This window comes from uncultured Bacteroides sp., from assembly GCF_910578895.1.
Lineage (GTDB): Bacteria > Bacteroidota > Bacteroidia > Bacteroidales > Bacteroidaceae > Bacteroides.
In genome coordinates, this window is record NZ_CAJTSC010000002.1 from 261 (window position 1) to 57,931 (window position 57,671).

The 57,671-nt window shown below is 44.5% G+C and carries 39 protein-coding genes and 1 pseudogene (1 of these 40 only partly in view); 11 read left to right on the top strand and 29 right to left on the bottom strand.

What is annotated here, in order from left to right; translation table 11 throughout:
* Positions 1–1,138 precede the first annotated feature (1,138 nt).
* The 10 genes from QZ327_RS00840 to QZ327_RS00885 all read right to left on the bottom strand — a co-directional run bounded on the left by QZ327_RS00840 (position 1,139) and on the right by QZ327_RS00885 (position 21,914).
* Positions 1,139–3,604 carry a family 20 glycosylhydrolase gene (locus QZ327_RS00840; protein ID WP_294616322.1) on the bottom strand — a complete coding sequence of 822 codons (2,466 nt, stop codon included), beginning with the start codon at positions 3,602–3,604 and terminating at the stop codon, positions 1,139–1,141.
* Between the two features lie 10 nt (positions 3,605–3,614).
* Positions 3,615–6,956 (bottom strand): glycoside hydrolase family 88 protein, encoded by a 3,342-nt coding sequence (locus tag QZ327_RS00845; protein WP_294616324.1) that lies wholly within the window; start codon positions 6,954–6,956, stop codon positions 3,615–3,617.
* A gap of 12 nt (positions 6,957–6,968) precedes the next feature.
* Positions 6,969–9,113: a glycoside hydrolase family 97 protein gene (locus tag QZ327_RS00850; RefSeq protein WP_294616326.1), complete on the bottom strand. Its 2,145-nt coding sequence runs from the start codon at positions 9,111–9,113 to the stop codon at positions 6,969–6,971.
* A gap of 52 nt (positions 9,114–9,165) precedes the next feature.
* Positions 9,166–11,079, bottom strand: a complete 1,914-nt coding sequence (locus QZ327_RS00855; RefSeq protein ID WP_294616328.1) for a hypothetical protein — start codon at positions 11,077–11,079, stop codon at positions 9,166–9,168.
* 10 nt (positions 11,080–11,089) lie between these two features.
* Entirely contained in the window at positions 11,090–12,535 is a 1,446-nt protein-coding gene (locus QZ327_RS00860) for an MFS transporter (RefSeq protein WP_294616489.1), read from the bottom strand.
* Positions 12,536–12,541: 6 nt separating this feature from the next.
* A complete protein-coding gene (locus tag QZ327_RS00865; protein ID WP_294616330.1) occupies positions 12,542–15,397 on the bottom strand; it encodes a glycoside hydrolase family 88 protein in 2,856 nt (951 codons plus the stop codon).
* A gap of 76 nt (positions 15,398–15,473) precedes the next feature.
* Positions 15,474–18,398 (bottom strand): TonB-dependent receptor, encoded by a 2,925-nt coding sequence (locus QZ327_RS00870; protein ID WP_294616332.1) that lies wholly within the window; start codon positions 18,396–18,398, stop codon positions 15,474–15,476.
* A gap of 12 nt (positions 18,399–18,410) precedes the next feature.
* Complete coding sequence (locus tag QZ327_RS00875; protein ID WP_294616334.1) at positions 18,411–19,190, bottom strand: 6-phosphogluconolactonase; 780 nt, start codon at positions 19,188–19,190, stop codon at positions 18,411–18,413.
* A 3-nt stretch (positions 19,191–19,193) separates the two neighbouring features.
* Positions 19,194–20,450: a beta-L-arabinofuranosidase domain-containing protein gene (locus QZ327_RS00880; protein ID WP_294616335.1), complete on the bottom strand. Its 1,257-nt coding sequence runs from the start codon at positions 20,448–20,450 to the stop codon at positions 19,194–19,196.
* Between the two features lie 36 nt (positions 20,451–20,486).
* Positions 20,487–21,914, bottom strand: a complete 1,428-nt coding sequence (locus tag QZ327_RS00885) for a glycosyl hydrolase family 28 protein (RefSeq protein ID WP_294616336.1) — start codon at positions 21,912–21,914, stop codon at positions 20,487–20,489.
* Between the two features lie 296 nt (positions 21,915–22,210).
* On the opposite strand from QZ327_RS00885, the gene QZ327_RS00890 reads away from it, so the two are divergent.
* Together QZ327_RS00890 and QZ327_RS00895 are read left to right on the top strand one after the other, a co-directional pair.
* Positions 22,211–23,260, top strand: coding sequence for a LacI family DNA-binding transcriptional regulator (locus QZ327_RS00890; protein WP_294616337.1), 1,050 nt, complete (start codon positions 22,211–22,213; stop codon positions 23,258–23,260).
* A gap of 126 nt (positions 23,261–23,386) precedes the next feature.
* Positions 23,387–25,780 (top strand): glycoside hydrolase family 20 protein, encoded by a 2,394-nt coding sequence (locus QZ327_RS00895; RefSeq protein WP_294616339.1) that lies wholly within the window; start codon positions 23,387–23,389, stop codon positions 25,778–25,780.
* Positions 25,781–25,964: 184 nt separating this feature from the next.
* Here QZ327_RS00895 and xyl3A read toward each other — a convergent pair whose 3' ends face one another.
* A complete protein-coding gene (gene xyl3A / locus QZ327_RS00900; protein ID WP_294616341.1) occupies positions 25,965–28,553 on the bottom strand; it encodes a xylan 1,4-beta-xylosidase in 2,589 nt (862 codons plus the stop codon).
* A gap of 703 nt (positions 28,554–29,256) precedes the next feature.
* On the opposite strand from xyl3A, the gene QZ327_RS00905 reads away from it, so the two are divergent.
* The 3 genes from QZ327_RS00905 (at position 29,257) to QZ327_RS00915 (ending at position 31,698) form a co-directional block, all read left to right on the top strand.
* Entirely contained in the window at positions 29,257–30,195 is a 939-nt protein-coding gene (locus tag QZ327_RS00905; RefSeq protein ID WP_294616342.1) for an LD-carboxypeptidase, read from the top strand.
* Positions 30,192–31,190 (top strand): M28 family peptidase, encoded by a 999-nt coding sequence (locus QZ327_RS00910; protein WP_294616343.1) that lies wholly within the window; start codon positions 30,192–30,194, stop codon positions 31,188–31,190. Before QZ327_RS00905 ends, QZ327_RS00910 begins: the two co-directional genes overlap by 4 nt.
* A gap of 79 nt (positions 31,191–31,269) precedes the next feature.
* Complete coding sequence (locus QZ327_RS00915; RefSeq protein ID WP_294616344.1) at positions 31,270–31,698, top strand: SufE family protein; 429 nt, start codon at positions 31,270–31,272, stop codon at positions 31,696–31,698.
* Between the two features lie 102 nt (positions 31,699–31,800).
* On the opposite strand, the gene QZ327_RS00920 is transcribed toward QZ327_RS00915, so the two are convergent.
* The 5 genes and pseudogenes from QZ327_RS00920 to QZ327_RS00940 form a co-directional block, all read right to left on the bottom strand.
* Complete coding sequence (locus QZ327_RS00920) at positions 31,801–32,013, bottom strand: helix-turn-helix transcriptional regulator (RefSeq protein ID WP_294616346.1); 213 nt, start codon at positions 32,011–32,013, stop codon at positions 31,801–31,803.
* Between the two features lie 21 nt (positions 32,014–32,034).
* Positions 32,035–32,703: a DUF2975 domain-containing protein gene (locus QZ327_RS00925; protein ID WP_294616491.1), complete on the bottom strand. Its 669-nt coding sequence runs from the start codon at positions 32,701–32,703 to the stop codon at positions 32,035–32,037.
* 51 nt (positions 32,704–32,754) lie between these two features.
* A pseudogene (locus QZ327_RS00930) lies at positions 32,755–33,513 on the bottom strand (lysostaphin resistance A-like protein); the annotation flags it as partial.
* Positions 33,514–33,867: 354 nt separating this feature from the next.
* Positions 33,868–34,788: a bifunctional riboflavin kinase/FAD synthetase gene (locus tag QZ327_RS00935; protein WP_294616347.1), complete on the bottom strand. Its 921-nt coding sequence runs from the start codon at positions 34,786–34,788 to the stop codon at positions 33,868–33,870.
* Entirely contained in the window at positions 34,775–37,486 is a 2,712-nt protein-coding gene (locus tag QZ327_RS00940; protein ID WP_294616349.1) for a calcium-translocating P-type ATPase, PMCA-type, read from the bottom strand. The genes QZ327_RS00935 and QZ327_RS00940 overlap by 14 nt, the downstream gene beginning before the upstream one ends.
* Positions 37,487–37,628: 142 nt before the next feature.
* Here QZ327_RS00940 and rd point away from each other — a divergent pair, with 142 nt between their 5' ends.
* Complete coding sequence (gene rd, locus QZ327_RS00945; protein WP_294616350.1) at positions 37,629–37,790, top strand: rubredoxin; 162 nt, start codon at positions 37,629–37,631, stop codon at positions 37,788–37,790.
* On the opposite strand, the gene QZ327_RS00950 is transcribed toward rd, so the two are convergent.
* Entirely contained in the window at positions 37,787–39,484 is a 1,698-nt protein-coding gene (locus QZ327_RS00950; RefSeq protein WP_294616352.1) for a Na/Pi cotransporter family protein, read from the bottom strand. The genes rd and QZ327_RS00950 overlap by 4 nt on opposite strands.
* Before the next feature lie 82 nt (positions 39,485–39,566).
* Here QZ327_RS00950 and QZ327_RS00955 point away from each other — a divergent pair, with 82 nt between their 5' ends.
* A complete protein-coding gene (locus QZ327_RS00955) occupies positions 39,567–41,240 on the top strand; it encodes a nucleoside kinase (protein ID WP_294616354.1) in 1,674 nt (557 codons plus the stop codon).
* 818 nt (positions 41,241–42,058) lie between these two features.
* Here the strand turns inward: QZ327_RS00955 and QZ327_RS00960 are convergent.
* Positions 42,059–42,292 (bottom strand): hypothetical protein, encoded by a 234-nt coding sequence (locus QZ327_RS00960; RefSeq protein ID WP_294616355.1) that lies wholly within the window; start codon positions 42,290–42,292, stop codon positions 42,059–42,061.
* A 195-nt stretch (positions 42,293–42,487) separates the two neighbouring features.
* On the opposite strand from QZ327_RS00960, the gene QZ327_RS00965 reads away from it, so the two are divergent.
* From QZ327_RS00965 to QZ327_RS00975, 3 genes are all read left to right on the top strand, one after another.
* Complete coding sequence (locus QZ327_RS00965) at positions 42,488–42,643, top strand: hypothetical protein (protein WP_294616356.1); 156 nt, start codon at positions 42,488–42,490, stop codon at positions 42,641–42,643.
* Positions 42,640–43,095: a GNAT family N-acetyltransferase gene (locus QZ327_RS00970; RefSeq protein WP_294616358.1), complete on the top strand. Its 456-nt coding sequence runs from the start codon at positions 42,640–42,642 to the stop codon at positions 43,093–43,095. Before QZ327_RS00965 ends, QZ327_RS00970 begins: the two co-directional genes overlap by 4 nt.
* A 119-nt stretch (positions 43,096–43,214) precedes the next feature.
* Positions 43,215–44,066, top strand: coding sequence for a hypothetical protein (locus QZ327_RS00975; RefSeq protein ID WP_294616360.1), 852 nt, complete (start codon positions 43,215–43,217; stop codon positions 44,064–44,066).
* Positions 44,067–44,082: 16 nt separating this feature from the next.
* Here QZ327_RS00975 and ispF read toward each other — a convergent pair whose 3' ends face one another.
* From ispF to QZ327_RS00990, 3 genes are all read right to left on the bottom strand, one after another.
* Entirely contained in the window at positions 44,083–44,562 is a 480-nt protein-coding gene (gene ispF / locus QZ327_RS00980; RefSeq protein WP_294616362.1) for a 2-C-methyl-D-erythritol 2,4-cyclodiphosphate synthase, read from the bottom strand.
* Between the two features lie 76 nt (positions 44,563–44,638).
* Positions 44,639–45,256, bottom strand: a complete 618-nt coding sequence (locus tag QZ327_RS00985) for a fumarylacetoacetate hydrolase family protein (protein WP_294616363.1) — start codon at positions 45,254–45,256, stop codon at positions 44,639–44,641.
* Complete coding sequence (locus tag QZ327_RS00990; RefSeq protein WP_294616365.1) at positions 45,256–45,912, bottom strand: redox-sensing transcriptional repressor Rex; 657 nt, start codon at positions 45,910–45,912, stop codon at positions 45,256–45,258. Before QZ327_RS00990 ends, QZ327_RS00985 begins: the two co-directional genes overlap by 1 nt.
* A 169-nt stretch (positions 45,913–46,081) precedes the next feature.
* On the opposite strand from QZ327_RS00990, the gene QZ327_RS00995 reads away from it, so the two are divergent.
* Positions 46,082–46,441: a translation initiation factor gene (locus QZ327_RS00995; RefSeq protein ID WP_294616367.1), complete on the top strand. Its 360-nt coding sequence runs from the start codon at positions 46,082–46,084 to the stop codon at positions 46,439–46,441.
* A gap of 520 nt (positions 46,442–46,961) precedes the next feature.
* On the opposite strand, the gene QZ327_RS01000 is transcribed toward QZ327_RS00995, so the two are convergent.
* From QZ327_RS01000 to QZ327_RS01035, 8 genes are all read right to left on the bottom strand, one after another.
* Positions 46,962–50,390 (bottom strand): SUMF1/EgtB/PvdO family nonheme iron enzyme, encoded by a 3,429-nt coding sequence (locus tag QZ327_RS01000; RefSeq protein ID WP_294616368.1) that lies wholly within the window; start codon positions 50,388–50,390, stop codon positions 46,962–46,964.
* 411 nt (positions 50,391–50,801) lie between these two features.
* Entirely contained in the window at positions 50,802–51,794 is a 993-nt protein-coding gene (gene tsf / locus QZ327_RS01005; RefSeq protein WP_294616370.1) for a translation elongation factor Ts, read from the bottom strand.
* A gap of 126 nt (positions 51,795–51,920) precedes the next feature.
* The gene (gene rpsB / locus QZ327_RS01010) at positions 51,921–52,757 is read right to left on the bottom strand and encodes a 30S ribosomal protein S2 (protein WP_294616372.1); all 837 of its coding nucleotides are present in this window, start codon (positions 52,755–52,757) and stop codon (positions 51,921–51,923) included.
* 220 nt (positions 52,758–52,977) lie between these two features.
* Positions 52,978–53,364 (bottom strand): 30S ribosomal protein S9, encoded by a 387-nt coding sequence (rpsI, locus tag QZ327_RS01015; RefSeq protein ID WP_013545814.1) that lies wholly within the window; start codon positions 53,362–53,364, stop codon positions 52,978–52,980.
* Between the two features lie 6 nt (positions 53,365–53,370).
* The gene (gene rplM / locus QZ327_RS01020) at positions 53,371–53,832 is read right to left on the bottom strand and encodes a 50S ribosomal protein L13 (protein WP_294616374.1); all 462 of its coding nucleotides are present in this window, start codon (positions 53,830–53,832) and stop codon (positions 53,371–53,373) included.
* 337 nt (positions 53,833–54,169) lie between these two features.
* Positions 54,170–54,661 carry a DUF4488 domain-containing protein gene (locus QZ327_RS01025; RefSeq protein ID WP_294616376.1) on the bottom strand — a complete coding sequence of 164 codons (492 nt, stop codon included), beginning with the start codon at positions 54,659–54,661 and terminating at the stop codon, positions 54,170–54,172.
* A 155-nt stretch (positions 54,662–54,816) separates the two neighbouring features.
* A complete protein-coding gene (gene asnS / locus QZ327_RS01030; protein ID WP_294616378.1) occupies positions 54,817–56,220 on the bottom strand; it encodes an asparagine--tRNA ligase in 1,404 nt (467 codons plus the stop codon).
* 26 nt (positions 56,221–56,246) lie between these two features.
* Positions 56,247–57,671 carry the 3' portion of a pseudouridine synthase gene (locus QZ327_RS01035; RefSeq protein ID WP_294616380.1) on the bottom strand. Its footprint extends 42 nt past the window's final position, so the window shows 1,425 of its 1,467 coding nt (coding positions 43–1,467); its start codon lies beyond the right edge, outside the window — the gene reads right to left on this strand; its stop codon occupies positions 56,247–56,249.

Genomic DNA, 57,671 nt, shown 5'->3' on the forward strand with positions numbered 1-57,671 from the left:
CTTTCCCGTCATCTCTCTTGCGAAAGGGAGAACAGAAAGGGAAGGAAAAACATCCCGACCAAACCCTCAGGAAAACCATTTCAACCGACGCCGCTTCATTTCTGAAAGCGGGTGCAAAGGTAAGGATTTTCCAGTATAACTTCCAAATTTTTCAGGAAGTTTTTTTTTCGACTTTTTTCTTTTCAGGAAGAGAACCGCGGCAGGCGGGAAATCCGGAAAGCAAAAAAAGGAAAAGGGCTATCGCTCCGTGTAAGCCAGCATGTCAAAAAACTAAGCCTTCGTTCCCGAAAGCGGATGCAAAAGTAAGGCATACAGGAGGAACTGGCAAATATAAGGACAGGTTTTTTGCAACTTTTTTTATATACAATATGTAAAATGCTGATTTATAAATGTGTTGCAGAACATGTTTCTTCAAGGCAACAAGGAGGGGAGGAAAAGGGGACACATTAATAATATATGCGGGCGCGCGAGAAAGGGACCGGAAGGAAACAGGCCCGAAATCAGAAAAGAGCCTCTAAAGCGGGGGGCAAAGCCCCAAAAAGGCAGAGGATGACCAGGGAAGGAGTGATCAACGGTTATCAGGGAAAAGGAAATATGCATCCGCGGTTTATGCAAACAGACACCGCTCACCAAAAAAAGCGCAAACAGACAGGCGAGAGCAGACAAACGGAAACGGACCGATGAAGAACAAACGGATAAGAGCAGACCGGCTAGAAATCTCTGCAAAATATTTATTGTCAGAGACATACGAGTGCCACCCATTCCCTACACGGTGGAACTTTATTCCCAGTTAACTGGAAACGCGTTCCCATCGAATTGGGAATACGTTCCCACCGTACTGGGAACACGTTCCCAATTAAGTGGGAACATCAGAAGAAAAAGAAGTTGTCAGTCACGGGACTTTTATTTACGGGATTTATCAGCAGTCAGAGGAAGAAGGGCGGCAATTCCTCTGACTGCTGTAAATGAAAGAGCCGTGTGCAGGACACAGTTTATTTACACTACCTTTTTCGGAATTTATTCCAAAGTACTTCACAAAATCACCTCGCCCGACATCCATGTAGATATTACAATCGAATCGCCATTCTAAGTCCCTACCTCCCCCTATGTACAATGGGCAACAGTAAATACTATCCTTTCAATCTATTTGATATTTATTCTTTCTACTACTAACCTTGACATTTGCTATACGGAAAGAAAAATCCCAATTATTAGTCGCTCTTCCCAACTTAAGCAATATTTTATTTTTTCCTGCTTTCAGGTTCAGCTTGCATTGATACTCGTCCGTAATCATAGTTTCACTACCCTGTTTTTTAAAGACAGATACTCCGTTACAGATAATTTCAAGTTTTCCGGCAAAACCAAAACTGGCGATTACCGTTTGCTCTTTCAGAGATTCTAATGTACAATAGGCATAAGATAACACTTTACCTTTTGCCTCTAAAGGCATATCCAACGAAACACGATCAGAAAGTGAAGAGGAATATTTCATCCATTTGATACTCTCCCCTTTCTCATTGAAAAATGAGAACCCGGGAAAAGGAGCAGCGGCGCTCTCGCCACCCATTCCTTTCAATAAGTCCGTATCGAATGTCACCCCATTCTCAAGATTGAAAGCCGGAGATATCAGCCAGTAGGTAAAATATGAACCTTTGAGTTCCCGGATATCCAAGCGAATATCAGCCGGAGCAATTAGAGGCAATCCTTGTTCAAAATACCCAACTGATGTGTTGAATGAAGTAATTATGTCATCGTAATCAGCTAATAACCGATTAAAAGATCCCATTTCAAAGTTATTCCAATACTCACGATTCTCTTTTTTCCAAATAGCATCATACTCCATTTGGACTTTGGCTAAATCGTTCCGGCATTCAGTTATGTTAGTTAAAGCTTTATCCAATAAAGCTTTAGCTTTCATCTTGTCCTGACATTGAAATTCAATAGCCTCAGCATATAAAGATGCAGCCTCAGCCAATTTCAGTTTGGCTTTTGCCAAATATTTATATTCGGCAGTTACCATACCAAACGCCTTGTATTCACGCACATACTTCTTAGCGGTCGGTTTACTCAAAATAGAATCAATCTCTACACAGGCTTCAAGCACATCTTCCCAATCCGCCAAGCTATATTGAATGTATTTGCCTCTTTCAGGAATCATTGTTTTCCAAAAGACAAGTTCACTCATATTATCAAGAGCTCCGATTTCGCTCATTTCAGTCAGTTTGTGAATGGCTGCGAAAAGTTCTCCCCCTTCGCTCTGATAAACGGCTTTGGAAAGACGAGCATCAAAATCACCAAGTTCCTTTTCATTGGGATTCCATGAATGTTCTGCGCCATAAGCCACTCCATACCAGTCGCGATCGAAAGTTTGTAAACTACCTTCATCCCACACTGTATTAAGTACTCCCATAGCCCCTTTTTCAATTCCTTGCTTTATAAACTTCCGGAGATTAGGAATGGCCATTTTGTAATTTGGAGAGATACGAGATGAATTCAACACTCCGGGGCACACAATAAAGTCAAATCCTTTCTCTACAAACGGATCAATCCATTTGCTATAAGAATCATAATCACTGTACTCCCAGGTCATCATCACTGTCCCCTTTGCAAGGATGTCCAAAACTTCCGGATATTGCAGTACAATATCTCCCCACATCATCATGCACTTACCATTATCTTTTAATATTGCAGACAACCGGTTCATATAGTCCGTATATACACGCCCTGCACCAAGCTCTTTCACTTTTTCGGCAGATGGACCACGTCCTATATCAAAGGTTTCATCACAATTCACATGAAAGAACTTTGACTCAAACGCAGGACTCATTTCTGTATAAATATCCCGCATGAATTCTAATGTTTCAGGTTTAGTCAAAGCATACATCGTATTACTCTCGGCAATATTCCGGAATTTAGGACTAAGCAACACCTTTTCGGCATGGCCGAGTGATTGGAAATTGGGTATTAATTCTATATAATACTCCTTTGCATACTCAGATAATTCTTTCCACTCGGCTATGGATAACGCACCACCAGGAGGTGCAAACTCAGGATGCTTCTCCGTACGCACTACATGCTCCGTATAGTAAGTCAATGTGTTTATTTTCAATTCAGCAAGTCGCCGAATCTGATATTTCATGTATTCCAGCGTCGGAACAGGACCACGGCTTATATCGTCCATCACCCCACGGAATTTCACTGCCGGTTTGTCTATGATGTGTAATCCTTGAAGCTTATTATTCTTTGCGCCACGAATCAGTTGAATTAAAGATTGCTTTCCATAGAAAAGTCCCTGTAGAGTATTTGCAGCCAACACAACCTGATTGTTATCTATATGAAGCTCGTAACCTTCATCACCCAATTCCTCCTCGAAAAAGCCCAACTTCTGAAAAAATCCATCGAGTTCACCTCCACGAATACCCATTTGAAACGACTTGATAGATACATTTCGTTCCATCAAAAGTTTCTCATAGTCAACATCTGTTTCTAAAGAGAACTTTTTATTTGTAGTTTTCACTTTATAAGGTAATGGTACAATATCCACTGCAAAAAGATTAAATGCCGCTATTACCATCAATAAGCATATACTTAATATACGTTTCATTACCAATCTGTTATTTATTAAAAAAGTAATACATTTCCGTTCCAAAGGTTAACACGGCACCCATTCCGCGCGGGTCGCTTTCAAGCGTTTTCCGACGTTTGTAATAATCGGTATCCTTACCCATATCCGTTCCTTGGCATATACCATACACTACCCCACTTTCACCAATCTGCGCCGAAACAGCCTTCCATATTTTCATTAATTGTGGAACGTATCGTTGTGAGAGCCACTTATGATTGATTGCTCTTGCCAATGCTAATCCGAACATGGCGCTTCCGGAAGTCTCCAGGTAGGAGTCCGATTCATTCAGGACTTGATGCCACAAACCACTCTCGGACTGATAATTAAGTAAAGCCACCAAACGTTTAGTAAACACCTCTTTTATCTTCTTATAGTCCTTATGGCTGACAGGCAGTTCAAGTAACGCCTCGGACATCGCCCAAACCACCCAACCGTTTGCCCTTGACCATGCAACGGGGGATAACTCCTTTGTTTGATTGTACCACCCATGCCTGCATAGGTTGGTATGTGGATCAGTTAGATAATGATTGATGTGCAATATCTGGAAAGCAGCTTCATCATATAATTTACTATCCTTATTCAATTTAGCCATACGCAACAGGAAAGGAACGGACATAAACATATCATCAGCCCAAACAGTTTGTTCAACCGGCTCGGGACGGCATAATGTACCGTCTGCAAGACGCGATTGCTTGTTTAATATATGATCAAGGACTCGATCAAGTATTTCCCGGTGCAAAATTTGCGACTCAGCATTCAAAACGATTTCAGCCAAAGGTAAAGCTGCACCTCCCGTATCATCGAGCATGGTAGCCCTGAATAAACGAAAGTATCCTCCCCGCATTATACGCGATGAAAAATATTGTTCTTTAAAAAAATGATAATGGTCGAATACATGCTTATTAAATTTATCGACAAACGCCTGATAAGTATAGGCATTCGAAGCCTTATACAAATTCAGTATTCCCAATAAGGTATTCGAATTCGCGTAATGCCAATCTACATTAAAACCTTTTTTATTATTTGTAAATGGTGAAACCTTTAAGGCTTGCTGGATGAGAGGTTGTTGCATTTGCCATGTAATCATCCGGCCGTTATATACATAATACCTACGTATCATTCGTTCGGGTCCAAACACAGAACCCATTGGGGTAGCGGAAGTAGTTTCAAAAGGTTCTGTCACCAGCCAATTATTGATGTGTGAATTCGCTATATTATTCCTTATTTCAATGGAATCATCGAACAATTGATCCAGTCTTAAAGCGCAACAGACAAATTCAAGTCCCTTACTTCCACCAGATGTCTTGACTAAAAGTTGATTCTCTCCTCTATTCAAATTGACCTTCACTTCATGGCTGAACCGAAAACGGTTATAGGTATATTCCTCAAACTGTTCTTTATCGGATTCTCCAGCATAAATCAGATTTCCGTTCAGGTAGAGTTTGATATTACCACGGAAAGAAAATCCGAGCTTTGTTTCTTTAGGTTCTTTAGTATTCAAACTTATCAATCCATAAGCAATCTGATTTGGACGATTCAATACCTGTTCGCCAATCCGCAACCGGGATACATTAGCATTGAAAGTAACCACCTTAGTTTCAAAATCAAAGAGTGTATTCTGTATCAGATAATCCGCTGCTTTCTTTGTCAGTGCCAATGCTTTTTGAGCCTCTGAAACCGGTTTTGTAGGAATAGAGGATGCCCACAAGGTAACATCTTCGCCATCCATACTTTTGGGTTTGGCAATAACCGACAAATAGATATTATTCCAAGGCAATTCTTTATCTGCCGTCAAAATAAGTAAACAACTCTCCTCCTGAAGACAGAAACGTTGAAAAGTTATATCATTCAACATGAAATTTCCGGCGTTAATGGTTTGTTCATTCAAAGGACAGGAGAACCATAATTTCAAGGTGTTATTTTCCACTTTATGTTTCACAATACGGGGCTTTTCCCGGTCGGGCATTTCTATGCCTGGATTTACATACCGAAAGACCGGTCCTTCTACTAACTTGCCGTCATCATAAGCACCGATATCCAGTTTACCTCCGGTATAGTAAATCGAAATATCATCTGGTATTATTCCGGCATCCTTACAAGGTGAACCATCTCTTAACAAAAAGTTTCCATAAGCACCATCCATAAACATCGGGTCGGCCACTATACTCGGACATTTACTTGTCCGGACTACTTTATCCGGAAAAGGAATATTGGCACAATCATTCTCAAACCGGTTGTTTTTTCCTAAATAATAGATACCAACCGTATCAGCATTTGAAAGATGGTAAGCATTGTTGAAATGGTAAATGTGGTCACTATGCCAGTATTCTTCATTTATACGCCCCAATACATCCGAGTCAACCTGCCAGCTATTATTGAATATATATAACGGTTTCGTCAAACGTCTTTCCTTCCCTACAAATTTAAAAATCGTCCAACCATCATTACAACCGGGCAATTTGACACCTGTATTTCCATAGAAATAGATCGGACCGCCGCCTACCTCAGTTATCGAAATAAAGGCATGACTGTTGATCATCGTATTATGATAGAAATGAAGGTTCTTACAATAGACTTCGGGTTCAAAGGCATTATCGGCCGAATTCTCTATTACATTTCGATAGACTTCTCCGTTTGTACAAGCCAAGGTATCACTTTCAGCATCGCCCATTATTGACAACCGTATTCCGTTATATACATTTTTAATATAGTTGTCGCGAATAACAAAGGATCCTCCGATCATTTTTGCTTGAAAGATACTGCCGTTGTAATGTTTGAACTCTCCATGATGCAACTCAGACCACGAGAACTTACCTTCCTTTGTCCAAACATGTTCACCCTGTTCCCAATAACAGTTCTCTACAAGAAAATGGTGACTTTTCCGTCCCTGAGCAAAAAGCGCGCGCCGTCCGCCTTTTATGGTACAGTTTATCAATGATATGTAACTTGATTCATGAACCCGCACAACATCTACCCAACAATTTTTAAAGGACAAGTTATCTATCGTAATCCATGAACTGTTTTCAATGAACACCCCATAATTTTTCAAGTTGCTCCCCGGTTCAGGTGCACCACCATCTATCGTAGTATTCGCTCGGTCTTCACCCCTTATCACGATAGGATTATCCTGAATACCTGCTTTGTTTATCAACTTCAGGTTTATACGATAATAGCCTTTCGTTAATAAAAGCGTATCTCCACCTTTAAGAGCGACAAGCTTATCATTGATTGCCTTGGTAGATATTTTATCGTTAACGACAACAGTCTTGCCTGATACACAAATACCTGAGAACAGAAGGACTATAGTAAAAACAAACTGTAATTTATTCATATATTATTTATTTTAAAGCCTTTTCAGACCTTTTATTTCTGTTTTATCTGAGACTTCTTTAATGCTGATAGCCACTCCGCCCCCCGGGGCTAAATATTGTTTCAGATTTGATTTATGAGTAACGAGCACTTTCCGTACTTGATAAGACATTGGGTTTGTTTTCCAATGTGCAGTCTTTGAATCTTCATAAATGGTTGCAATGTACTGTTTTCCTACTGGCAGATAATCAAAAGTGATATTCGCCATACGGGCATTCTCATCAGTAATACCACCAATAAACCATTCGTTTTTGCCTTTAGCTTTACGGGATATTGTGATATAATCACCCGGTTCTGCCTCCAAAATATAAGTATGATCCCAATCTACCGCCACATCTTTGATGAATTGGAAAACGTCAGTAAAGCGTTCATATGTTTCAGGAAGATCGGCAGCCATTTGCAACGGACTATAAATAGTTACATAATAAGCCAATTGTTTAACAAGTGTAGTACCTGCCTGTTTCGTTTTCTTCGGACTATGGTAGCTGAATATGGTTTGCAAAATGCCCGGTGTATAATCCATCGGTCCACCCATTAAACGGGTAAACGGAAGTATGGTTGTATGTTCGGGAGGCAGTCCAGCCATAGCTTCAAACTCTGTTCCACGGGCAGATTCCTGTGCCAACCAATTCGGATAAGTACGGTGTAAGCCTGTTGGACGTACCGCCTCATGCGAATTTACCATTATTTTATATTTAGCAGCTGTATTTGCTACATGTATATAGTGGTTCACCATCCATTGTCCATCATGATGTTCTCCTTTGGGTCTGATCCACCCCACATATCCCGTCTTTACGGCATTATATCCATGTTCCTTCATGAACCGGAAAGCATCGTCTAATCTACGTTCATAGTTGGCTACGGAAGCACCTGTTTCGTGATGCATCATTACTTTTACACCCTTATCGGCAGCATATTGCTGTAACTCTTTCACATTAAAGTCCGGATAAGGGGTTACGAAATCAAATAAGTCGGTTCTCACTTTTCCTCCCCAGTCTTCCCAACCGATGTTCCAACCTTCAACCAGCACCTGTTCAAACCCATGCTTCGCAGCAAAATCAATATAACGTTTCACATTTGCTGTGTTAGCGGAATGCGTAGTATTCGGTTTCACTTTCGAGTAGTCAGTAACACTTAGTTTTATATGCGTATCATCCGTATAGTTCCATGTTCCTTTGCCTACGAACATTTCCCACCAAACCCCGATATATTTTATAGGTTTGATCCAGGAAACATCTTCAAACCGACAAGGTTCATTCAAATTGAGAATGAGTTTTGAAGCTAGAATATGGCGGGCATCATCGCTTACAATAATAGTACGCCATGGTGTCTTAGCCGGAGTATAGATATCTCCTTTTCCTCCCCAAACATCGGGTACCAGATGAGAACGAAGTTTCCAATCATTTATGTCAACACTTAAATGCATAGCTGGATAATCAACCAATGCTGCTTCATGGATGTTTATATATAGTCCATCATCCGATTTCATCATAAACGGAGTCTGCACAACAGCGCCATCAATGGGTACTTGTGTTTTTATGCGCGTAATTGCCCTTTCCCTATTTACGGCTATTTCCGATATCTTGGTCGTAAGATATACATACTCATTAGTCTCATAATCACCCGGTATCCAGAATGCATTGTGATCTCCTGCCAGATTGAACTCTGTTATTTCTTCTTTTACGATGAAATCATACAGTTTTTCCTGCTTCGGAAACTCGTAACAAAACCCCAGTCCGTCATCGAACAAACGGAAACGGATATTCATAAAACGGTCAGCATTTGACAGTTTCACGAGCATCTCATTATAATGATTGCGAATTTCTTTCTCTTCTCCCCAGACAGGATTCCATACAGAATCCTCTGAATCAGTAGTTATACTGATAACAGTAAAATTCCGGGTTAAATCCAGAGCTCCCAGTTTGCTTAAAACGATCTCAAAGCCTAGCTTACTGGACTTTATCACTTCTTTATCCTTATAGTTGAGGGTGTAAACAGGTGCACCTTGCTTGTCAAGCGCAAATGCCAAAGTCATGTTTTGATCCGGTGAATTCAGGATCTGAGCGCGAACAGGCAGGCTAACCCAAAATATCCATAAAACAAAAAATATGTTACGCATATAAGATTATTTTTTAGAAACAGTTCTGATTTTATTTTCTCACAATGAAACTTTAAATTAATCTATAACTAAACCGGATGGTCTCTCTAAAACCATTCTTCTCACAAATTACGTTCAAAATAATCGGATAAGCTTTCAGAGCAGGATAACTCCATTTATATTTTTCCTCATCCGTTCCTAGTTCGAGATTCACATTATCCGATATTATTTTCATTTCGATTGTCTGATCATTCATCTTTATCCATACCGTTTTAGGGTCTATCTGCTTGAACTCCATGCCTGGATAATAAATGATTGGTTCAATAATACGTACAGAAGATTTAGTATCGTGATAAATAAGTTCAATCTCTTTGCACACGCTATTGTCGCTTATCGTATGCTCCAATCGATAGGCAATACCACCTTCCTGTTGCTTGCTGTTTTTCAGTTCACCAAAGCTTGATACGATATACGCTCCATCTTTTTCGTTGTTGGTCATGATAGCATCAAATTCATATAAATTGGTGAAATAACCTAAGCCACTGCTGAATTCAATCCTTGGAGTCAATGGTAACGGAGTCGGAATTTCCGGAAAACTCATTGGTTCCCATCTTTTATAGATAGTTTGCGATGATGCCTGAAAATATCCATGTCCATTCAACCAAAGATTGGTTATTGTACCTCCACCAGGACGATGCATATATTTTGTACGATCTCCCGCCGGATCTTTATACGTATATCCTGATATGGTAGCACACCACTGTGATGTTCTTGACACCGTCAAATTCAACGTAGGGAAATAATACATACCCTTCCTATCGAGAGGCAACTGCTGTACTTTACCCACATCAGCTTTCGCAAAAGCTATTGCCATTGCCATATTCTTGGCTTTAGTAAAAGTGGGATAAATGCAAGGCTCGTAATCATACATATCATAATATAAAGGGCCAAAACCAACGATACCGCCTTTCATGCAGGTTCTCAGGAATTGTATGTTCCGGATAGCGGCCGTACGGTACTGATCATTTTTATCCATAAACAGGCTGAAAAGCACTTGACATCCATCTGAAGTACCACTACCGAAGCAAGTCCATTTATTGGAACGGATCCCCCACGAAGCGTCCATCGATCCGTCAGGATAAATAAAGTACAGATGCCGTGCCAATGACTTTTCTACGATTTGCTTTATTACGTCATCCTTTGCCAATTGAGCAAATAATGCCAACCCCCAAAGAGACATCTCAAGGTTATAACCCAAATCTATTCCATATTTCACTCCGAACACACGCCCACCTTCGCCCGTCAGGAAATAATCCTGGTCCATCTTACCAACCACTTGGTATGCCAATTCTCGTGCTTTATACTGATAGGACCGTTTGTTGACGACTTCGTTCACAACCATAAGACTTGCCGTAGTTGTCGCGCAATAATTGATACTGGCAAATTGGGGTGACATTACTTTGACAAGGTAATCGCCTGCTTTCTCAATGGATTGCAGCCACGCTTCCTTCTCTTTCTTCGATAAATGCGGCTTCAGAAAGGGATATGCCAACGCCATCATTAACACCTGATCGGTGGTTGTACCTGTCCATTCTTCCGGTGTTTCGAGCCATGCCCCGTTATCTTCCTGCTGTCTAATAAGCCAGTTTCCAGCATTGATCGCCGCTTTCAGATAGGCTTTATTCCCGGTTTTATAATACTCGAACGCAAAAGGATAAACTGTCTCTGCCGCCCGCGTATGATACAATTTACAATACGGACAGTAAATGCCACCATAATCCGGAGAGTTTTTATCAGTATTAACATGCTTCATGACAGAAGCATTCAACTCCGAGAGCATACACATTGCATGTACACTCAAGGTATCCACTTCCTTTACCGCATGGTATATTTCCCCTACTGCACAACGCATGTTTCTACAGGAGAATGCTGCCGGTATCAGAAATATAAAATAGACAAACAATAAAATCAATCTTAACTTAAGCATTCTAACTTTTTTATAAATCTGTAATCGGTTTATATTTAGGAACCAATGTTTTCATAACCACCCAACCAAGCAAGTGCGAGAAAGCACAAACCGAAAATATAATGAAATACCCGGCTTCTTCTCCTCTGAAGCCCATGAAAACCATTTGCGTTTGGTCCGCATAATCAAATAATACGCCCGAACCTTTATTGATGATAAACGCACCAATACCACCGGCCATGCCGCCAATCCCGATAATTGTTCCAATCGCTTTTTTGGGAAACATATCACTGACGGTAGTGAATATATTTGCCGACCAAGCCTGATGACCTGCCATTGCGATACCCACACATATAATCGGTATCCAATAAGAGACGTGTCCTAACGGCTGAGCAAAAAGGGCAATCAATAAAAAGGCAGCAAAAATCAACATTGTTTTCATACGTCCATCATAAGGATTCATCTTTTTCTTGTCTACAAAATAAGATGGCAACCAGCCGCCTACAATAGATATCAGGGAAATCAGATATAACAAAAATATGGCTAATTGTCCCTTTGGATCGGAGGATTTAATACCGTATACGGCACTTAGATAAGCCGGAGTCCAAAATAAGAAGAAAAACCATACACCGTCTGTAAGAAATTTGCCTAAGACAAATGCCCAGGTTTGCTTATATTTCAGACAAGTCAAATAAGACGCTTTCTCTTCTTTCTTCCTCGTATCTTGTCCATCCTGATAAATATATTGCAATTCGCTCTCGTTCACTTTTGAATTCATATATGGCTTTTTATAAATCAGCATCCACGCCCCCATCCAAATAAAGCCAAGTGCACCAATCACCAGGAAAGCCATTTCCCATCCCCAAGCTTCTGCTATGGCAGGGATTGTTACAGGAGCTGCCAAAGCACCGACAACAGAGCCGCAATCAAAAAGGCTTGTAGCCAATGCCCTATCTTTTTTAGGAAAATACTCGGCCGTTGTTTTGATGGCTGCCGGATAGTTACCTGCCTCGCCAAATGCCAGAATCATACGGGCGATGATAAATAATGTCACACTCACGGTTACAATGAGAGCAGCATCGCCAATTACAGCAATCGCTTCCCTGGCACCGGTAAACCCAACAAGCCACTGGCCGGCAACAACACCTGAGGTGATAATACCACAAAAAGCATGCAAGCATGCCCCGATAGACCAGATACCAATGGCCCACAAGTAGCCTTTCTTCGTACCAGCCTTATCAACAAATTTTCCGGCAAACAGCATACTCACAGCATAAAATATGGAAAACAAAGCCGTTATTGTTCCATAATGGGTGTTTGTCCAATGAAACTCCGGAGCAATGAAATCTCTCCAAGTAAGTGAAAGTACCTGACGGTCCAGATAATTAATGGTGGTAGCAAAAAACAGCATAGAACATATTACCCACCGATAATTGGTTCTTTTGTTCATTGTTACGTGATTGAGTGTATTGTCCATCATTTCTTATTTTTGATTATTCTTTTCCAATTTCATTATCTCTGATCCAGCTAAGAGGAAAGCGCCTACACCATATACGTCTGTCGTGTTCTCATCAGCCGGTTTCGGGTCATGACCTACGGGTTGAATATAACCCATTTTCCCATCTTCATGTATATAATTGCATAACGTAGCCCATGCCCGAAGCATCGGCTCCATATAGGTCTTGCTATCAAGCAATCCGTTCCTTATACCCCATGCCATACCATAACAAAAGAATGCCGAAGCACTGTTCTCCGGTGAGGGGTACGAGTCACTATCCAATAAACTTGCATGCCACGATCCTCTCTCATCTTGTGTTTTCAAAATACCTTCGGCCAAATTCCTGAACAAATCAACATAATATTGTCTATTGTGATAATCTTTAGGTAGATTGTCTAAAATTAGCGGAATGCCGGCAAATACCCATCCGTTGCCACGTGCCCAGAATTGTTTTTCTCCGTTTGCTTCGCGAAGATTGATCTTCGTACAATCCCGGAAATATAGTTTTGCACCTTTATCATAGAGCGAGTCAGTACATTCTTTGAATTCCTTATCCATGAAGTCGATGTACTTTTTATTACCGGTTAGCCTATACAATCCGGCATAAACAGGCGGAGCCATGAAAAGCGCATCGCACCATGACCAACGTTCATCCCGACCTTTGGGATGGTTCTTTTCCAAAGGTGCTTTCGATGGTTTATTTATCACATGGTCGAGCCGCTCTATGGTATGCGCGATAAAGTCCTTATCACCATATCTATTATATAATTCCAAATACGTTTGCGAAACACAAATATCATCGGCATGATAAGGTCTGTAATAAACGTTATATCCATGGCGTTCACCTTGTGCCTTTAAGAAATCAAAATAAGTTTCATTGCACGTTTCCTTTGCCCACTCCGACAAACCTTTATACCAAGTTCCGTTTGTCCAATCCAACGCATGATGTTTTACCGAGGACTGGTTTCTAATCTGCCAAGTAGCAACACGGTCACATATTTCCTGTATTTTATCCATACTTTGAGGAAACAGACGCACTGTCAACGTTTGAGTCGTTTTAGGTGCAAGCTTCATTTTGTAGCCAATGATACTTACATTCGGGTTAGACACATCAAAGTCTCTAATAGGATCCGCAGATGCAACAAATGGTTCGGATCCTGCAGGAACAGATACAAATACAGACTTTCCATCCTGTATCAAAAAGAATCCATCACCCACAGCTTTCACTTCAGCTTTAGTAAGCATCCGCCAAGTTAAATCTGCAGTTTCAGTATTGGTTCTTATTTCATCCTTTATTTCAATATACTCTTCATTTACAATGGCAATATAGCGTGAAGCATAAGATAGCTGGCCATCATATAACGATGACAGATCAATCAGGGTTCCTTTTAACTTCGGTGTATTCTTATGCGATTTGATTTCAGCACGTCCTTTTACATCAAAGAGTTTATCATTTATAGAAAATACATTGTGGGCCAAGTTTGTATACCTGAATATTTTCCACCGGTCGCTGTTTTGAGTTGTATCCCAAATGGAAAGCCCGTGTTTTTCAAGTGCTCCATAATCTTGTGGTCCCAAGTCGATAGCCCAACGTACTCCCAATGCATCAATCACAAATGAACCCTGATCCAAATGGTTATGTGTATTATCAGAAGGCATACCGCCTTTTATACCTACATAAATAGCATCTTTTGTACCCCAAGCTGTACGCATTAATGACACGGAGGTCTCATTCCGGGCAACAAAAGTCAAGGGCAATCTGTCGGTTTTCGCTTTATCTAATTTTAAATTATGTCCAAAAAGAAATATGGAAGGCAACATACGGCTATACTGCTCATAGCTATATTCTTTAAGGTTAAGCAGATAATTGACTTCGTAATTTAATAAACCGGGATCGTTCATCTTCTTTGCAAACCAAAACATGGATGTATTAAGACGAATACCCGCACCGGAGTCTCCAAAATTAAAAGGCTGAAGTGTAGGGCTAATCATATGCATAATGTAATATGCACTTTTTGTGAAGCCGGGAATATCCGATAGACCAAAGTCCGTTCCATACATTTGTTCCAATAAGGCCAAAAGCATTACATTATAGGTAGTGCCATAATGCCAATATCCATACCCTTCGGGATAAGCCCCATCCGGACCGTACCGTTTCATAGGTTTACGGATACTTTCAATAGAACGCTTGATGACTTCTTTTGCCAGCATAGGTTGGTCTTCCATTATAGCTATAGCAGCATAGGCCATAGCCGTATTACATACCTGATTCCAATTATTTTCCCTTTCCAGGAATCCGTTGTATTTACTGTCTAAGGAAGGATTGATTCCTTTTTCTAAAATTGCATTTCTTATTATTTTTCGAGAATCTTTGTCTAATGTATTATATAGCCAGTCATAACCTATTGAAACAGCTAACGTCATTTCGGCAACGTCCAGAAAATGACTCGGATTCCAATCCGAATATTGCGAAACGGCCAATAACTCGGCTTTGGCACGTTCAGCATATTTGCTTTCACCCGTTGTACGGTAAGCATATGAAAGCATAAAAATACGATATAAAGCTTCCCTTGATGTCCCAAGTAAACGTATGCCTTCCAATCTTCTTTCAAGAGGTGTAGTAATCAAGAGTTGGTCGCAACCCTTTAATGTATTTTGTTGCAATACACTCCAAACAGAATCGTTTGATATATTTTCAACTAACTGCACCTTTTCCTTTTCGGTTAATAGAATACGAGGATGCGGTATTTTCTTATCGGGTATGTCAACTTGTCCGTATAAAGATTGTACAGACAAAATAAAACTAAGAATGAAGGATATTATAATCGTATTTGTTTTCATAGGTTGATATTTTTTTGAAAATTCGATGCCATATTGATTCAATATGGCATCGAAAAATTAGCAACGGCACTTTCCGCTAGAATCTATAGGTAAATCCTCCACGGCCAGTTACACCATTATATTGAAGTTTATACGCACGTTCTTTGTTGCCGAAATACGCATAACTTTCACTGTCAAGTGCATTTACAACTTCTACCCAGAAAGTTAATCCTTTATATATGTTTACTGATCCGTTCAGGTCTAACTGCCAGCGATCATCTTGCCAAATGTCACGTTCCGAATTAGAACCTAAAGCATTGATGAATGACCCCATGTAATTCATAGAAGCTTGCAGTGTGAAACGCTTGGTTGAGTATGCCAAAGCAAAGTTCGCTGTACTTTCAGCTTGTCCCGGCAAACGAGTAACACCTCTGTCTTTATCTGTTGTAGCTTGTGAAAACACATATGTATAGTTCATTGTAAGTACCAGGTTTTTCAAGAATGATGGTAAGAAAGTCAAGGCTGAATTTAATGTTACTTCAGCACCGAATACTTTTGCCGATTTACCATTTTTGGTTTGTATGACTTGCCATCCATTATAATTACTGGTAGGATCATCCAAAATACCTTCATTCAAGAATTGGAATTTCTGTATATTCTTGTGGAATGCAGCCAACGAAATGAGACCTACACTTGGTAAATATTGCTCAATGAGAATATCGAAATTATTAGCATAAGCCGGTTTTAATTCGGGATTTCCAAGAGTCACACGTTCTAAATCCTGAGAGACGCCTTGACTGGGTACAAGATCAAGGATATTAGGACGTGAATATCCTGTGGTCCAAGACATACGAAGAACTGTATTCTGAGACATATCGGCTTTCATCTGAAGATTGGGCAAGAATTTTGTATAATTCAATTTTTCACTTACAAGTGTACTTTTATAAGCATTAAACGCATCCGGATTGTCGTTCTGTATCGGAGCATTCGGATCTACATAAGGTTCTATTTTATTTGCCTTGTAGTTTACGCGGGTATGTTCAACACGTACACCAGCCAACAACATCACATTATCAATTTGTGTCTTATTCATCACATATCCTGAAAATACTTTTTCCTGAGTATCATAATAAATTCCTTCACGGTTCATATTTGAAAAGTACTCATTTACTGTCACATCACCAGCATTCGCCGGATTGTTCATGTATGCTTTTGTCTTATCAAAGCTGGGCGCTACACCAAAATGAAGCTTATTCTTCAAGAATTTTGTATCCAGTTGTTCAGTGTATAATAAGTTGCTCAAATTATTTGCATCACTTGCCGTATAGGAATATGTATTTGTTCCTACAGGCACTTCTCCAGTATTATTCATGAATTTGCCTTTAACCCCGAATGATAATATTGACGCATAATCTTTTATATAGTAATTTTTCGAAGCGTTGGCTCTTACCGTAAAGTTAGTACCTTCAGTTATTTGATTATTATTTTCTACTGTATAAAGATTATATCTTGATACAGCATCCGGAGTTTCTGTTCCCATATTCCCCGTTGGTACATAAGTATACTTTCCACTTAGGTATTTGGTATAAATAGTAGGCATTACTCCAACAACTGTCCCTTTAGGAATAGTAACACCATTTATTTTCTTTCCCGCCCTCCATTCAGGAGTCTGAAACCCCATCATCTCACTTTCATAGTTACGCTTTGACAACGTATAGAATAATCCTCCATCAACTTTCCAACTACCTATTGTAGACTCTCCATCCAGATTAATATTGAAATTACGTATTTTCTCGTTTTGAGTTGAGACTTGCGTGATACTACGCATACGTTCCGAACCAATAGAACCGTCTTCCATTAAATAAAATCCATTTCCATTGTCACGGAAACGAAGACGATTTCTATATCTTTCAGCATCATCTTTACGTTCATTATAAACGGTACTCAATGTAAATTTAGTATTTACAGTTGGAGCCCAATCGGCAACAAATGTTATACCGTTACGAGTTGTTGTACTAGTTTGATAACGGTAACGATAATCCGTAGGAATATATGTTTCATCGGAAACAACCTCGCCTGTAGCTTTTTCCGTCAATTTGTATGGCTCCCATGCTTCAGCCTCTAAACGGTCATATCCGCTATTATTTCTTAAGAAACTGTAGTTTGCAGCAATCCCTAAAACCCCATTTGAGTTCTTACCGGTAGGGAAGAAGCGTTGTGAATAGCCTGCTTTAGCATTATAGTTAACTTTTTCGCGTATGCCGGAGTATCCACTTCCCAAGTCTACAGAGAATTTAGGTTTTAATGAACGCGCAGTACCGGTACGCATATTAATAACTCCTGCAATAGCATCTCCATCATTAGAAGGCAACAGCGTTTTCTGAACTTCCATCGAAGCCAACAGGTCGGAAGGAATAACATCCAACGCTTCATTTCGCTTACCAGATTCCTGACTACTCATAATCTGTTCACCATTCATATTGATATTAGTGAAACTGGCTGGAGTACCACGAAGCTGTACCTCTTTTCCATCGGTCGTAATACCACTCAAACGTTTCAAAGCATCGGAGACATTCGGATCGGGGAACTTACCCATCTGGTCAGCCGAAATAACCTGCATCAAATTATCAGCCACCTTTTGCTGATTTAATGCACGTTGTTGCCCGCTAACGGCAGCCGATATAACAACATCACCCAATTCATAAGAATTCTCCTGCATAATAAAATCCTTTAAAACGGTTTTTTCGGCAGTGATGGTTATGGTTTCGGATATTTGTTTGTATCCTAAATAATTAACTTCTACGTTTATTTGCCCCACGGGTATTCCCTGCAATACGTACTCGCCATCCATATTGGATGCTGCTCCAAGTGTACTACCTTTGATTGAAACAGAAGCTCCCGGAAGTGTATTACCGGCATTATCTTTTATTGTTCCACGAAGGTTTCCTTTGTCCTGTGCAAACATTGATACTGGAACCAACATTACAACCAAAAAAACGAAGAATTTCAAAGTATCTTTCATAAAATTTAGGTATTAAATTGCCAATAAACTTGCAGCATCTTTATCTATAAATAAAGTTGCATCATTATGTATTCTTAGTATTGATGCCGGACAGGCTTCCGAAACCGGTCCATTCAGTGTTTCATATACGGCTTTTGCCTTACGAATATCAGGAACAACTCCAATAACTGTTGTACATGACATTAACGCCGGAATCGTTAGCGTCAGAGCTGTCTCAGGAACTTCGTCAAGATTAGAAAACTCCTTATCATTAACCTGTTGTTGACGGCAAACCATGTCCAAAGATGTTTTTCTTACCCATTGCGGATCGTAAAAACGAGCTTCATGCGGATCATTAAAGGCTATATGCCCATTTTCTCCAATACCAAGACTGACGATATCAAGAGGAGCCTCTCTCAATAACTTTTCATATCGTTTACATTCGGCACTGATATCCTTTGCACTTGGATTCACATAATTCACCGTATGAAAATTCTTCTTGGAAAATATTCTGTTTTTCAAGAAGTTGCCAAAGTTCTGAGGAGCATCATCACCCAACCCCATATATTCATCCATATGAAAAGCATCAATACGACCAAAATTAATCTCTCTGTCATTGGCTAAAGCTTCGAGAAAATCACTCTGAGAATGGGCGGCAGCATATATTGCCCTGATGTTTTCTTTTCTATCAGCCATCATTTGCAAAACTTTCCGCTTGTACAGTTCATAAGCAGATCCCCCCATTGCTACCCGGTTTTCGTAAACAAAAACCTTCAAGGAATCTACTTTAAATTCTTTAATCAAATCCATCATTTCTTACTTATTGTATTTTAATTGATAATACGCAGCAATAAAACGCAACCCAAACGATGTACCTACGTCGCGACTAGTAAGCCACACCTTTCCTTTCTTTGAACGGTAGCGCGTATTAATCACAGCTCCACGAAGATTAGGATCAGGATGATCTATTGCATATCTATTTTTAAGCACCCAGTTTATACTCCTTTCATAATAGGGGATAAATTCATCATAACCATATCCGGCTAAACGTATCCAAAGCATTCCGGCAAAGGCAACAGCCGAACCACATATAGAACCTTTATCCGAAGGTTTTCCATCCGTATAATTTACATAATAGATAGTTCCGTCGTTTTGCTGTACCTTGGCGTATGTACGAGCTGTTTTAGCAGCTGCTTCAAGATATTTTTTATCTTTTGTCAGTTCATAAGCTTCGAGTAAAGATTCAGCATACCACAAATTGAAACGGGGATGAAAAGAAGAGACCTCCATATGATTAGGCATATAACGCATCCATATTCCATCTTTATCTTGTTTTTCTATCAGTGAATTGGATAACAGGATATGTGCATCCCTGAACTTCTCATCTTTCGAAAATTCATAAGCATCTTTAAAAGGAGATCCTTCGGTATTTGGACGGGAAACATCTTCCAGCTTCTGTTCTTTCTTATTTTTATAAAAAGGACTATTCTGGGTAAGTATTTCACCGCTTTTCAAATCAGCAAGATCATAGCATACACCTTCTTCGGGATAATACATATTTTCCAATAACCACTTGGATGCTGATGTAGCAACTTTCGCATACTTCTGATCACCCGTCACACGACTTAATTCAAAAATACCCGGAGTACCATCACTTGTTGTAGCAAACACGATTTGATCATTACCTATATCATCGCCATGAGTAGCCGCAACCATGCCTGCAAACCGTGGATTATCCTTTATTTCAAGGCTTATCCACCAGTCTCCGGCTCTACGAGCAGCAGCCAAAGCATCCTTATTTCCGGTAACTTTGTAGGCTTCCAGTAAACCTAATATCACTTGTCCTGTGTGCCAGGGTTCTTCGTACGGATACCATTTGCCTTCAATTACGTTGTAATCACAACGCGATTTCCCTTCTTCATCCAACAATACCTTAGTAGCATACAACGTACACTCGTCCAAGGCTTTTATAAGTTCGACTTTTGTCGGTTGTTTAACTACCTGGGCTTTCAACACACAGCCGACACACACGCAGCTAATGAGTAATAAAGAAAATAACTTTGCTTTCATCATGGTCATTATTTTAGTTTTAATATCTCTTTCTGAAAATTATTTCAACCTAACCGTTGAATTATCCAATATCCTGATTTCATTTTTCTTCTTTGCTCCTATTGTGGTTATATTCCGAATATTTCCATCGGTTACATCATCGCAAAAAATTGCAGGACGAGAATCTGTATTTTTCAAGTCAAATACGATATTATCCAAATTAATCTCATTGACGTGTCTTATATATAAGCCATAAGAGGGTAATGTTCCGAACATGGTCGATTCGGGATATAGCTCTTCAAGTTCTTTTATAACTACATTGTCCATACTTTCGGTTATCCCGCCTGGGCATACAAAGCGACTGTTCGATAATGAAATTCCTTCAACCTTACCTTCTGATATTCCAGTGATGGAACAACCAATAGGAGAAGAGGCACAACCTATTATACCACTGATATTTATATTCGACATTGAACCGATAGGAGGCTGAGGAGCCTCATCATAGTGTTTACGTGCTCTGTTTCCAAGACGAACGAACAGCGGTACATGAGGACCATCAACCACAATATTTGAAATATTGATATTTTCCATAATACCACCATCAACTATTTCAAGTGCTATACCACAAATACCTTCAGAAAGTCCCGTTTTTACCTCCTCAGCAGCAGATTTCCGGATTACACAATTAGTAATGGTTATGTTCCGGAATCCGGCTGTACTTTCCGTCCCGAATTTTATAGCATTACAATGACTACTAAGAATGCAATTCGATACAACAATATTCTCGCTAACACGATCTGTAGTACTTTTGAAAGTAATTCCATCGTCATCGGCATCGCCGACAACATTGGTAATGACAACATCCTTACAACCATCAATATCCATCAAATCATTGTTTTTATTAGCATGATTAAATACCCTGATTCCATCAATCCGCAGTTTTTCACATCTTATATAAGATTGTAGCCACATTGCCGAGCTTCTCAGTTCAATGTTTTTCACTGTTACATTTTTACAATCAGCTATCCAAAAAAGATAAGGACGGTTACGATAACGATCGGGCTTTACTTTTGTCGTTACAGGAAAAGCCTCACCCTGCCCGTCAATAGTTCCTTCACCTTCTATTGTGATATTATTTACGTTATGAGCAATTATTAAAGACTGATACACCCATGTATCACCAAAAAATCTGAATCCAACCGTTGTTTTGGGGTAATCACTTAAATTTTTTGAGCCTAATAACCGTGCATTTTTCTCAAGAACCAATGTTGTATTATTTTTCAAGAATAATGTTCCAGTAACAAAATCACCTGCCGGAACAACAACCCGACCACCTTTTACCGAACTCTCATCTATCGCCTTTTGTATGGCTTTAGTAGAAACTGTTACACCATCGGCTTTAGCACCAAAAGACGTAATACGATAATCCGCTCCATAAGCATAAACAAAAGAGAAAATAGTCAAAAGAAAAATTTCAATAACTTTCATACAATACACTCTTTTTATTTTAAACACCGTGTAATACTATATAAAATCACACGAAAACCAAGTAAACAAACAAAATACACTGTAATACAACAATATAATAAATACGTGCATAACCGTGTCTTTGCAAATATATCGGATTTAATAGAGATAAAACAAATTCAAAAGCATGTTATAAAGCATACCAAATAAACATTTAATCAACATAGTACATTATTTTTACCACAAAACAAACTCCGTGTATTTGCACGGAATTCGTTTTTATTATTATATTTGCACAAAAATAAGATTGTCAAAATATGGTTAAGAAATATAGGATTAAGGATATTGCCGAATTAGCAGGTGTTTCAGCCGGAACTGTCGACAGAGTTATACACAACAGAGGTGAGGTATCAGCAGAGAGTAGAAAAAAGATCGAAGATTTATTGGTTAAAATCAACTATTCAAAGTCTTTTGGCATTCAAACCAAGAAAGAGAATAAACGTTTTCGAATATTAGCCATACTTCCACAACATACGGAAGGGGATTATTGGTATGCTGTAAAAAAAGGAATAGAACACATGATTTATTACTATGGTCGTATTGAGATAAAACTTAATTTTCTTTATTACAATCAGTTTAACATTCATTCATGTCGCGAGGCTTTCGATAAAGCACTATCTATGAAATCAGATGCCATACTTATAGGTCCTTCCTTTTTCGATGAAACCTTCATGTTCGCCAATCAACTGTTCATTAAGAATATCCCCTATATCTATATCGATACCTCCGTTGAAAACACAAAACCTCTAGCTTTTTTTGGTCCACACCCATATCAAACAGGTATCGTACAAGCAAAGCTATTAACAACTATATTAGAAGAAGGGAAAGACGCCGTCCTTTTTCAGCCCAAAAGAGTCGGTGACAAAACATCAATACAATCATTAAGCCGATCTTATGGTTTCATTACTTACCTGAAAGAACATTTTCCACATATAAAAGTACATTCCGGTCAATACAGTTATGAAAATAAAAAAGAGAATGACATGCTTCTTGATTGTTTATTTGATAAATATCCTAATATTGGCGGTGCCGCAGTTTTCGATACTAAAGGATACCTTATTGCAGAATATTTTAAAGAACACAACATCACTAATATTAAATTAATCGGCTTTGGGACAAACAAGAAAAATATAGATTGCTTGAAAAGTGGCAACATAAATTTTCTTATAGCCGAGCGTCCTGAATATCAAGGTGAAGCAGCCATGAAAGCAGCCATTGATTATTTACTGTATAACGAAACCGGAAATGTTGAGAACTACACCCCAATAGATATATTAATCAAAGAAACCATTGACTTCTATAAATAATTAGCAAAGACTATCAGATTATGTACGAAGTTTGATTTACGCCAGTCTTGTTTTCTGTAAATATCATCTAAACATAATCAATAATACCTATATTTGTGAGAAACTTATTAAAAACCAATCAAATCTATGATTACAAAACTTAACCGCCTGCTATTTGCAGGCATCGTAGCTGTGGCATGCACTTCGTGCGTGACAGAGAAAAAAGCCGATTATCAAGTAATTCCTCTCCCCCAGGAGATCAGTCTGACACAGGGAAAGCCGTTCCAATTAAACAAAAGTGTTCATATCACTTATCCTGAAGGGAATGATTTACTGAAACGCAATGCCGAATTCCTGTCCGAATACATCCGGCAAGCCGCCGGATATGCTCTCCAAATAAAAGCAGTGAAAGAGGGAGCAGCGACAAAGAACACAATCAGTTTAAACCTTGACGAAGATATAGCCAATAAGGAAGGATATGTACTGACAACAACTTCCGAAGGCATTCAAATCAACGGCCGGACAGAAAACGGCGTGTTCTACGGTTGCCAGACACTACGGAAGTCCATACCTGCCGAAGCACAGAGAACCGATATCCTGATACCGGCAGGTAATATCAAGGATGAACCCCGCTTTGCGTATCGCGGTATGCACCTTGACGTGTCCCGCCACTTCTTCCCTCTTGAATTTGTAAAAAAGTACATCGACCTGTTGGCACTTCATAACATGAATACTTTCCACTGGCACCTGACGGACGACCAGGGTTGGCGCATTGAAATAAAGAAATACTCGAAGCTGACGGAAGTCGGTTCGATGCGCAACCGTACCGTTGTAGGCAAGGCAGGGAGCAAAGAATATGACAACACCCCGTATGGAGGTTTCTATACACAAGAACAGGCCAAAGAGATTGTGAGATATGCACAAGAGCGTTACATCACCGTCATTCCCGAAGTAGACCTGCCCGGACACATGCTTGCAGCCTTGGCAGCCTATCCCGACATGGGATGTACCGGCGGACCGTACGAAGTATCTCCCGACTGGGGAATTTTTGAGGATGTCTTATGCATCGGCAACGAAAAGACCATGCAGTTCCTTGAAGATGTAATGATGGAAATCACCGATATATTCCCTTCCAAACTGGTACATATCGGTGGAGACGAAGCTCCCCGCAGCCGCTGGACAAGATGTCCTAAATGCCAGGCACGCATCAAAGCGGAGGGACTGAAAGCGGACAAACAGCATACTGCCGAGGACCGCCTGCAAAGTTACTGCATGACACGCATCGAAAAATTCCTCAACAGCAGAGGGCGGCAGATTATCGGCTGGGACGAAATCCTGGAAGGAGACGTCGCACCGAATGCCACTGTCATGTCCTGGCGCGGCACATCCGGCGGTATCAAAGCTGCACAAATGGGGCATGACGTAATTATGACTCCCAACGTTTATTGCTATTTCGACTACTTCCAAACGGCGGATACCAAAGACGAACCTCTCGGCATAGGCGGTTACGTGCCGGTAGAGAAGGTGTACAGCCTCGACCCCACCGCCTCGCTCACCGAAGAACAAGCCAAGCATATCCTCGGTGCACAAGCCAACCTGTGGACGGAGTACATCGCCACAACGGAGCATGTGGAATATATGATACTGCCGCGCATCGCCGCCCTTGCCGAAGTGCAGTGGACACGGCACGAGAAGAAAGATTATGCCGGTTTCACCAAGCGCCTGCCCCGCCTCATGGAGTTGTACCAACGCGACGGCATGAACTATGCCAAGCATATATTTGACATTCAAGCCGAATTTACCGCCACCCAAGAAAAAACAGAAGATGGCAACGGAGCCGTAGTAGCCATATTGCACACTATCGACAATGCTCCCATCTACTACACCTTAGACGGCACTGAGCCTACCACAACCTCGAAACAATATGACGGAACAGGAATAGTAATCCGGCAATCTGCCGACCTGCGTGCCGCAGCTATCCGTCCCGAAGGCAAAAGCAAGGTGGTGGAAAGAAGTTTCAATTTCAACAAAGCCACTTTCCGCCCGATTGAGTTAACAGGTGCGCAACCTGCCCCGAAATATACCTTTAAAGGTGCCACGACCTTGACAGACGGCATGAGCGGAAATAACAACTATGCCACAGGCGACTGGCTCGGCTTTATATCCGGAGATGTGACTGCCGTTATCGACCTCGGTTCGCCAACCGGAAATGCCACAGCCGGAACCGCTGCCGGACCATCTGAAATAAAACGCGTTGCCACCCATGCCGTAGTAGATATGAGTGCCTGGATTTCCGGATGTACAGGATTGTCTGTTTCAGTATCGGACGATAACAAGAGTTTCCGTGAAGTGGCAAGCAAAGATTTCCCCGCCGAAACGGATATCCGCAAGAAAGCGGTGGTAGACTATGAGATAACATTTGCCCCTGTAAAGGCGCGTTATGTGAAAGTAACAATCAAGCGCACTCCCACCCTGCCCGAAGGACATCCGGGAGAAGGAAGAACACCGTTCCTGTTTATTGACGAGATTGTAGTGGAATAAAGTTCCTTACCGAAGAGGATGTATATATAAACATCACCCTGCCTTCAGAGGAACATAGTGGCGAAAAATCCTTTTTCTAAAACAGATAAAGAAGATATCTTTTCGGCACTACGCTCCTCTGAACGGCAGGGTGATATTGAAATTCTAATTTAAAGACCTGTCCAGATTCTGCTCAAAAAGCTTCTTACTCAATCACAAAGTTTCCACGTTGCAAGTCCTGATCTTGCGAGCTTCTTCCCACCATCACATCATACTTGCCTGCACAAACCCGCATCGTATTGCTTTGGGCATCCCACCATTCCAGTTCTTTGTCATTCAAAGCAAATTCCACATCAACACTCTTTCCGGCAGGTATATGAACACGTTTAAAGGCACGCAACGTCTTGCCCGGTCCTTCCGCGTCTTCCTGCTTTCTGAGATAAACCTGTACCACTTCGTCACCGTCACGCCGGCCGCTGTTGGTGACATTGACAGTCAGCTTCAACGGTTCTCCCGCCTTAATACGTTCTTTTGCCAATGACAATTTGCCATATTCGAAAGTGGTATAGCTCAATCCGTAACCAAACGGGAACAACGGCTGCTGAGTCATATAACGGTAAGTACGTCCTGCCATATTATAATCCTCGAAATCAGGGAGCTGAGACATATTACGATAGAAAGTTACAGGTAAGCGTCCACCCGGATTATAATCGCCGAACAACACCTCTGCCACGGCAGTTCCACCTGCCTGGCCCGGATACCAAGCCTGCAAGATGGCTTCACAGTTCTTCGTTTCAGGTTCCAAAGCGATAGGAGAACCGGAACAATTCACCAAAACGACTTTCTTGCCGGCACGATACAACGCATCAATCAATTCGCGCTGAACAGCGGGCAGTTCAATGTCCGTACGGTCACCGCCCCTGAAGCCGGGAAGATTCACTCCCATCTCTTCCCCTTCCAGCAGAGGAGATACACCACCGGCGAAAACCACCACATCGGCATCTTTCACACGTGCCACAGATGCGTTGATATCCACTTTTTGTTTGAAGCCGATGTCGAAGTTCAGCTGTGCATCACTCCGGAAATATTCAAAATCAAGCTCGATATCATAAGGAGTACCCGCCTTTGCCTGTAATGTATAGCTTACCGACCTGCCGCCGTGCGTATTATGGAAACGCTTCACTTCCTCGCCATTGACGCGCAGACGACCGGAACCGTATGTATAAATTTCGAACACCACTTCACCCGACTGTTGGGGAGTAAGCACGCTGTTATAGGTTGCCGAGAAGTCCGTCAAGTTCACCCCCGGTGCAAAAACCGTAGCTCCCGATGTACAGAAGCGGAAAGGAGTGGTTACTTGTGTAGTGGTCACCGGGTCTCCCTCACGCTTCAAGTTGTTCCAATAGCGTGCCGTGAAGCCCTGTCCGGCAGCAGACTTGCATTGGTTGAACACGCTTTGAATCAGTGTCCGTTCCACCCAGCTGCAACCCTGTTCGTAAATCAGCTTATCGTCCGCTCCCAATGTGCGGCGTATACCGTCCAAAATAGTAACCGTATGCGACGGCATACCGTTATAGTTGCCCCACTGCATGACGGAGTCGTTGGCATTAGGCCCCATGACAGCTACGGTCAGCCCGCCACGCTTCAAAGGAAGTATGCCACCGTTGTTTTGCAACAACGTCATAGACTTGCGGGCTATGTCCAAAGCCAGCGAGTCGTGTGTTGCCGAAGCTACCACCGAGAAAGGAGTCTTTGTCCAGGATACTTCTGCGGGATCGTCCATTTCGCCCAAAGCAAAGCGTGCTTCCAACAGACGCACCACCGCTTTGTCAATCTCCTTCTCGTCAATCTTGCCTTCCTGTACCGCCTTTACCAATGCCTTATAACTGGAACCGCACTCCAGGTCCGTCCCGTTCAGCACAGCTGCCGCCGAAGCGGACTCCGCATCGGGATATGCCTTATGCCCGTGTTCATTATAAAAATCGGCAATGGCACCGCAATCGGAAAGGATAATGCCGTCAAATCCCCAGTCGTTACGAAGAATCTGCATCAACAGGCGGTTGCTGCCGCAACAAGGTTCTCCCTCGAAACTGTTATAGGCACACATCACCTCTTTCACACCGGCTTCCTTCACCAATGCTTCAAATGGCGGCAGATAAGTCTCGTACAAATCGCGTGCACTGAGATCTTCCACATTGAAAGAGTGGCGGTTCCATTCCGGACCGGAATGCACGGCAAAGTGTTTGGCACAGGCATGCAGTTTGTCATACTTCCCGTCATTGGTCCCCTGCAGACCTTTCACTACCATGACACCCATGCGGCTGGTGAGGTAAGGGTCTTCACCGTAGGTTTCGATGCCACGTCCCCAACGCGGATCACGATAGATGTTCACCGTAGGCGTCCACATGGTAAGTCCCTGATAGCGTTCGTAGCTTCCCTGCGATGCGTAGTGTGCATTCTTCGCACGAGCCTCATCCGATACGGCATCGAACACCTCATACACTGTTTCCGGCGAGAAAGATGCCGCCATGCCTATCGGTTGCGGAAAGACCGTAGCCAGTCCGGCACGAGCCACACCATGCAATGCCTCGTTCCACCAGTTATAAGGTTTTATACCCAGACGTTCCACCGGTTGGGAACTGTCCATCATCAAAGCCACTTTCTCTTCCAAAGTGAGTTCTTTCAATAGAAGTTCCGCTCGCTTTTCCGGAGCCAAAGAAGTGTTTTTGTACGTAGGCCGGCTACATCCCATCAGTAACAGGAGAGGCAGCCAATAGATAAGTTTCTGCTTCATGCTTAATGTTTTAATGATAGTAATCAGATTTATTCACCTTGCAAAGGTACAAAATTCCCCGGTATGCCATTGTGCCGGATGTTTCATAAAGTTTGGTATACGTATCATGGCACATGCTCCGGAAGGTTGCTACCGTTCTCTTCCGGCTGCTACCACGGCTCTTTCATTTACAGGAGTTAAAGAAGTTAGAGGAGTTAAAGGAGTTAGTGCCGATACTCTTGCGTATGTGTTTACGGAAGTATCGGCTTTTAATTCCTGTCCCGAAGGGTGATGGTTCTCTCCGGCTCCCGTAAATCCTTCCCCCGTGACTGACAGCTGCTTTCTCCCCCGCTGTTCCCACTTAATTGGAAACGTGTTCCCTGCACGTTGGGAACATATTCCCAATGAGGTGGGAACGCGTTCCCGGCAAGCTGGGAATAAAGTTCCACGGTGCAGAAACCATGTGGCACTCGTATGCCGCTGACAATAAACACCTTGCGTGTATGTTTTGCCGACCTGTCTGTTTGCGTAATCTCCCCGGTCGTGTTCTCCGGTATGGCTGTCGGCTTTTGACTTCTGTCCCGAAGGGAGATAACCCCTTCCAACTCCCTTCAACTCCGGTAAATGAAAAAGCCGTACGCATAAAAGAAAAAACTCCGCGAAACACTGTGTCCTCTGTGGCGAATTGTGTACTTTTGCCATAAATACAGATGGATATATCATTATGGACAGTCTTATTTTTCCGCCATACGTGCGCGAGGGAGACCGGGCAATCATTCTCTCCCCTTCCAGCAAGATCGACAAGTCCTTCCTGAAAGGAGCCAAAAAGAGGCTGAAGTCATGGGGACTGGATGTCGTTGTTGCCAAGCATGCAGGCAGTGCGCACGGCACTTATGCAGGCAGCATGCAGCAGCGGCTGGACGACCTGCAGGAAGCCCTGGACGACGAAAAGGCGAAAGTCATCTTTTGCAGCCGTGGCGGATACGGTGCCGTGCATTTGATAGGACAGCTCGATTTCACCGGATTCCGCCGGCATCCCAAATGGCTGATCGGGTTCAGCGACATCACCGCCCTGCACAATGTGTTCCAGCAGAACGGCTTCGCTTCGCTGCATGCCCCCATGGCGCGGCATCTCACCGTAGAGCCGGACGACGACTTCTGCACCCGTGCCTTGAAAGATATCCTGTTCGGCAACGCGCTGCGGGAGGAGAACACGCTCCACTATACTTGCTCCGCCCACAAACTTAACCGCAAGGGTACGGGCACAGGCATCCTGCGGGGTGGAAACCTCGCCGTTGCCTACGGGCTGCGCGGCACGCCCTACGACATTCCGGCAGCAGGCACGGTGCTTTTCATCGAGGACATAGGCGAGCGTCCGCATGCGGTGGAACGCATGATGTACAACCTGAAGCTGGGCGGCGTGCTCGAGAAATTGTCCGGACTGATTATCGGGCAATTCACCGAATACGAGGAGAATATGTCTTTGGGCAAGGAGTTGTACGGTGCGCTGGCGGACTTGGTAAAGGAATATGACTATCCTGTCTGTTTCGGCTTTCCGGTGGGGCACGTCACGATGAACGTACCGATGATTAACGGTGCGCAGGTCACGCTGGAAGTCGGCAAAAAAGAAGTGAAACTAAGTTTTAATACCCACAAAGCATGAAACGGAATTATACAATCATCCCGCTGTCACTGCTGCTGCTCGTAGCCATGATGGCATGCGGAAACAAAAGCAAAAGCAGCACGGACAGCGAAGGCAGACAGCCCCAAAGCACGGTCAGCGTCCCCCAATTCGATGCGGACAGTGCTTACCGATATGTCAAGGAGCAAGTGGACTTCGGACCCCGCGTGCCCAATACCGCGGCGCACAAGGCATGCGGAGAGTATCTTGCAAAGAAACTGGAGCAATTCGGCGCCACGGTCTTCAACCAGCAAGTGAACTTGACGGCATACGACGGCACGCTCTTGCAGGCACGAAACATCATCGGCAGTTACAAGCCCGAGACGCGAAAACGCATCGTGCTGCTCTCGCACTGGGACAGCCGTCCGTGGGCGGATGCCGACCCTGAAGAGAAGAACCGCCACACCCCCATCCTCGGCGCCAACGACGGTGCAAGCGGTGTGGGCGTGTTGCTCGAAATAGCCCGCCAGCTCCACAAGCAACTGCCGGAACTGGGCATCGACATCGTATTGGCGGATGCCGAAGATTACGGTCCCCACCAATCATACGCCGGTAACCACAAGGAAGAGTACTGGGCACTTGGCGCACAGTATTGGGCGCAGCACCCCCATGTGCAGGGATACAACGCCCGCTTCGGCATCCTTCTTGACATGGTGGGTGCCAAAGACGCGACTTTCTTCTACGAAGGTTACTCCGAGTCGTTCGCCAAAGACATCAACCGGAAAGTATGGAACGCCGCCAACAACCTGGGCTACGGACGCTATTTCGTAAAGGAGCAGGGGAACATCGTGACGGACGACCACCTGTTTGTGTACCGCCATGCGCGCATACCCACCATCGACATCATCCAATACAGCGAGGAGACCGGTTTCTACGAACACTGGCACACCCTGAAGGACGACATGGACGGCATCGACCGCAACACGTTGAAGGCGGTGGGGCAGACGGTGATGGAAATTATCTACAAAGAGAGATAAGCAGGTACTAATGACAGACGACGGACAGTCGATAATATAAACTGATTTTTCAACATCTACTTACTAAAGACAAACCATTATGAGCATCAACGAAATACAGGATGAAGTAATCGCCGAGTTCAGCGATTTCGACGATTGGATGGACCGCTACCAGCTTCTCATCGACTTGGGAAACGAACAGGAAGCGCTTGATGACAGATATAAAACGGAACAGAACCTGATTGAAGGTTGCCAGAGCCGCGTATGGCTGCAAGCCGATGAGGAGGACGGGAAGATTATTTTCCAAGCCGAAAGCGATGCGCTGATAGTGAAAGGCATCATTTCGCTACTTATCAAAGTGCTTTCCGGACATACGCCGGAGGAGATTCTGAATGCCGACCTTTACTTTATAGACAGAATAGGATTGAAGGAGCACCTCTCTCCCACACGCAGCAACGGGCTGCTCTCCATGGTGAAGCAGATGCGGATGTATGCGCTGGCATTCAAGGCAAAAGGCGCCAATGCCTGAACAGGGTGCGGTTTGCACCGCAAAGGAATGATTTTTTAAGGAGTCATCGGAAGCCACCGGGAGTTGCCGCTCCTGCCGGCTCCCGATGACTCCTTGATGATTTTACTTTTCTTTTTCCTCCACATATTCCAATATGTCTCCCGGCTGGCAATCCAACACCTTGCAAATTGCCTCCAACGTAGAAAAACGTACAGCCTTTGCCTTGCCGGTCTTCAGAATAGAAAGATTTGCCGGTGTAATGTCAATCTTCTCCGCCAACTCCCCCAAAGATATTTTCCTTCGGGCCATCATAATGTCAAGGTTTACTATAATCATCTTCTTTTTCTCAATGTTCGGTTAAATCGTCAGGTCTTGTTCCTCTTTCATCTTCAGTCCGATGGCAAACACTTCCGCCACAATCAACGTGGAAATTCCCAATACCAAGGTGGTGGCATTCACCATGTCCGAAAGGTCCAGCTCATAACCGCGAACGGAAAAGACCTCGCCCACACTTCTGAAAGTAAGGTACGCCGGAAGAAATGCCGTGCAGAAACTGACAATCAGCGCCGTTCCCAACAGGCGCAGGCGGCGGACATTCTTCCAGCTGAAGATATCGGACTTGTTGATGGAAACCACCAAGCGGACAAACAGCACGATGGCACATATGGATATAGCCGCGTGCAGCAAATTCAATAAAGTGGAAACCACCTGCTCCCAACCCGCAGACGCCGTGTCGACACTGACCAGCATCGAGCTGAAAGAGACCGGCACGTATCCGCCGCTCTTCTCATTGTAGACGGAGTCTTGAAAAAAAGTGCCGTCACCTATCTCGGAAAGGTGCTCCGGCAGGAGGCTGACATATTTCATATTCACCAGCTTCTGCCGTTTCTCCACAGAAGCGTCGCTCTCCATTCCGGCTTCCACCCCGGCTTTCACTCCTACAATAAAATAGTAACCGGTTTCAAAAACCGAATAGCCCAGCACGAGCACTACGATTACACAGAGAATGTTCAGTCTTCTTTTCATATTTTGAAAGTTGTATTGATATCCGGTATCCGGTAAGTGATAAACGATAGGCGGCAAGCGATATGCGTTCATCGCCCTATACGAAACGGCAAGCAACACTGCCGCCACTGCCAGGCATATCCAGTATGCCGGCTCGCCCAACAAATCCGCCATATTCTCCACATCGCCATAATGCAGGCTGAGGAATACCGACAGGCTGTTGTTCAGGACATGTATCAGAATTCCGGGTACAATGCTGCCCGTCTTATAATAAAGCCAGGCAAACAAGATGCCCGACAGCATGGCACCCACCACCTGCACCGGATTAATATGGAAAACACCGAAAATAAGGGCGGAAAGGATAATCGCCTTCGCAGGGCTGTACTTCCGCAACAATACTTTCGTGATTGCCCCGCGAAACAGCATTTCCTCCAGAACCGGTCCCAGCACCGAAATGCAGATAATGCCCGGCCAGCCCGATTGCAACACATCAAAGGTATCTTTCATACAATCCGGAAGGAAAGAGAGCCGCTCCATTATGAATTCCATAAGGAAAATAACGGAAAGCCCGATAACGATGCTCCATCCCAAATAGCCTGCCGATACGGGAGACCACATCCTGACATCGTCTTTCAGATAGCCCTGCCGCCACAAGTAGGCGCCCATGCCTACAAAGCTCAACAGCATGGTCGGAACCAGTGCCATCGCGTTTGCGGCATCTATCGTACCATAGGCGACATACGAATAAAGCATTGTGAAAGGCATCACCAGCAAAGCAGCCAACACCTGCATTGCAAAATAAACTAAAACCAATTTTATCGCCGTCTTCATCGTTCTCTTCTTTTTTTAAAAGCGTGCAAAGATACATATTTTCCTACCTACCCGTCAAGCGGTAGTTACAACTCCCATTAGCAACATCATCATCATGGAAAGTGACAACATCAGTAACGTAATGCTCATAAACCCTCTTTTCATGACCGTAGACTTTTTATTTATCAGTACCCATTCTTATCCCATCGTCTGTTTTTCAATAAGAATTTATCGTTTTTCGATATGCAAATAAAGACGTTTTTCCCGGAAGGACAAAGAGAAGAGAGAGATTTTTATCGAAAAACAATAAAAAAGATACGTTCTTCGATAAAAATACAAGAAAGATACCCAATCATGAAAAGCAGAGGAGTATTATTAGGAGAGGATGGCAGCGATTTCCGCCTTGTCTTTATGAAGTTGTGCTATCAACTCCTCTATCGAACCGAACTTCAGTTCGGAACGGGTACGGCGCACGAATGCCACCCGCATGGGTTGATTGTAAATATCAGCGTCAAAACCAAAGATATGCACCTCGATGCTGCGGTCCACACCATTGTTCAAGGTAGGGCGGAAGCCGATGCTCAACATTCCCGCATACTTCTTCTCTCCTAAAAAGACGTAAACGGCATAGACCCCATCGGCAGGAACCAGCTTGTCGGGATTGCCGGCACGTAAATTGGCGGTCGGGAAACCGATTTTGCGTCCTACATGATAACCGTTCACAACCGTACCGTCCAGAAAGAAATGATAACCCAGGCAGTTTGCCGCTTCCAGGACATCCCCTTCCTGCAACAGGCGGCGGACTGTGGAGGAACTGACCGTTACCGCACCGGCGGCATAGGCCTCTGCCGGTATCACTTCCATACCCAGTTCCTGCCCATAACGCACATAGTCGTCAAAGCCCTCGCTGCGGTTATACCCGAAGCGGTGGTCATAACCTATCACTAAAGCCTGCACCCGATATTCCTGCTTCAACACAGCCATAAATTGCCTGGCGGAAAGACGTGCCAAGTCGTGTGTAAAATCGAGCATGACGCAATAATCGATGCCGGTATCGGCAAGCAGGGCAACTTTCTCATCGCACGTGGTGAGCAGCCCGGAATGAGAATCGGGTTGCATCACTTTGCGGGGATGTACCGGAAAGGTAATTACCGACGAAGAAAGTCCGCGCGCAGCCGCAGCCTTGCGCACTTGTTCTATCAGGAAGCGGTGTCCCCGATGCACTCCGTCGAAGAAGCCGATAGTGGCTACATTGGGCAGGAGTCCCTTGCCGGATGTTTCGTTATATAGCTGCATGTTCCGGTTTATTACGAACGTGTCTGCGACGGACAAAGCGAATGCCCTCGCCCACCCACAACACCAAAGAGGTAGAAGCTATGATTGTCGCCCAGGTGATGAAATCGAGCGGCTCCGTACGGAACACAGCCCCGCCGAACTGCACGATTATAAACTGACCGCCCAAAATGGCAAACAGTACCAACTCCATGCCATAGGATTTGGAAATGCCTTTAAAAGCAGAGTCCGATGTTCCGAATACCCTTGCATTGAACAGGTTCCAGAATTGCAACATCACGAAGAAGGTGAAGAAGATGGTCAGGCGATGCACGGTCATACCGCCCTCTTCGCCATTAAACCAAACTAACATTCCCATAAGCAATGCAAGGAAAATCGTCCCCACGCCAAGAATATAGTTCCTCATGGAACCGGTTATGATGAAATCCGTACTTTTACGGGGCTTCTCGTCCATGACGCTTTCACCGGGCGGAATAGATGCCAATGCCAAAGCGGCGAATGTGTCCATAATCAGATTGACCCACAGCATCTGCGTCACGGTCAGCGGCAACTCGGTACCCACCAACGAGCCGAGCAGCACGATAAAGAGTGCCACGAAGTTGATTGTCAACTGAAATATAATGAAACGCTGGATATTCTTATACAACGAACGTCCCCACATCACCGCTGTGCCGATACTGTTGAAAGAGTCGTCCAGCAGCGTGATGTCGCTTGCCTCTTTGGCAACGGAAGTGCCAGTTCCCATAGACAGGCCTACCTGTGCATGGTTCAGTGCCGGAGCGTCATTGGTCCCGTCGCCCGTCACAGCCACCACCTCACCTTTCTGCTGCAACAGCCGGACCAGACGTTGCTTATCGGTAGGGCGGGCACGCGACATAATCTTCAAGTCCTGTACCCGGTCAAGCGCTTCCTCATCCGTCAGGTCCGCAAAGGCAGCACCCGTGATACGGTTACGCTCCGTATCTTCCGGCATCCACAAGCCAATCTGCCGGGCTATCTCGGTAGCCGTGCCGGGCGTATCTCCCGTCACTATCTTGACACCGATACCTGCCGACCGGCATTTTGCCACTGCCGCAGGCACATCCGGGCGTATAGGGTCGCTGATGGCTGCAATGCCGAGGAAAGACAAATCATTCCCGGCAACCAACGCCACACAATCTTCCGGCTCCCCGTCCTCTACTATCTTATAGGCAAAACCAAGCGTACGCATCGCCATATTCTGGTAGTCCAGCAACCGGGTTTCCACCGCAGAACGATATTCCGCCACATCCGCCCGCCGGTCGCTCAAAAGCACATCCTTGCATTTTCCCAATACGATTTCAGGAGCACCCTTCACATAAAGGACTTTCTTCCCGATTAAAGGAGATTGCACCAACGTTGCCATGAACTTCCGTTCCGTGGAGAAAGTCAACTGGTCGAGTACTTTTGCAGCGTCCCGCAACTCCAGATAATTACGTCCCCGGCTGTCAAGCCACAGGAGCAAAGCCACTTCGGTAGGGTTGCCTACCCCCTTGAGTTTCCCGTCCGGAGCCGTCTCTTCCAGAAAAGCGGTGGAATTGGCGCTAATGCCCTCTGTCACCAGTTTGCTTACATCATCTTCTCCCACTTTCCGTCCGTCCTTCAGTCCGTAGAACTCCGGCTCATACACCTGCATCAGGTTTTGTGTCAGCGTACCCGTCTTGTCCGTACAGATAACGGTAATCGCTCCCATTGTTTCGCAGGCGTGCATTTTCCGCACCAGGTTGTTGGTGGAGAGCATGCGGCGCATGTTCAGTGCCAGGCTAAGCGTCACGCTCATAGGCAACCCTTCGGGAACGGCTACGACAATCAAGGTCACCGCCATCATAAAGTACTTCAAAGTAGCCTTCAAGGCAGGCAGCCATTGTTCAAAAGTATGGAAAGAGGCAAAATCATAGACCAGCACCACATCTTTTACAAAGAAGATGGCAAACGCCAGACCTGCTACCGAAAAACCGATTTTCCCTATAAGGTTGGCAAGTTTAGACAATTGGATATTCAACGGAGTAGGCTCGGTGGTCTGCTCCGTGCTTTGGCGCGCCACTTTACCAATCTCCGTAGCATCGCCCACAGACTCCACACGCATCATTCCGTGCCCGTCGACTACCGTTGTGCCGCGCAGCACACGGTTGGAAGCATAAGTGGATTCTTCATCAAAATCGGCTTCTACGGTAGTTTTGGCTATCACAGGTTCACCCGTAAGGTTAGATTCGTTTACTTGCAGGGAGACAGCTTCCAGCAATTCGCCGTCCGCAGGAATCTCTTCTCCGGTTTCCAGCATAACAATATCACCTACTACCACATCCTTGCGGGGGATTTCCCGCACGCGTCCATTACGAACCACCTTTACCAAAGTCTCTTCGTTCACCGCATTCAGCAAATCGAATTTCTTATTGGCATCGTATTCGAAAAAGAAACCGATGCCGGTGGCAAGCAAAATAGCGGCAATAATACCGATGGTCTCGGCGTATTCGTTCTCTACTACGGAAATGATTAAAGAGAAGAAAGCCGCCACCAGCAGCACTCTTACTACCGGGTCTTCAAACTTCTCCAGATAGAGCTTCCACAAAGAGGGACGTTTCGGAGGTGTCAACAAGTTCACCCCATGTTCGGCGCGGCTCTTCCGCACTTCATCTTCAGTAAGCCCGATGTGGGAAAATAATTCATCCTTTGTTGCAGCCATGCAGATCGTCAGGTTTAAATTAAAGTACAAAAATACAAACAATAATCTGTATCGTGAATGTTACTCAATCTTTTTCTATCTAACAGCAAACAAAAAACGGAAATCAATTGTTCTTAAAGAAGAATTTTAAATAAAGAGAATTATGGAAAAGTACATTTGCACCGTATGCGGCTACGTTTACAATCCCGAGTTAGGAGACCCCGAAAATGAAATAGAACCGGGAACACCTTTCGAAGATGTCCCCGATGATTGGGTTTGCCCTCTATGCGGAGTGGGCAAAGAAGAATTTGAGAAAGCGTCTTAGGACGCTTTCTTCTCTTTTATATCACTACTGGCTTCCACCACATTGACAACGTAGTCACCCAGCTTCTCACATTCCGCAATGATGTCCATATAGTAGACACCCATTTGGTAATCATATTCCTTGTTATTCACATCAAGAATATTCTGGTTCTTCAGCTGATTGCGGTAATTGTTGATTTCGTTCTCTATGTTGAATGACTTATTCACGTCAACATTTTGATGTTCGGGACGTTCCACCACCATAATCATCTGCGACAAAGCGTCATCGGTCAGTTTCATCATGAAATGGATATGCTCATATTGCTTCTCTGCAAACTCCTGATTGGTCTGGCGCTTGCGGTTGATGGTACGTGCCAGGTTATAACAGCTGTCGCCGATGCTTTCTATCTCCGTCACTTCACGCAACATAGCCCGGATCTGGAGCTTACTTTCAGAGCTCAAACGCCCTTCCGACACCTGGTTCAGATAGTTTGCAATCTCCAGTTCCATGCTGTCGCTGATATTCTCGTACTTTTCTATGCGGCTGAACAGCTTGTTGAAATCATCGTCCTTCTCCGTATGCAGCAACTCTCTCACCATTCCGAACATGCGGTGCGTACGTTCGGCAAACAAGTGAATCTCCTTGCGTGCTTCCAAAATAGAAAGCTCGGCAGTAGAGAGCAGGCCTCTGGAGATAAAGCGCAACCGGTATTCCTCGTCAGAATCTTTCAGCGGCAGCAATATGCAGACAATACGTTCGATACCGTTTACGAACCAGATAAGCAACAATACGTTGAACACATTGAACGCCGTGTGAAAGGCAGACAACTCAAAAGCCACGCGTGTGGCAGGATCCGCCTGATGCATGACGTCCGTCACAAACCACGACACACAGTGCGTGAACGGATGGAAAACAATGAGCACCATCACCACACCAAACACATTGAACAGCAAGTGTGCCAATGCCGCCCGCCGTGCCTGCGTGTTACCGGTCAGTGCAGCCAGGTTGGCGGTAATCGTCGTACCGATGTTCTGCCCCATGGCAAGTGCCGCGCCCAGTTCGAAACTAATCCATCCGTTGGCACACATAATCAGGGTAATCGCCATGGTTGCCGCCGAAGCCTGCACAATCATCGTAATCACCGCTCCTACCAGCACGAATATGATGATGGAAAGGAAACCAAGATCGGTCCACTCCTGCACGAAAGCCAACATTTCCGGGTTTTTACCCAAGTCCGGCGAATAGACTTGCAGATAAGAGAGGCCCATGAAAAGAAACGAAAAACCGAAAATAAATTCACCGATAGACTTCCGGGTACTTTTTTGCGAGAAGAGAAGCGGGATTCCTATTGCCAGCAACGGAAGTGCAAAAGCGGCAATATCTACTTTAAACCCGAAAACGGAAATAAGCCAGGCAGTGACCGTAGTACCTACATTGGCTCCCATAATCACCCCGATAGACTGGGAAAGAGTGAGCAGACCTGCGTTGACAAAACTTACCACCATGACCGTGGTTGCCGAAGAGGATTGGATGAGCGCGGTAATCAAAATACCTGTCAATACGCCGGTTACCCGATTGGTGGTCATTGCAGTTAAGATAGTCCGCAACCTGTCGCCGGCAAATTTTTGAAGCCCCTCACTCATGATTTTCATTCCGTAAAGAAACAACGCCAATGAGCCGAGCAGCTTTAAAAAATCATAAAAAGAATATTCCATCTTTAATTATTTAAGGTGTTTCATTCTTTCATGTGTTATAATGTCCTATATTTAACGTATCAACTCATAAAAACAGGACAGTATGGAACACATGTTACAAATTTGCTGCAAAAATAACAATATTTCCCAAAAATTCCCTATGGGAAGCTCACTTTTGGATATTTATTCCGGTTTCAATCTTAATTTGCCTTACCAGGTAGTCAGCGCCAAAGTAAACAACCGCTCCGAAGGATTGAACTTCCGCGTATATAATAATAAAGATGTGGAGTTTCTGGATGTACGCGACTCCTCCGGCATGCGCACCTACGTCCGTTCACTTTGCTTTGTACTGTACAAGGCCGTGAGCGAGCTATTCCCGGAAGGGAAACTGTTTGTAGAACATCCCGTGTCCAAAGGCTATTTCTGCAGCCTGCGCATCGGACGCCCCATTGAGCTGGAAGACGTATCGGCAATAAAGAAGCGGATGCAGGAAATCATTGCCGAGGATATCCCGTTCCGCCGCACCGAATGCCACACCGCCGAAGCGGTACGGATATTCAGCGAACGGGGAATGAACGACAAGGTAAAACTGCTGGAAACGTCCGGTTCGCTATATACCTATTACTATACGTTGGGAGATACGGTAGATTACTATTACGGCAACCTGCTGCCCGCCACGGGTTTCATCAAGCTGTTCGACATCGTGAAATATTACGACGGGCTGCTGCTACGCATCCCCAGCAAGGAGAACCCCGACGTACTGGAAGATGTGGTAAAACAGGAAAAGATGCTTGATGTCTTCAAAGAACATCTGCGCTGGAACTACATCATGGGATTGAGCAATGTGGGCGATTTCAATCTTGCCTGTGAAGAAGGGCATGCAACCGACCTGATCAATGTGGCAGAAGCCCTGCAAGAGAAGAAGATTGCCCAGATTGCCGATGAAATCCACCACCGGGGAGAAAACGGCAACCGCGTAAAGCTCGTGCTGATTTCAGGTCCTTCCTCTTCCGGAAAGACCACTTTCAGCAAACGCCTCAGCGTGCAACTGATGACCAACGGCCTGCGTCCTTACCCCATTTCACTGGACAATTACTTCGTAGACCGCGAAGACACCCCACGCGACGAAAAGGGCAATTACGACTACGAATCCCTCTATGCCCTCGACCTCGAACTGTTCAACAACCAGTTACAAGCTTTATTACGGGGAGAAGAAGTGGAGCTGCCCCGGTTCAACTTCACATTGGGCAAAAAAGAGTACAAAGGAGACAAGTTGCGCATTGACGGGCAAACCATCCTTATATTGGAAGGCATTCATGCCCTGAACCCGGAGCTCACCCCGCAAATCCCTGCCGAAAGCAAGTACAAGATTTATGTATCCGCACTGACCACCATTTCGCTGGACGACCACAACTGGATTCCCACGACAGACAACCGCCTGTTGCGCCGCATTATCCGCGACTTCAACTACCGGGGATATTCTGCCCAGGAGACCATTTCCCGTTGGCCCAGCGTACGTGCGGGCGAAGATAAATGGATATTCCCTTATCAGGAGAATGCCGATGTCATGTTCAACTCCGCCCTGTTGTTCGAGTTTGCCGTGCTGCGTTGCCATGCAGAACCCATACTCACCGGCGTGCCGCGCAACTGTCCTGAATACGCCGAAGCCTACCGGCTCATGAAGTTCATCAAATACTTCACGCCGGTACAAGACAAGGAAATCCCCCCAACATCCCTGCTCAGAGAGTTCTTGGGTGGCAGTAGTTTCAAATACTAAGGAGACGGCTTTTGCATTTAGGGGAGTTGGAAGAGTTATCACTTCGCATCGCTTCGTCAGGAGTGAAAGGAGTTAGAGCCGATATGCTTGTGTGTGACATTGTTACAAAAGTATCGGCTTTAATTCCTAAGCCGGCTTGGCGGCTGACAACTCCCTTTAGCTCCTCTAACTCCTTTAAATGAAAAGCCGTGACCAAGGAGAGTTATTTTAGAGCCTGTTTAAATTTTGTCCGGCATTATTTTGAGCGTTCTTTGCGAGGATGTTTTTCTATTTTTAGGAGGAGCATAGCAGGCTATTTGACGAATAAAAAGAGGAAAACAGACCGGAAAAGAGACTTGGGAAGAAACTGAAGAAAAACTTTTTGAAGAAAATTCAAACAGGCTCTAAGACAAATAAGGTCCACGGTTCTTTCATTCGGGCGGCGAAGCGGTTGCCACCGCCTTTTTTCATTTACAGAAGTCAGAGGGAATCGAAAAGAGTTATCGCCCTTCGGGCTGAGGAGTCAAAGGCGGGAAGCCCTGTTGATGTATAGCAGATGCCATCGGCTTCCGACTCAGCTTTTGCCGCTTTTCACGACAAAAAGAGAGGAAAATCGCCTTTTTGCTTACTCTCCTTCTGCCGTATTTCTGCCGGAATAGCGGCAGCTTGCATAAAGTGCGGATAGATATACTGTCTTTTTCGATAGAAATGCGCTGTTTATGCAGATTTCAGGTGTTTCCACTGATAGATATTGCTGTTTGTGGTGACAGATGTTGATGGCTGTGGCGATAGACTCTAATGTTTCTCGCGACAGACACTAATGTTCCTCATGACAGACATTAATGTTTCTCGTGATAGACATTAGTGTTCCTCGCCACAGACGCCCGCATCCGGAAAATGGAACGCCCGTGCACGGCATTTCCGGCGTTTTTCCACGCCGGTTGGTTTGTAAGGATTTCGCTATCGGATTGAGAATGTACGACATAAGCGTTTTCTGTTTCGTTTTTCCCGACCGGCAGCACATCGGGGCGGAAACAGGCGATTCTGCGGAGTTGGAAAATACAAATTGTCATTTTGTCATTCCGCATCACGGCTTTTTCATTCACAGGAACCTGCGAAGCAAGGTTCTGTATTTATCCCGTATAGTCCGATGGTTATCTATGGTAAATATTATCTTTCCTCTAAAGAAAAAACATTTTCTTTAGCCTGCCGGCGTGGGCTTCCCACGATTTTCATTTATATTTGTACAAAGAAAAGAGAGACAACCAATGGAAAAGACCAAAGCAACGAAAGAGAAAGTTCTTGCCAAATTTAAAGCGGCAAGAGAAAAGAGACGTATTTGCCTTGCTCATTTGGAAGGGTCCATGAAAAAGGCTTATGAAGAACGTACCGGCAAGGAAGCGGAAAATTTCTTTGCTCTATGACTATCAGGCAATATAAATCCAACGATTTGGAGCAAATGGCGCGATTGTTTTATGAAACAGTCCATGCCATAAATATAAAAGATTATACCGAACAACAGGTAAATGCCTGGGCAACAGGCAATATTAATTTAAAGGAATGGGATGGTTCATTCCTTGAACATCTTACCTATGTTGTAGTTGAAAATGATTTGATTATCGGATTTGGGGATATTGATGAAACGGGATATTTGGACAGGCTGTATGTTCATAAAGATTTTCAAGGAAGGGGTGTCGCAACGGCATTATGCAACCGGCTGGAAAGCGAAATTAAAACAAGCCGCATCACTGTCCATGCTTCCATCACTGCCAAACCATTTTTTGAAAAACGGGGATATCAAACAATCAAACTTCAAGAGGTAGAACGGCAGGGTGTTTCCTTGAAAAACTACATAATGGTGAAGAATTTAATATAACGGACGGTTCCCGGAAAGGAAAAGAAGAAATGAAAAAGCCGTGAGGAGAAGCCCATTTTCAGCCCCGGAAAGTTGATAATCTGCCATAAAAACCGTACATTTGAGGAAAACGGGAAAATATGGCAAATCCGTTGCTTCCGGGCATATCCCACGCAGAACAAGCGTCGCTGTACGGCAAACTGAACACGTACAACGAGGGAAGAGCCTCCTACAAGGAGGCGGGCGCATACCTTGTGGTGCTGCCACGGCCGGAACATCCCTCGTATACCCTGTGGATTTACTCTCCCCTGCCCGAACGGCAATCCGTCTTCTTCATTTGCGACCTCTCCGCAGACGTTCGCGAAGCGCTGCGGGCGGCAAGCACGCTATGCTTCTACTCCCCCCGCCGCCTGTTTCTGGTGGAATACAACGCCAAAAGGATGCAAAACAGAGGAGATGACATTGTCTTCTTCGGGAAGTACCGCGGCCACTTCCTGCACGAGATACTGCGCATAGACCCCGGCTACCTCTCATGGATAGCCTTCAAGTTCGAACCGAAAATACCCAAACAGGAACGCTTCGTACAAATCGCAGGCGTCTATCATTCCGTCCACCTGGACATCCAGCGGAGGAAAGCGCAACAAGCAAACGGCGGCAACCGCTTCTTAGGAAAGGAGGGCGAAAAGGTGGAGAACCTGACCCTGACCGTGCTCAGCGTCAAAGTGGAGGACAATCCCTACAAGACACAGGTGAAAGGCGCCACGCCCTACTTCTACGTGCGCCAAGTGTTGCGACTGAAAGATGCCGCCGGAAACATGGTGTCGTGCCGCATCAATGCCCGCACGGCAAGCCGGACCTCCTGCCTGCTGCCTGCCGCCGAACACGCCTACCGGGCAGGGGAAACCGTAAGAATCGCATCAGCACGCATCGCACGCACCTATATGGTAGGGAACACCCGGTATACCCGGCTTGCGCGCATCAAGAAAGAATAGGACGCGACAGGGACAATCACCCTTTCATTATCAACACAGTCGCATACGCGGAAATCCCCTCTTCCCTGCCCGTGAAGCCCAGCTTCTCGGTGGTGGTCGCCTTGATGGAGACATCGTCTTCATCAACACCCATCACGGCGGCAAGCGTCTGCTGTATGGCGGGGATATGCGCCTTCAGCTTCGGACGCTCGGCGCAGACGGTGGCGTCGATGTTGCCCACGGAATAGCCTTTCGTTGCTATCAGCTCCACCGTCTTCTTCAGCAGTATCTTGCTGTCTATGTTCTTGAACTCGCCTGCCGTATCGGGAAAGTGATAACCAATGTCGCGCATATTCGCGGCGCCCAGGAGCGCATCGCAAATGGCGTGTATCAGCACATCGGCATCCGAATGGCCCAACAGCCCCTTCTCGTGCTCCAGGCGCACGCCGCCCAACCAAAGTTCTCTGCCTGTCACCAATTGGTGGACATCAAAACCGAAACCTACACGTATCTTCATAATCTGTCTACTAAGATGTCTGAACACAAATAGGGCTCCACGCCCATATCAAAGAAGTATAAAAGAACCGCCGGTATCAGCGGATATGGAAGTCAAGCAGTTTTTCTTCTCCCAAATAGCCCTGCAAATGCTGCCCGATGCTGACGGGTCCCACACCAGCCGGCGTGCCCGTGAACAACAGGTCTCCAATCTTCAACGTCATGAAACGGCTGACGTATGCTATTATATCGTCTATCTTGAAAAGCATATCCGCCGTGTTGCCCCGCTGCACTTCGGTGCCGTCTATGTCGAGATGAAAATCCAAGTGCTGCAAGTCGCCGCCGGCTTGTTCCAAAGAAACGAACGTGCCGATAGCCGCCGAATTGTCAAACCCTTTGCAAAGTTCCCACGGGTTGCCGGCTTCGCGGAACTTCCGCTGCAAGTCGCGGGCGGTAAAGTCGATGCCCACCGTCACCGCGTCATAGTAGCGATGTGCGAAACGCGGGGCAATGTTCTTGCCCAACCTGCAAATGCGCACCACGACTTCCGTCTCATAATGCACCTCGTTGGAGAAGTCGGGAACAAAAAACGGCTTGCCGTCTTTCAGGATAGCCGAATCGGGTTTCATGAAGATAACGGGTTCCCGGTTTACTTGCGTATGCCCCAGCTCCTCGTTATGCTGCGCATAGTTCATTCCTACTGCGATAATCTTCATTACTTTATCTCGTTAAAGTTCAAACGGTTAAACATTACAGCCAAGTGCGCATACAACGAAGTGTTCTGCACCACGATATCCTCGGGCACGCGGATACGGAACGGAGTGAAGTTCCATACGGCTTTGATGCCGCCAGCCACCATCGTGTCCGTAATCTTCTGCGCAATCTCGATCGGCACTGTCAGCACACCGATATTCACATCATACTCGCGCATCTTCTTCTCAAAATCATCGGAGTGATAAATGGGAATGCCGTTCAGCGTCGTACCTACCAGGTCGGGGTTCACATCGAATGCCGCCACAATCTCCAAACCGAAATGGTTCAGGCCGGAGTCGCGCAGCAATGCGCCGCCCAGGCTTCCTACGCCGAAAAGAAAAGCCTTGTGTATGTTGGTAAATCCCAGAAAATCTTCCAGCACGGCAATCAATGTGTCTATCTCATATCCTACACGCGTGCGGCCGGAGATATTGACATACGACAAATCTTTGGCTATCTGAGAAGCGTCAATATTGATCTCTTTGGAAATCTGAGTAGAGGAAACAAAACGCTCACCTTTCTTTCTAAGCAACTTTACATTGGAAAGGTACCACGGAAGCCGGCGCAAGGTAGGTTCCGGCACCTTCATGGAGTCTTTCTTTTGTAACTGATTGTTCATAGTCTTCCCTTTAAGTTCTCAATATTATGACTGGCAAAAGTAGTGCTTTTTTTCCAATCCGTAATATATCTATGACAAAAGGTTAACATTATTTCTACCTACAATTGCAGAATTCCTTGCAAAACCGTACTTTTGAAGTCTTTTTCACAGACAATCAAAATCGGTATATATGGCTAAGAACCCCAAAAACAATGACTGGAAAGAGCGGCTGAACGTGGTATACTCCACCAATCCCGACTTCCATTACGAAACGGAAGAGACTGAAGAACAAGCTACACTTCAACCCTCGCAACAGCGCCTGCGTGTGCAATTGGACCGTAAGAACCGGGGCGGAAAAGTGGTGACCCTCGTTACCGGATTTGTCGGAACGGAAGACGACCTGAAAGAACTGGGCAAATTGCTTAAAAGCAAATGCGGAGTGGGCGGAAGCGCCAAAGAGGGAGAAATCATCGTGCAAGGAGACTTCAAGCAGAAGGTGCTGGAGTTATTGAAGAAAGAAGGCTATACGCAGACCAAAGCGGCAGGGTAAATGCCTGCCGGAGCAACCGGTTTCCCTCCGTTTTTGCCTGCCGGTTTCCATTTTTTAGAAATGTATGGATTTCGATATCCGGCTACAGACCAAGCGGTTACTGATTTCCGTTCGTTTCTTTCCGCTCTTTCTTGCCACCGGGCGAAAATAACGCATTCTCGCCACGCCCCAAAAGCAAAGTGTCAAAAAGCCAACCGTCGTATTTATTATGCCACCAACATATTTATCCGGCAATAAAGATTAAGAAAGAGATAGGAGAAGGATTCTTTTTTTGGGGGGATTGATACGAACACAGTTATTATTACATTTGAGAACCAACAATCTGCATTGCAAACAAAGTTCTCACCATTAAACAGTGCCAACAAAGAAATCAAATAACTTGAAAACTTTGCCGACACTATTTATGAGAGAAGGATTTGATATTAAAAGCTGTAAGAATCACCCCAAAAGTCTTGTGCCTAACTTTTGGGGTGCAGTTCATCTACTTTATATATCCATTTTCCACAACCATTCCGTCTTATCAGTCTTCAATAATTACGCGGAAACCTACATTAAATATGCGCTGGTAGGGCAGGAATCCCTTACGCGAATAGGAAGTCGAGAACTTGGGTCTTTCTATAAACGACCCGCCTCTCACGACCTTATATTCCGCATCTGTCTCTTCATTCTTTACATCATAGGGATAAGATACGTAGTTGGAGCGGGTCCACTCTCCTACATTGCCGTGCATGTTGTACAGTCCGAAAGGATTGGCTTCATACTGTTTGCCCCCAACCTGCACCAGGTTTCCATCGTCCACACTCTCCTCTTTCGGAAGGAACGTGTAGTGCTTATACATCGCATGGTTGGGCTTCATCGGCTTGGGGTCTACACCTGCCACGGCAAAGAGCAGCGTGGTCTTATCCGCCAGGTTCTCTTTCTTTCCAAAATCCGCGTTCATGTCTCCATACCAGAAGTCCTTATCGCTTCCGGCCCTACATGCCCATTCCCACTGGGCTTCGGTAGGAAGCGTCACGCGCAATCCGGTCTTCTCGCTCAATTTCCTACAGAATCCCATAGCATCCTGATAGCTGACGCGAATAACCGGCTGTTCCGGTCTATTGGCAGGATAGCCCTGCACTACGTGGTCTTTCCATTGCTGGTCAATGAAACGACTGTCATGTTCGGGATAGAACACGTTGTACTGTTCATTGGTAGTCTCCAACTCGGCCATCCAGAAAGATTTTTCAATATTCACTTTTGCCGTCGGATATGTATCCGAAGGACCGGCATAGCTTCCCATTATGAATTGTCCTGCCGGAATACGTACAAATGTCATGCTTACTCCGGGAGCGATTTCTATAACCTTACGGTTTTCTTCCTCGGCAGCCTGCTTGCCTTGTGCTGTCGCAGCATCAAACGGCCACCCTTTCACTTTCAGTTCCTTCACCTTCTTTTCTTGCTCTTTGAGAGGCATGACGGGGCGGACTTCTCCCTTACTCTTCAAATAAGAGGCATAATCCGCCAGTTCTTTCCTCCAGTCCACACTGCTTCCGTTCGCATACTTGTCGGTAAGTTCTATCCGGCGCTTATACTCATCAAAACCTTTATAAGGAGTCTTGTTGAGGGATTTCACGTCAAAGTAGCCTTTATCGGGAGCATTATAGTCAATCCAATTATACAAGGTGCGCCACTCTTTGTCCGTCAGTTTCACATTATGGTGTCCGCGTTTCAACATACGAACCAATTCGCTGGTATTGGGGTGATACTCATAAGGCTGCAACACGACCATATCTCCTTCTCCACCCTGACGATGGATATAAGGATGGAAGTTCAGGTAGGACGTACCATATCCGAACTTGTCTTTCTTTCCTCCTCGCAGGTCGAAAGCTTTTCCACCGTCATGACAGGCAATGCAAGCCCGGTCAAGGATAGGCTGAATCTCCAAATCGAAAGTGAACGAACGGACGCCGCCTTCGGGGGGAGTAATGGCATCGGGATCTTTCTGAGAAGCAATCACCCGCTTGGGAATGGCAATCTGGTTTTGATCTTCGTGACAACCGATACAAGAGACAACCTCTCCCGGCTGGGCGGTTACCCAACTACGCATCCATTGAATGGCTACACCGTCCTTATCTACCGGTTGTATGGACAAAGGCGTATTTGCCGGTGCCTTGAAGATGACCGATCCGTCTTTTTCTACAGGAACGGTACCCAACAGGCGTTTGATATCCCATCCGGACTGGATGCCGTGCCAGTTATGATCCGACTTAGCCGATGTATAGGCATATTCATAAGCGTGCAGACGAAGTTCTTTCACCGTGCCGCGAGGTATCCCGCGCAATCCCTCACCTTCATAAATATCCTGAATGAAGAAGGTAGCTTCTTTCTCGTCCATCTTTACACGATCGGGAATTACAGGCGGCACCGCCACCTTGCGCACCAATGCCGGACTGATAAAACCTTCATCTTCCGCTTCGAATATACAGGTCACATTATCGAATATGTCCACCAAATAAATACCCCATAATGATTCCGGAGACAATTTGGCAGCTACCAGGAAGTATTTGTCACTTAACACGGTAGGTTTGATGAACTGCGGCCATACGCCATCTACCAAACGGTCTTTAAGTTCCTCCTTGATGGGGCGGTTACGATATGGTATCTCCTGCACCATTCCCGCCACATTCTTACGTCCCTTAGTGGGGTCGAAAATAATCATCCGACCGGAACGAGCCACACCGTGATGCCCTGAAATAATCCCGACAAAAGCCGAACCGGTGCCGGGAATGGGCTGTACATCGAAAGTACTGTTAGGGAACATGGAACCACTGCCATAAAGAGCTTTGTTTTCCGTTCCATCAGGATTCATGTGCATTATAATCCGGGAATAATAATGAGTAAGGTCCGTATATTCCCACCGGGTATACATCACGCGCCCGTTGTTCATAATCACCGGATTCCAGTTTCCATCCTGGTCAAAGGTCAAACGACGCAAATTACGGTCCTCGGGATTGTAAAGCACCATATTTCCCACCGGATTACTTCCGCTAAGGCAAGGTACGCGGTGATAACCGATATTGGAATTGGCGATAATACGTCCGTCAGGCAGATAAGTTCCATCATAAAATTCCAAATCCGGTTCTTCGTTCTCAACTAACGGATGCAAACCATTACCATCCAACCGGACTTCAAAAATATTCCAACGGCGATCGTTGCAAAGCTGCGTAAACATCATCCGGTCACCGTCCCAATGCAGGCGCAGGTCGGAAATCGGTGAATCAATCTTGGGTTTATAAACCTCACGGACACTCACCTCGCCACGCAGATTCGACAGTTCAACAATCGAAGCATCGAATCCTTTACGTCCCGATGAGCCCTGATTAGACCAGTTGTTGTTCTGAGTACCCAATTTGGGAGCCATTGCACTACGCGCACCCTCACCCAAGACATAACGCGCCGCCACAATCTTATCCGTATCCAACAACGGATTACCCAACAGGATGCAACGTTTCAACTCCAACGCCTTAGCCGCATCCGACAAAGCTTGGGATTCACCCTGATAGATTCCTTTGAAACCTTTGCCGACCAATCGTTGCAATTCCTGCCACATCGGTTCATACTTATCCACAAGGTAATTACGGTTCGCTTTCATATCATCGAAAGCAAGTTTTATCGCCTCTACATTCAACCATGCCAACCGGTTCTGCAACTCCAACACATGGTCTACTTCGCCACGCAATGTCATCACCGCTTTCAGTTGTTTGGCACTGTCCGCTTCAGACTCTATCGAAGAAAAGCGGTTTAGATAATAAACCTGATCACTCAACCGGGTAATCCGTTTTTTCAACATCCGTTTTTCATAGGAAATACCGGAAGAAACTGTACTGAGCCCAGCCTTTACTTGCCCCATTGCCAAAGCAGACAAAGACAAAAGCACTGTGCTTAATAATAAAAATACCTTATTCATAGAATTATTATTAGATAAAGACAAAATATCGCCACAAATTCAAACAATCATCTGATATGCAACTTAAGACAACATTCGTTATCACTCTCTTACAGGTCATAAAAGTACAAACAGAAACACATGAGGGGCTTGTAGAATTATATATATTATTGTAGTTATCGTCTCAATCTTTGTATATTGACCTAAAAACACAACAATGAATATAATTCTACAAGCCCCACATGCGTTCCCATGAAACCATTAACCGACAGAAATAAAAAAAACTATGAGCAAACGGCAATACAAACAATCCATACTCCACCCAATAATGAAATACGGATGGAAAAGAAAAGAAGAAATTAATTGTATAAAAAAACAGTCACTACGGATATTTCCGAGTGACTGTTTCTTACATTATTATCAAAATAAAAATTATTCGGCACGCAAAGTGAAGCGCTTGAAGTCAACAATCTTCAATTCGGGATCAGCTTCTTTCAACACTTCTCTTACTGTCTTCTTGCCATCCATGATGTCTTCTTGGTTCAACAAGCAAACTTCTTTCAAGAACTTGCCCAAACGACCCTTGGCAATGTTCTGAATCATTTGTTCCGGCAGGTTTGCAGCTTTTTCTGCAGACACGGAAGCAATGATTTCTTTTGCCTTCGCTACGTCTTCAGCAGTAATCCAACCCTTAGCCATGTTGCTTTCCATGTGGTCTTCGCTGTCTACGTGAGCAGGGTTGATACCAGCTTTCTTCAAAGCAGCTTCAACAGCTTTCTGTACTTGTTCTGCTTTTGTCTTCTCAATAGCAACTTCGATTTCTTTCTGCTTAACCTCTTCAGAAACACCGTCCTCATCGATAGCCAGCGGATTCATTGCAGCAATCTGCATTGCTATTTGCTTAGCCAATTGTTCGTCAGCGCTCTTGTTGAAAGCAACGATTGTACAAAGACCGTTTCTGTTCATGTGATTGTAAACAACAGTCGTTGTACCCTCTACAGTCAGATAACCGTCGAGTTCCATCTTCTCGCCTGTGATACCGCTACGGTCAGTCACAGCATCCTGTACAGTACCGTTACCCATCGGCAATGCTTTTACCTCATCCAAAGTTTTACACTTGTTGGCAACAGCAAGGTCAAGAATGTCTTGAGCCAGTTTCACGAAATCAGCATTCTGAGCAACGAAGTCAGTTTCACACTTCAAAGCAATGATAACAGCAAAGTCACCGGTAGTTTTAGCCAAAACACAACCTTCAGAAGCCTCGCGGTCTGAACGCTTAGCAGCAACAGCCTGTCCCTTCTTGCGGATAATCTCCATTGCCTTATCGAAATCGCCTTCTGCATCGTTCAATGCATTCTTGCAATCCATCATACCAGCACCGGTCATTTTACGGAGCTTGGTTATATCAGCCATACTTACAGCCATAATATCTTTCCTTTATATTTTAGTTAATAAATATCATTCTAAAAAACGAAAAAGAGCTGAGAATAGAGAATTGAGAATTGCTGTAAAGTAACTCTCAACTTTCAATCCTCAACTCTCCACTATGAATTAAGCCTCTTCGTCTTCCTTGATGAAAGCGGCAGCCTTGGCTGCGTTGATTGCATCTTCGTCAGATTTGTCGAGTCTTGCTTTTGTAGCTTTCTTCTTGCCTTTGTTAGCAGGAGCCTCACCGGCAGCTTCCATATCTACTTTTTCAGCTTTGCGTTCTTCCAGACCTTCCTGCATAGCAGCACAGCAAGCATCCAAGATAACTTCTACTGATTTAGTAGCATCGTCATTTGCCGGAATTACGAAGTCGATGTTTGAAGGATCTGAGTTAGTATCAACGATACCAAATACAGGAATGCCCAAACGGTTAGCTTCGCGAACTGCAATGTTTTCTTTCATTACGTCGATTACGAACAAAGCAGACGGCAGACGAGTCAGGTCAGCGATAGAGCCCAATGTCTTGTCCAACTTAGCACGTTGACGAGAGATTTGCAGGATTTCTCTCTTAGAGAGGTTAGAATAAGTACCATCGTTAGTCAGTTTATCGATAGTAGCCATCTTCTTCACAGCCTTACGGATTGTCGGGAAGTTAGTCAACATACCACCCGGCCAGCGCTCGATTACATAAGGCATATTTACAGATGCAGCCTTATCGGCAACCACCTGCTTAGCTTGTTTTTTAGTAGCAACAAACAGGACTTTCTTTCCTGATTTAGCGATTTGCTTCAAAGCTTCAGCAGCTTCGTCTATTTTAGCAACCGTCTTGTTGAGGTCAATGATATGAATACCATTGCGCTCCATGAAGATATAAGGAGCCATTGCAGGGTTCCACTTTCTTTTCAAGTGACCGAAGTGGCAACCGGCTTCCAATAATGTATCAAAATTAGTTCTTGACATTTTGTTTTAATCTTTAAAATCGTTTACTTTCTTTTTTGTTTTTTCTAAACCAACCGCCGGGTAGCCTATCCGAATGAAGAGTCCCGGTAGTTTAGATACTAAACGCTTTTTTCAGTTCTTGAGTCTTTAAGTTTCTGAGTTTTAAGCTTCCGCGTCCGAAGGAAACCTCATTAGCTCTAACTTACAAACTAACAAACTTATAAAACTTACAAACTCAAAATTAACGTTTACTGAACTGGAATCTACGACGTGCTTTCGGTTGTCCCGGTTTCTTACGTTCAACAGAACGAGGATCGCGAGTCATGAAGCCTTCAGCGCGGAGAGCAGCCTTATCTTCAGCATTGATTTTCACCAGCGCACGAGCAATTGCAAGACGCAATGCCTGAGATTGACCGGTAAAACCACCACCACAGAGGTTCACTTTGATATCGTACTTTTCAGCAACACCCAATTTACTCAACGGCTGTTTAACTACATATTGAAGAATGCTTGATGGAAAGTACTCTGCGAGGTCTCTCTTGTTAATAGTAATCTTTCCAGTACCTTCGCTTACGAAAATACGTGCAATTGCACTTTTACGTCTGCCTAATGCATTTACTACTTCCATTATCTCTTATTTAAGTGCGTTAATATCAATCATTTTCGGGTTCTGAGCTTCGTGCTTGTGCTCGTTGCCGGCATATACATACATATTACCCAACAATTTAGCGCCCAACTTATTCTTAGGCAACATACCCTTTACTACTTTTCTCAGCAACTTGTCATCACCGTTCGGTTTTGCCTGCAAACGAGCAGGAGTAATTTCTCTCTGACCGCCGGGATAACCTGTATATGACAGATATACCTTGTCATTCCATTTGTTACCGGTTAATTTTACTTTGTCGGCATTGATAATGATTACATTATCGCCACAATCTACGTGAGGAGTAAAGTTAGGTTTATACTTTCCTCTCAACAGTTTCGCAACTTTTGCGCCCAAACGACCCAACACTTGGTCTGTAGCGTCAACAATGACCCATTCTTTAGTCACTGTAGCTTTGTTTGCAGAAATGGTCTTGTAACTTAAAGTATCCACTCTTAATTGTTTTTTTAAAATGTTACTACTAAATGTTTCACTTCACCACGAATTAACCACCTCGGACAAAGGGAGATTAACTCGCTATGAATTAATTGCTTATCCTTATGAGATAATAATCGGCTTGCAAAGGTACGGATTTTCTTATAACTGGCAAACGTTTTCTTCTTTTTTTTAAGTTGCACTTGGCTGATATACAACAAAAAGAAATTATCTTCCAAGGAAATAAAGACATCCCTGGAAGATAATGAAACAGACCTCTACCGACACAAGCAGGCATTCCTTATCAAGGCGTACTGACTATTGTATAAAGAAGCAAAATCATGTCTATTTACCGCTACCGAACAATATTTTCAGGAAATACAAGCGGCATATTCAGCCGTTTCCAGGTTTCGTGAAACCATGTGTTCAGTTCATTCCCGTTTAAATCTTTTGCAATAAAATATTTCAGGTACATCACGCCGCCTTCGCCCATCTCGAATTCGAGAAGATTATCCTTATGGTCCAGCATAGGTAAATGAATATTCCTCTCAATGCTTTCTTTGTAGGCTGTATCCGACACTTGCCGGTATGTGCCATACCCTGTAATAATGGCATCCTCACCGGGACGTATCGTAAAATTCACGATACGACCATCGTCGCTCAACACCTTGAATGTATTACTCGGCTTCAATATTCCGGGAATATCCGGATTTTCGGACACATAATGACATAACTGCCAAATACCCTCCAGATGCGCCGGTTCAAAAGCCTCCTTATCCTGCGCCCGGACTCCTGCTACCGCAAACAGCATTGCTGCCAGCATGGTAAAGAAATAATTCTTTTTCATATTCGTATGATATTGGTTAACGTTACATCACTGCTGTTGCCCAAATATAAAGAATTATTTCGAAAAATAACATTTTAGCACATAAAAAAAGCCCGCATAAATCAAAGTTTATGCGGACTTTTCCATAAAATATATTTTATTTCACCTTCTACCGATTAGAACTCTGCATTACGCGGAGTACGCGGGAACGGTATCACGTCACGAATGTTGGTCATACCCGTTACGAATAACAGCAAACGCTCAAAGCCTAACCCGAAACCTGAATGCGGGCATGTACCGAATTTACGGGTATCAAGATACCACCACATATCCTTCATCGGAATATGAAGCTCTTCGATACGGTTCATCAGTTTAGCATAATCCGCTTCACGTTCCGAGCCTCCGATTATCTCGCCGATTTTCGGAAAAAGGACATCCATGGCACGCACGGTCTTTCCGTCCTCATTCTGCTTCATATAGAATGCCTTGATTTCTTTCGGATAATCTGTCAGGATAACCGGACGCTTGAAGTGCTCTTCCACCAAGTAACGCTCATGTTCGGAAGCCAAATCAACTCCCCAATATACAGGGAACTCAAACTTATGCCCTTTTGCCGCAGCTTCTTCCAAAATCTTGATACCATCCGTATAAGGCAGGCGAACGAAACTTTCCTTCAAAACACCTTGCAGACGCTCTATCAAGCCCTTGTCGAACATATCGTTCAGGAACTTCACATCATCAGCACAATTGTCCAAGGCCCACTGCACGCAGAACTTGATGAACTCTTCTGCCAAATCCATATTATCGGTGATATCATTAAACGCAACTTCCGGTTCAACCATCCAGAATTCCGCCAAGTGACGGGGAGTATTGGAATTTTCCGCACGGAACGTAGGACCGAATGTATAGATGCCACCCAACGCCGTAGCGGCAAGTTCACCTTCCAACTGACCGGAAACCGTCAGACTGGCTTGCTTGCCGAAAAAATCGTCATCGTAGATAATAGAACCGTTTTCGTCCTTCTTCAAATCATACAGGTTCATTGTAGTAACCTGAAACATCTGTCCGGCACCTTCACAGTCGGAAGCCGTGATGATAGGCGTATGGAAATAGAAGAACCCTTTCTTATGGAAGAATTCATGGATAGCGATAGCCATGTTATGACGGATACGGAACACTGCGCCAAACGTATTCGTACGCGGACGCAAATGAGCAATCTCACGAAGGAACTCCATAGAATGTCCTTTCTTCTGTAAAGGATATGTGTTGTCGCAAGTTCCCAACACCTCTATTTCATGAGCCTGAATTTCGGCTTTCTGACCGGAGCCTACCGATTCCGTCAATACACCGTTCACGCTCAAACAAGCGCCAGTCGTAATATTCTTCAGCATCTCTTCATTGAAGTTTGCCAAATCTACCACAATCTGCACATTATTTATTGTAGAACCGTCGTTCAGGGCGATAAAATTAACTTGTTTACTACCTCTGCGGGTACGAACCCAGCCTTTCACGTTGACCATAGCGCCAAAATCTTCACGCTTCAACAGGTCAACAATCTTTGTTCTACTGATTTTTTCCATAATACAGTTATTATACTTATTATATATTATTCGAAAGACCCCATGCGCAGGAAGTTCACTTCTTGCTCCGAGAGATAACGCCACTCACCACGTCGCAAACCCTTCTTGGTCAAACCGGCAAAGAACACACGATCCAGTTTTACAACCTTGTATCCCAACGACTCGAAAATACGGCGCACAATACGGTTCTTGCCAGAGTGAATTTCGATACCCACTTCATCTTTCTTGAACTCATCCGCATAGCTGATGGCATCTGCATGAATTTCACCGTCATCCAACTGAATACCGGCTGCTATTTGTTCCATATCGGCTTTGGTCAGATTCTTATCCAAATGCACATGATATATCTTCTTCTTCAGATATTTGGGATGAGTCAGTTTAGAAGCCAAATCGCCATCGTTTGTAAGCAACAGCACCCCCGTAGTATTACGGTCCAAACGACCTACCGGATAGATGCGTTCGTCACAAGCACCTTTCACCAAATCCATTACAGTACGGCGTGCCTGCGGGTCATCGGAAGTGGTTACCGTATCTTTGGGTTTATTCAGCAGGACATATATCTTACGTTCAATGCTGACCGTCTGGTCATGGAACTTCACTTCATCGCCACGCTTAATCTTTGTACCCAATTCCGTTACCACTTCTCCGTTCACAGACACCACTCCTGCCGTAATAAATTCATCCGCTTCACGACGCGAACATACGCCGGCATTTGCTAGAAACTTATTCAAACGGATAGGCTCATTCGGATCTACAAACTGCTCCTTATACTCTATCTGCTTTTTCTTGCTATACTTGGCATTAGGATCGTAATCTGCCGTACGGCGAATAGGGCGGCTATAACTGTCCCTATTGCCATAAGGACGTTGAGGGCGGTCGCCATTCGAGTTATAACGCGCACGGAAAGGACGGTCGCCACCGGCATTGTTGCCATAAGGGCGTTGAGGACGATCGCCATTTTCACTATTAAATCTCGGACGATAAGGACGGTCACCACCGACATTATTACCATAAGTGCGTTGAGGACGATCACCGCCTTCATTGTTATAACGAGGACGAAAAGGACGGTCACCACCGGCATTGTTGCCATAAGGGCGTTGAGGACGATCGCCGCTTTCACTGTTATAGCGAGGACGGAAAGAACGGTCACCTCCGATGTTATTGCCATAAGGGCGTTGAGGGCGATCACCATTTTCACGGTTATAAGACGGACGATAAGGACGGTCGTTGTTATAAGGACGTTGAGGGCGATCACCATTCTCCGCATTCGAGTTAAAACGCGGACGGTAAGGACGGTCGCTGCTGTAAGCGCGTTGCGGACGGTCGCCGTTTTCACTATTAAATCTCGGACGATAAGGGCGGTCGCCATTTTCACGGTTATAAGACGGACGACCATAGCTACCCTCCCTGTTAAATTGGTTACCATCACGGCCGGCGCCCGAATTCTCCCC

Bases quoted from the DNA above. Each gene is read 5' to 3' on its own strand.
- QZ327_RS00860 (WP_294616489.1), bottom strand. From the start codon at position 12,535: ATGGACAATACACTCAATCACGTAACAATGAACAAAAGAACCAATTAT.
- QZ327_RS00885 (WP_294616336.1), bottom strand. From the start codon at position 21,914: ATGAAAGTTATTGAAATTTTTCTTTTGACTATTTTCTCTTTTGTTTAT.
- QZ327_RS00905 (WP_294616342.1), top strand. From the start codon at position 29,257: ATGGACAGTCTTATTTTTCCGCCATACGTGCGCGAGGGAGACCGGGCA.
- rpsB (WP_294616372.1), bottom strand. From the start codon at position 52,757: ATGTCAAGAACTAATTTTGATACATTATTGGAAGCCGGTTGCCACTTC.
- tsf (WP_294616370.1), bottom strand. From the start codon at position 51,794: ATGGCTGTAAGTATGGCTGATATAACCAAGCTCCGTAAAATGACCGGT.
- QZ327_RS00985 (WP_294616363.1), bottom strand. From the start codon at position 45,256: ATGAAGATTATCGCAGTAGGAATGAACTATGCGCAGCATAACGAGGAG.
- QZ327_RS00880 (WP_294616335.1), bottom strand. From the start codon at position 20,450: ATGATGAAAGCAAAGTTATTTTCTTTATTACTCATTAGCTGCGTGTGT.
- QZ327_RS00840 (WP_294616322.1), bottom strand. From the start codon at position 3,604: ATGAAACGTATATTAAGTATATGCTTATTGATGGTAATAGCGGCATTT.
- QZ327_RS00995 (WP_294616367.1), top strand. From the start codon at position 46,082: ATGGCTAAGAACCCCAAAAACAATGACTGGAAAGAGCGGCTGAACGTG.
- QZ327_RS00970 (WP_294616358.1), top strand. From the start codon at position 42,640: ATGACTATCAGGCAATATAAATCCAACGATTTGGAGCAAATGGCGCGA.
- QZ327_RS00950 (WP_294616352.1), bottom strand. From the start codon at position 39,484: ATGGAATATTCTTTTTATGATTTTTTAAAGCTGCTCGGCTCATTGGCG.
- QZ327_RS00925 (WP_294616491.1), bottom strand. From the start codon at position 32,703: ATGAAAAGAAGACTGAACATTCTCTGTGTAATCGTAGTGCTCGTGCTG.
- QZ327_RS01000 (WP_294616368.1), bottom strand. From the start codon at position 50,390: ATGAATAAGGTATTTTTATTATTAAGCACAGTGCTTTTGTCTTTGTCT.
- QZ327_RS00895 (WP_294616339.1), top strand. From the start codon at position 23,387: ATGATTACAAAACTTAACCGCCTGCTATTTGCAGGCATCGTAGCTGTG.
- QZ327_RS00975 (WP_294616360.1), top strand. From the start codon at position 43,215: ATGGCAAATCCGTTGCTTCCGGGCATATCCCACGCAGAACAAGCGTCG.
- QZ327_RS01025 (WP_294616376.1), bottom strand. From the start codon at position 54,661: ATGAAAAAGAATTATTTCTTTACCATGCTGGCAGCAATGCTGTTTGCG.
- QZ327_RS00855 (WP_294616328.1), bottom strand. From the start codon at position 11,079: ATGCTTAAGTTAAGATTGATTTTATTGTTTGTCTATTTTATATTTCTG.
- QZ327_RS00845 (WP_294616324.1), bottom strand. From the start codon at position 6,956: ATGAATAAATTACAGTTTGTTTTTACTATAGTCCTTCTGTTCTCAGGT.
- QZ327_RS00955 (WP_294616354.1), top strand. From the start codon at position 39,567: ATGGAACACATGTTACAAATTTGCTGCAAAAATAACAATATTTCCCAA.
- asnS (WP_294616378.1), bottom strand. From the start codon at position 56,220: ATGGAAAAAATCAGTAGAACAAAGATTGTTGACCTGTTGAAGCGTGAA.
- QZ327_RS00935 (WP_294616347.1), bottom strand. From the start codon at position 34,788: ATGCAGCTATATAACGAAACATCCGGCAAGGGACTCCTGCCCAATGTA.
- QZ327_RS00915 (WP_294616344.1), top strand. From the start codon at position 31,270: ATGAGCATCAACGAAATACAGGATGAAGTAATCGCCGAGTTCAGCGAT.
- QZ327_RS00940 (WP_294616349.1), bottom strand. From the start codon at position 37,486: ATGGCTGCAACAAAGGATGAATTATTTTCCCACATCGGGCTTACTGAA.
- xyl3A (WP_294616341.1), bottom strand. From the start codon at position 28,553: ATGAAGCAGAAACTTATCTATTGGCTGCCTCTCCTGTTACTGATGGGA.
- QZ327_RS00965 (WP_294616356.1), top strand. From the start codon at position 42,488: ATGGAAAAGACCAAAGCAACGAAAGAGAAAGTTCTTGCCAAATTTAAA.
- QZ327_RS00870 (WP_294616332.1), bottom strand. From the start codon at position 18,398: ATGAAAGATACTTTGAAATTCTTCGTTTTTTTGGTTGTAATGTTGGTT.
- QZ327_RS00910 (WP_294616343.1), top strand. From the start codon at position 30,192: ATGAAACGGAATTATACAATCATCCCGCTGTCACTGCTGCTGCTCGTA.
- rd (WP_294616350.1), top strand. From the start codon at position 37,629: ATGGAAAAGTACATTTGCACCGTATGCGGCTACGTTTACAATCCCGAG.
- QZ327_RS00865 (WP_294616330.1), bottom strand. From the start codon at position 15,397: ATGAAAACAAATACGATTATAATATCCTTCATTCTTAGTTTTATTTTG.
- QZ327_RS00875 (WP_294616334.1), bottom strand. From the start codon at position 19,190: ATGATGGATTTGATTAAAGAATTTAAAGTAGATTCCTTGAAGGTTTTT.
- QZ327_RS00890 (WP_294616337.1), top strand. From the start codon at position 22,211: ATGGTTAAGAAATATAGGATTAAGGATATTGCCGAATTAGCAGGTGTT.
- QZ327_RS00920 (WP_294616346.1), bottom strand. From the start codon at position 32,013: ATGATTATAGTAAACCTTGACATTATGATGGCCCGAAGGAAAATATCT.
- QZ327_RS00990 (WP_294616365.1), bottom strand. From the start codon at position 45,912: ATGAACAATCAGTTACAAAAGAAAGACTCCATGAAGGTGCCGGAACCT.
- QZ327_RS00850 (WP_294616326.1), bottom strand. From the start codon at position 9,113: ATGCGTAACATATTTTTTGTTTTATGGATATTTTGGGTTAGCCTGCCT.
- rpsI (WP_013545814.1), bottom strand. From the start codon at position 53,364: ATGGAAGTAGTAAATGCATTAGGCAGACGTAAAAGTGCAATTGCACGT.
- QZ327_RS00960 (WP_294616355.1), bottom strand. From the start codon at position 42,292: ATGACAATTTGTATTTTCCAACTCCGCAGAATCGCCTGTTTCCGCCCC.
- ispF (WP_294616362.1), bottom strand. From the start codon at position 44,562: ATGAAGATACGTGTAGGTTTCGGTTTTGATGTCCACCAATTGGTGACA.